This is a genomic window from Marinomonas sp. HM11-D (assembly GCF_057626615.1).
Genome location: NZ_JBMMKT010000006.1, coordinates 1 through 56,421 on the forward strand (window position 1 = coordinate 1; position 56,421 = coordinate 56,421).

Here is a 56,421-nt window from a genome sequence, read left to right on the forward strand (position 1 = left end):
GAGAGTAACTCAGTAAAGAGGCGCCTAGTGCGCCTCGTCCCAGTTGTTCCCAACCCCTGCCTCAACCAACAATGGCACATCTATCTCGCTACTTGTCTGCATGATCTCGACGATTTTCTCTTGCGCGGCATCTAGGTCTTTCTCAGCCACTTCGAAGATCAATTCATCGTGTACTTGCATGATCATTTTCACGTCTAGGTCGGTTTCGGCGAGCCAGTTGTGCATGTTGATCATGGCGCGTTTGATGATGTCGGCGGCGGAGCCTTGCATCGGGGCGTTGATCGCGGTGCGTTCAGCGGCTTGGCGCATCATGGCGTTACGGGCTTTGATCTCTGGTAGGTACAAACGACGACCAAAGATGGTTTCCACGTAGCCTTTTTCTTTGGCGCTTTCACGGGTGTTGTCCATGTAAGTGCGCACGCCCGGGTAGCGTTCAAAGTAGCGCTGTACGTATTGCTGTGCTTCTGGGCGGCCAATGCCTAGCTGTTTCGCTAGACCAAAGGCGGACATGCCGTAGATCAGGCCGAAGTTGATGGCTTTGGCGCGGCGGCGCTGCTCAGTAGTGACTTCGTCTACCGTGGTATCGAAGACTTCTGCAGCAGTCGCTTTGTGCACGTCCACATCGTGGGCGAAGGCATCTAGTAGGCCCTTATCTTGTGATAGGTGCGCCATGATGCGTAGCTCGATTTGCGAGTAGTCGGCAGCGATCAGTTTGTAGCCTGCTGGGGCGATAAACGCTTGGCGAATACGACGACCTTCGGTGGTACGGATCGGGATGTTCTGCAAGTTTGGATCGGTCGATGACAAACGACCCGTTGCGGTTACCGCTTGATGGTAAGAGGTATGGATACGCCCCGTCTTTTGCAGCATCTCTGGTAGTTTGTCAGTGTAAGTCGATTTTAGCTTCGACATGCTGCGGTGTTCCATAATCAAGCGTGGCAGTTCGTAGTCTTCTGCCAGTTCTTGCAGGATCGGCTCAGCGGTCGAAGGTTGGCCTTTTGGCGTCTTTTTAATCACTGGCAAACCTTGCTTTTCAAACAGAATTTCTTGCAGCTGCTTTGGTGAGCTTAGGTTAAAGGCTTGGCCCGCTTCTTCATGAGCTTTGATCTCGATCTCCTGCAATTTAGCGGCGATCTCAGTGCTTTGTGCGTGCAATAGGTCTGGATCGATCAAGGCGCCGGTTTGTTCCATTTTCGCTAACACTGGTACCAATGGCAGTTCGATGTCTTTTAGGACGCTAACCAAAGACGGCTCTTTTTCTAGCTTCGGCAGGATCGCATGGTGTAGACGCAAGGTAATGTCTGCGTCTTCTGCCGCGTAAAACGCCGCTTGCTCAAGCTCGATCTGGTTAAAGGTTTTCTGCTTCGCGCCTTTGCCTGCGATCTCCTCAAAGCTAACCGTAGTGTGACCAAGGAACTTGGACGCTAGGCTGTCCATATCGTGACGCGTCGCCGTGGAGTTCAGTACATAAGACTCCAACATGGTGTCGAATTCGATACCGCGCAGGGTGATGCCGTAGTTGTTCAAAACGTTGGCATCGTATTTTAGGTGCTGGCCGACTTTCTTCTGGTTGTCGTCTTCGAGCCAAGGTTTAAGTTGCTCTAGTACCCAATCACGATCAAGCTGCTCTGGCGCGCCTTCGTAATCGTGCGCCACGGGAATGTACGCCGCTTTACCAATTTCCACGGAAACGCTCACGCCCACCAGCTCAGCGGCCATGTAGTTAAGAGACGTGGTTTCAGTATCAAAGGCCACTAGCTCAGCGTCTTGGATTTTCTTTAGCCAAGCGCTGAAGCTGTCTTTGTCCAAAACGGTGTCGTATTCGACTTCAATATTCGCCGCAGGAGCAGGCTCATCGTCTGCTACATCAACCGTGTCATCGGCGCTACTAGCCGCTGGGGCTTTATCGATATCACGCAACCAAGTTTTGAATTCCAGTTTGGTAAACCATTCGCGTAGGGCATCTTTGTTGATGGCTTCGTTTTTCAAGGTATGCGGATCAAATGGCAGCTCCACATCGCATTTAATGGTCGCTAGCTTGTAGCTTAGCTCGGCCATTTCGCGGTGTTCTTCCATTTTCGCGGCCATAGTTTTTGAACCACGGAAGCCAAGCGGCGCGATGTCGTCTAGGCGTGCGTAGATTTCTTCTAGGCTACCGATGCCTTGCAGCATGGCGAGAGCCGTTTTCTCACCGACACCCGGTACGCCAGGGATGTTATCGACCTTATCGCCCATCAACGCGAGGAAATCGATGATCAGCTCCGGTGGAATGCCGAACTTATCTTTTACCCCTTGGATGTCCATGATGGTATCGGTCATGGTGTTCACTAGGGTGACCTTGTCTGTCACCAACTGGGCCATATCTTTATCGCCGGTGGAAACGATCACTTCACGGCCTTCGCCGCCGATTTGTTTGGCGATGGTGCCGATCACGTCGTCTGCTTCTACGCCTTCGATCACCACTAATGGCAAGCCCATGGCTTCGATCATGCGGTGGATCGGTTCGATTTGCAGACGCAGATCGTCCGGCATAGAAGGGCGGTTGGCTTTGTACTCGGTGTACATATCGTCGCGGAAGGTTTTGCCTTTGGCATCAAATACCACCACGATCGGGGAGTTTGGGTAGCGGCCGATTAAGCTACGGATCATGCTGATCACGCCACGGGCAGCATTGGTCGGTTGGCCGTCGCTGGTTGTCAGTGGTGGAATGGCGTGAAAGGCGCGGTAAAGGTAAGAAGAACCGTCTACCAGCACCATGGGTGATGCATTGGTCAGTGAGTCTTGAGCCGACATAATTTCCCTCTTGCGCCGCGAGCCGAGGCCGCGACGGCAGTTTACATTCAAATCATTGGTTAATTGCGTCTAAGATTAACATAATCGCCCCATTTTTCGTGGCGTCCAATTGACCTTTTTGCTCTGATTGTGGAGCATTAGCGGCTGAATGCGATGTTGCGCGAATTTAATACTATTAGGTACAGATTTTGGCTGTTTACACTTCTCTCTCGGACTCTGACATGCGCGGCCTAGTGGCCGATTACAATTTAGGTGAATTAGTGTCTTTTCAAGGCATTTCAGGAGGTGTTGAAAACACCAACTATTTCCTCACCACCACCACGGGTAAGTACGTACTGACCCTGTTTGAAGAGTTCGATTTTGACGAAGTGCCATATTTTCTAGATGTGGTGTCTCATTTACAGCAAAAAGGCTTTAACGTACCGGCGGCCCTAGTGGATGCCGAAGGCGAGCGTCTACGTGTGGTGCAAGACCGCCCAGCAATCATCGTCGATTGTTTCCCTGGTGGCCTATTAGAAGGCACAACGGTAGAGTCTTGTCGCTTGATGGGTAAGGTGCTGGCTCAGCTGCATACAGCGGGCATGGATTTTCCTGATCACCGTCCAAGTCACCGTGGCATTGATTGGTGGCGCGCGACTTCTCGCGAATTGGCGCCAGAATTGGAAAGCGGCCAAGCGCATCTATTGCTAGAGCAAATCTGCGAGTTCGATCAGTTTATCGAGCAGTACGACGAGCAATTGGCAAAAGGCACGGTACACGCGGATCTGTTCTACAACAACACCCTATTTGAAGGCGAAGAGCTGTCGGCCATCATCGACTTCTACAACGCTTGTTACTCGTGGTTGATGTACGACCTTGCGATCGTGGTCAACGACTGGTGTTCTGATTTCAGCACCGGCGAATTGGACATGGATAAATACCATGCCATGGTCAACGCTTACATTCACGAACGTGAGCCAAGTGCCGCAGAGATTATGTCATGGCCACACATGCTAAAAATTGCAGCACTACGTTTCTGGCTATCGCGCCTAGAAGCATGGCACGGTGCCAAAGACGATCCAGAGCGTTTGGCACAGCAACACGATCCGAAAGAATTCCAGCGTATTCTGGAAGCTCGCGTGCGTCACGCACCAAGCCTAACGGAAAACTAAGTCATGTTGCGCTGGCGTCAGTTGTGTAGTGCCGCTTTACTTTGCCTAGGGGCAGGGCAGGCGTTGGCGCATCCACATATTTGGATCGAGTCCTATTATCAGGTCAATGTGGCCTCGCCTAAGGTTTCTGCTCTAGAGGCTTATTGGCAGTTTGATGTGTTTTCCAGCGTTGATATGCTGATGGAGTTTGATAAGAACTCTGACGGCAAGTTGGAGGGCGCAGAGAAAGCCGATGCGGCCCAAGCCATGACCAACTTGGCGCAATACGGTTATTTCCTCAAGATTCAATCAGGTGGCCGTGAACTCACCCCAGCGCGCATTGATGTGTTGGATGTGGGGGTGATTGATCAAGCCATGACGGTACGTTTGGGCATTACTCTGAGTGAAGAAGTTAATTTGCAGCAAAACACGCTACGCTTAGGCTTTGGCGATCCTGAGAATTACTTTGCCATGGTGATTCCTGATGCGGGTTTGATTAAGCTCACTGGCACCTTGGCGGAAACCTGTACGCCCACCGAAGCGGACGCGGCAGAGATTTATATGGAAGGCTGGGTCGATCTGCGTTGTGACGTTTAAGCCTTCTTCTAACCGCGACTAACAAGCGACTTCATCCAACATCTGACCGCTAGAGGTGACTTATGTTAGAGCATTTTCAATGGTTACCCTTTTTGCTGGCCATCACGGTGCTGACCATGAGTCCTGGGGTAGATACCCTGTTGGTGTTGCGCAGTTCCGCGGTGGCCGGTTGGCGTGTCGGTTTTATCTGTAGCTTGGGCATTTGCTTGGGTTTATTTGCCCATGCCACCGTGTCTGCCCTTGGCCTATCGGTGATTTTGCTGGGCTCGGCGACCTTGTTTACCGCCTTTAAAATCGCCGGTGCCTTGTATCTGGTGTACCTCGGTGTGCAAGCCCTGCGCAGTGCTTGGCATCCCAAAGGCCTCACCCTGAATCTGCCCGAAGGTCGTCAAATGACGGCGCTATCAGCGTTTCGTCAGGGCATTTTATCGAATATTTTAAACCCGAAAACCATCGTGTTTTACATGGCGTTTTTGCCGCAGTTTATTAACCCTGAATACTCGGCAATCGCACAATCCCTATTTATGGCCGCACTTCACTTTATCATAGCGATGGTGTGGCAAACGTTTCTTGCGGTGATGGTTCATCGTGCAAGAGTATGGCTGGCGCGACCAAAAGTGGCGCAAGTCTTGGATAGCTTAACTGGCGTATTGCTGGTGGGCTTTGGCATCAAACTGGCGCTGACCCAACGCTGATCGTGTGGCAGGCGTCGTTCTAGGTATTTCCTATCATGAGTTTATTGATTTCCACTTGGATTAAGTTCTTTTTCCTATTTGCGCCCTTCTTCGTGCTGTCGATGTTCTTGGCATTGACCCGTGGTGAAACCCCCGCCGCTCGTCGTCATGTGGCGAACAAGTCGATTATTGCCGCGTTGGCGATCTCGCTAGTGCTGATGTTCTTTGGCGGCGCGCTGTTTGAAGTGTTAGGCATTACCTTGGATTCGTTCCGTATTGGCGCGGGGATTTTGCTGTTTATGTCGGCCATTAGTTTGGTCAAAGACGGTACCCGTAACCACGCTACCGGCATGCCCAATGAAGAGCGTGACGATGTTTCTGTGGTGCCGTTGGCGGTGCCGACCATTATCGGCCCTGCCACGATCGGTACCATTCTGGTCTATGGTGCGGAGTTCCAAGGTTGGGAATTCATCATCAGTGTGATGGGTCTAGTTGGTGCCTTGCTGACTTTAGCGGTATTGCTGTACTCCAGTTCTTTGATTGAAAAGCTATTGGGCCGCACGGGTTTGAATATCTTATCGAAGATCACCGGTTTGATTCTGGCGGCCATGGCGGCGCAAATCTTTATGGGCGGTGTGATGGGTTTTTTCGAGCCGATGGCTGGCTAACTTGTGCTGCCACTGTCTATCTAATTTTGCTGCCTTGTTATAATATAACAAATCAAATTGAGCTAGATTGGAGCCAAGTGTGCGCAGTGCAAAGTGGTTAGGCGTTGTAGGGTTATTGCTGTCCAGCAGTGCTTGGGCAGCGGATCAAACCATTGTCTTTGAAATAAGCCGCTGGGTCATGGAACAGCAACGGGATTTTCACCGTGAGCTGGCGCGCTTGGTGCAACTGCTCGCCAAGCAAGAAAGCCCAGCACTACTGGGCAGCTTGCTAGTGGCGAGTTTTCTTTATGGTGTGTTTCACGCCGCTGGGCCAGGTCACGGTAAAGCCGTGATTGGCTCCTATTTATTAGCCACCAAAGCACCGTTACGCAAAGGTGTGCAATTGTCGTTTCTATCGGCTTTGGCACAAGGCGTGGTGGCGATTGCGTTAGTCTGGGTATTGGCGCAAATCCTCGATTTGGCCGGTGCGATTACCGAAACCACACAAGTATTAGAGCGCGCCTCCTATGCCGCCATCGGCTTGATTGGTGTATGGATGCTGTGGCGCATTGCGCGAGGTCAATCGAGCTGTGGCCATGACCATAGCCAAGATCATTTGCATGAGCATGCGCATCATCACCATGCTTGCGCTCATCACGACCATGAGCATCACCACTGTGGCCACCATCATAGCCATGATGTCAAAGCGCTGGATGCGCCACAGGATGAAGTGAAAACGGCTAAGCGCAGCACCCTCGCGATGGTGTCTGCGATTGGCATTCGCCCCTGTACTGGGGCGGTATTGGTGCTGCTGTTTGCCACCAGTACCGGAATATTTCAATGGGGTGTGCTGGCGACCTTGTGTATGTCGCTTGGCACTGGCATTACCGTGTCGGCCTTGGCGCTGATCAGCGTCTTGGTGCGCGACGGTAGTTTTGCCCTCAGCCCCAGTGCATGGCGCAGCCGCGTAACAAAAGCCTTAGGGGTGATCGCGGCCTGTGCCTTAATTTTTATCAGTGTCACCATGATTTACAGTGACCTACAAGTAGCAGGGCGGGCATTCTAATGACCGAACATCATCATTCTCATGAACACCAGCACAACCACGATGTGTGCATCGAGCACGCGCTGGAAACGGCAGAAACCGTGTGTTCTGAGCAAGGCCAGCGTCTGACCAAAATCCGTCGCCGTGCCCTAGAACTTATTTGGCAAAGCCACCGTCCGTTGGGCGCGTACCAACTGTTGGCTAAGCTGGCTGAAGAAGGCTTTAACTCAGCACCGCCAACCGTCTATCGCGCGCTAGATTTCCTATTGGCTGCCGGCCTGATTCACAAAGTGGAATCCATGAACGCTTACCTAGGCTGTGCCCACGCGGACAAGCCGCACAAGGGTTACTTCCTAATCTGCGATGAATGCCAAAACGTGATGGAATTTGATTACCAAGACATTCACCAATCCTTGATCAAAAAGGCCGCGGAGCAAGGATTTGAGCTGCGCGCTGAGACCATTGAATTGACGGGCTTGTGCGCCGATTGCAAAGCCAAGGAAGCAGCGCAGTCATGAGTACTCGTTTAGCCGAATTACAAGACATTGGTATTCGCTTTGGCGATCGCCAGCTGTTAAGCAACATCAATATCACCTTGCATCAAGGGGAGATCGTGACCCTGATCGGCCCCAATGGCAGTGGTAAAAGTACTCTGATTCGTACCTTGTTGGGGTTGCAAGAACCGACCTCGGGCAAGGTGGTGCGCCACGATACCTTGCGTATTGGTTATATGCCGCAGAAGCTGCACATCGATCCCACTTTGCCGTTGACGGTAAAGCACTTCTTGGGCTTGGTGCGTGGTGTGAATAAAAAAGACATTCGCCCAACCTTGAATAAGGTCGGCATTCCACACTTGGAAAATTCTCAAGTGCATGTGCTATCTGGCGGTGAAACACAGCGTCTGCTATTGGCCCGTGCTTTGTTAAATCGTCCTAATCTGTTGGTACTTGATGAGCCGGTGCAGGGCGTTGATGTCAGTGGACAGGTGGAGATTTACAACCTGATCGAAGTGATTCGCAACGAGCTAAACTGCGGCGTGTTGATGATCTCCCACGATTTGCACTTGGTGATGGCGCAGACCGATACCGTGGTCTGTATTAATCAGCATGTGTGCTGCTCGGGTTCGCCACAACATGTGAAAGGTCATCCGGCTTACCGTGCACTGTTTGGTATCCCTGGGGCGGATGAATCCTTGGCGATTTACTCGCACCAACACGATCATGTCCATGATGACAGCGGTGAAGTGGTGGAAGAAGGCCATGTGCATGGCCCGAACTGCAATCATCACGCTCATTAACTCGGAGAGATTAGAACCATGTTAGAACTGTTAATGCGCGCGCTGATTGGCGGCCTTGGGGTCGCGGCGGTCGCCGGTCCATTGGGCGCTTTTGTGGTGTGGCGTCGTATGGCCTACTTCGGCGATACCTTAGCGCACTCAGCGTTATTGGGTGTGGCGCTTGGCTTCCTGTTAGACATCAACTTGAACTTTGCCATCGTCGTGCTCTGTGTCGGCCTGGCCTTGGTATTGGTGGCGCTGCAGAAGAAACAAATTATCGCCACCGATACCTTACTGGGGATTTTGGCGCACTCGGCGTTGTCGCTGGGTCTGGTAGCAGTAAGTTTCTTAGACAATATTCGCATCGACTTGATGGCGTATCTATTCGGCGATTTGCTGGCCATTAGCCAAACCGATCTGTACTGGATCTATGGTGGCGGTATCGTGGTGATGACCTTGCTGGTGTCCTTCTGGCGTCCTTTGCTGGCGCTCACTGTGAACGAAGAATTGGCCAAGGTCGAAGGCTACCCAGTGGAAGCGATTCGCTTGCTACTGATGTTGTTGGTGGCGGTGGTGATCGCGGTGGCGATGAAGATCGTCGGTGTATTGCTGATTACCTCCTTGATGATCATCCCTGCGGCGACCTCTCGTAAGTTGTCACAAACGCCGGTGCAAATGGCGTCCATTGCAGGCGTATTAGGTTGTTTGTCTGTCTGTGGTGGTCTGTGGGCGTCGTATCATTGGGATACGCCAACCGGCCCAAGTGTGGTGGTGTGTGCGGCGTTACTGTTCTTGATTGCTTATACCTTACCAGCACGTAAGATGGCGGCTTAGACCGACCATTATAAAGAATAGAAAACGGCGGCCTATGAATTCATAGGTCGCCGTTTTTTTATGTCTGATATGTCATCGAACTTAATAAGGTCGAGTGACCAAGGCATCCAAGGATGCTTTACCGCCACCGCTTTTAATCAGCAAGATGGCTAAGGCGGCCCAAGTCGCGTGGGTGGCGTAAGCTTCTGGGTAGACAAAAATCTGAATCACCAAGGTCATCAATAAAACGCCAGCGGCACCGAGACGGGTGAAGATGCCGAATAGCAACATAATGGGCAGCAGATGCTCGGCAAAAGTTGCCATGTAAGCGGCCATGTCGGGTGGAATGATGGGCAAATCGTATTCGTATTGAAACAGATAAAAGGTGCTTTCTTTAAGGGACGGCCAGCCCAATTCAAACTGTCCCGCAAAGGGATTCAAAGCAAAACCGTCAATTTTGGTTTGCCCAGATAACCAAAACACCGCTGCCAGCGCGAAACGCGCGATAAACAACACGAGGGATTCGGGGATGGCTCGCATAAGCTGTCCCGTGGTTCGGTGTGGCAAGATCAACATAGTGGGCTCCTACGGTTCTTGAATGTCGTGAAAGACTTGCCATGTCATCAGCCGCGCTAAGGTTTGCCCGAGGTCGAACTGGTCATCATCGGGCAGTGCTTGGCTCAAACTTGGGTCGCGTTGTAGGGCACTTAAGAAGTCGAACTCGGCGGCACTGATCAAGTACATGCGGCCATACAAGCCCGCCTTGGCGAGTAGCAAATATTCAGCTTGGGCAATGTTGAGCTGGTTGAGATTCGGCGTGTCTGTTTGGTGGGCAAGATACAAAGAGCCCACCGCAAACGGCACGCTGACTAGTTCACATTGGGCGCTTAGGTGCAAAGCCAGTGCCTCTGGGTTTTGCACTTGGCTCAAACGCTGCTGCGCCGTGGCTAAGCTCAATGTTGGGAGTTCGGCCGCATGCGTCAGTTGCAGCAAGCGATACTCCACATCGCACAAGCAAGGTAAGTATAGCAGTGATTGGGCGGGGAAGAAGTTTCGCACAAATTCGCTAAACTGATCGCCATAACGACTTAAAATCGGCGAACTCGGTGGATGGCGTTCGACATACTGGCGTGCCATGGCATTAAAAAACTCGTCTCCAACCACCTGCTTACAGACCGGAAAAATCTCCCCGAGGGCTGCCATCAGCGAGACAAACACATTGTTGCGATACACATTTAAGCGCTGAGTTCGCTCGTAGGTATCGCGACCATGAATATCTTGCAACAGAGCAATCGACTCATCCGTATTGGCGCAAAACAGTGCTTGGCTAAAGTGTGTTTGCATGACCTAACGCTCCTGTACCAAGTGGCGGATTTGATTGGCCTGTTCGGCTTCTTGTAGCAAGGTAGTGAGGGCGGGGAAATTGCCATCCCTCTCAATCAAGGTCGGGCAATCGCCGATTAATTCCAAAGTGTGCTGATACAGTTGCCAGACTTCGTGGGCCACCGCTTGATCGTGAGAATCGATTTTGAGGTTTGGCTGGGCGCTATCATCGAGGGTGTAACCCGCTAAATGAATTTGCCCCACCGCGTGCATCGGAAACTGGCGTAAGTACTCGGCTGTGCTGCGTTGATGGTTAAAGCAGGACACTTCGACATTGTTCACATCCAGCAATAAACCACAGCCCGTACGCTTGACCAGCTCGGCAATAAACTCGGTTTCGCTCATGGCACTGGAGTTAAATTCAAAATAGGTCGATGGATTCTCAATTAAGATTTGCCGCTGCAAACGACTTTGCACCTGATCCACATGTTCACATAACAGGGTCAAACGCTGCTCTGTGTAGGGCACCGGAAACAAATCATTGAGAAAGGTTTGTTGGTGGGTCGACCAAGCCAAATGTTCAGAAAACACCTTGGGCTCAACGCGTTCCACTAACAGAGCGACTTGCTCTAAATGCTCAAGATTCAGGGCTTCCATTCCGCCTAACGATAACCCGACGCCATGTACCGTGATGTCGTAATGCTCGCGCACACGGTCGAGATAATGACGCGCTGGACCACCGGCACTGAGGTAATTCTCCGCATGGATTTCAAAGAAGCCCACGTCCGGTAGCTCGCGCAGAATCTGCTCGTAGTAGCTTGGCTTTAAACTGATGCCGGTGCGCTGAGCAAAGCCCGAGGATAGGTGACTATCCTCGGTTTGCTGTTGTAATGGGATCGCCATGACCAATCCTTAGAAGGCTTCCAATTTGCCGTGACCGGTTGGTGAAGTTGGCGATTCCATGTCCATGCAAGTGCCCGCTGGAACCAGTTTCCAAGCATTACCTTGGTAGTCCATTTTGGATGTACCGGCACAAGACGTCCCTGGGCCTGCAGCGCAATCGTTTTGACCAGCCATGGCCACGCCGTAGCATTTTTCTTTATCCGCAGCTTGTGCTGGAACCGCCACCGCAGACAGAGCAACCGCAGTACCTAGAGCTAGGGCAAGAGAAGTGTGTTTAGTAGACATAATTTGGATCCTCCAAAGGAACATTTTGTGTTAATTACCTCCTTTGGACGGGGGCTGTTGAAAACTTCTTACAGTGCCAGTGCAAAAAAGTTTAAAAAATGTTGCCCCTTGTTGTATCCACTAACGTTCCTGCGGGTTTGACTCATTTTGCTTTACGTAGCGTTGGCAAATTTCCCTTAAGCTTAGCATCTGTTTGCCAAACTGGCGGCAGGCAGGGCACATGGCCGTATGAATCCCCAAATTTACTTTCTCTTTATTGGATAGCGAACGATCCAGCTTTTCGGAAAGAAGTTGTGTCGCTTCGGTACATTTCATCATGTGGTTTTCTCCCCTTGAAACCAGTTGTCTTCAAGGCATTCGCGCAGGCGCAGACGAGCCCGAAACAGGGTGGTGTTGAGATTGCTGACGCTGACTTCCTCGTTATCACAGATCTCATTGGTATCGAGCTCGAGAAATTCGCGCATCATAAACAAGCGGCTGTATTTGGCGGGTAGAGCGTCCAAGCAGGTATCGAACACCTTCCAAAAATGGTTGTTCTCGATGCTGTGATCAGGTTCGTCCCATTTTTGTGGACGCTGGTCTTTTTGCCAATGACCATTGTCGTTGAACAGCTCATCGAGCAGGGCTTCGTCGTTGCGGCTGGCACCTTCTTCTAAAATACTGGCGCTGGTGTAACGTTTTTCTTTACGCAGAATATCGATCAGCTTGTTTTTTAGAATGGCAAACACCCAGGTCTTCAGCGCCGCTTGGCGATTAAAGCGTTCGATGTTTTGGTAAGCAGACAGCATGGCGTCTTGCACCGCGTCTTCGGCGATGGTTTCGTTGCGAACTTGTAAGATGGCGAACTTAAGCATCTGGCGACGTAAGTCTGCCATAAAGGCTGTGTCATGGAACAACTGGCCTGACGCAGGTTCGGTGGAGCGAGATAAGGCGTGTGTCATGTGAAATCTCGGCTTGTCGAAAAAGGGTTAATTAGCAATGTAGCCAACTAGACGCAGCAAGCCGAGGATTTCTTACACTTCTTTGCAGAAATATTTTCTGAAGTCGTTAATGGTTTAACGCATCAAGCGCCGCTGCAACGCGCTCTTTGTTATATGGCGGCAGCAAAGAACCGGCAAAGCGACCTTCTTTGTTAAGCAATAACGCCTTACCTTGGTGGGCGGCATAGTTTTCCGCACTGGTCACCTGCTCAAGATCGATATAGGCCGCTTGGGTTGGCGGCACCACATGAATCCCTGCCGCCGCTTGCTGCACCATGCTGCCTTGGCAAACGGCATCGCAAATACTCGGTTGCAGGCTGATCAACTGCCATTGCCCTAGTTCAAGGCGTTCGATGGGCGGCACTTGGCGCGGGAATTCAATCAGTTGAATGCCCAGCTCAGCTTGCTTGGCTTCATCAAGCTCAGGACCTGCGAAGTTTTTCTGGTACGACTGAGTCGCGACCCAGAAAGCCCCAGCCACCAACGCAACGCCGATAAAGGGTGCGGTTAGACGACTCATTAAGCGTCTCCTGCGGCCTCAGCTTCGGCAAGGTATTCGTCTTTTAGTTTGACGTAATTCAAGCCAGCGTACTGGAAGTATTCGATCTCTTTTTCGCTTAGGGCACGGGCTTGTTTCACTGGTGAGCCCATGTACAAGTAACCAGACTCGAGGCGTTTGCCTGGTGGTACCAAAGAACCTGCGCCGATAATGACTTCATCTTCAACCACGGCGCCGTCAAGGATGGTGGTGCCCATACCAACTAATACTTTGTTGCCGATCTTACAGCCGTGTAGCATGGCCATATGACCGACGGTGACATCGTCGCCGATTTCTAATGGGTGGCCTTCTGGCTTGTAGGTGCTGGCATGAGTAATGTGCAGGCAAGAGTTGTCTTGGATGCTGGTGCGCTGACCGATACGAATACGGTGCATATCACCACGAATGGCAACTAGCGGCCAAACCGAGCTGTCGTCACCGATTTCCACGTCGCCGATGATGACCGCGCTGTCGTCGACCCAAACACGAGCGCCAAACTTAGGTGTGTGGCCACGAAATGTCTTAATTGCCATGGTTTCTTCCTTAGCACATACGGTGCAGTATTAATGAAAGCTATGGAGGTGATCAGCGTTTACCCATTGAAAAAGCGCCAAGACCACATATCTTATAGGGCAGTACTAAACCTATTTCTGCAAGGGTGCCATTGCATCCTGCGAACGCCAAAAAGGATATCACGATATGACACAATCCGTATGGGACGCTACGACATTGCCAGAATTTTCCAAGGTCGAGCCCAAGAACATCGTTGCCGACTTGGAAGCTTTATTGGAGAAGAACCGCGCTGACATCGCTGCGGTAGTAGAAAAGAACACCCAGCCAACGTGGGCGAGCCTAGCCACACCCTTGGATGAAATTCACGATCGCCTAGGCCATTTTTGGTCGCCAATCAGTCACCTAAACTCAGTGCAAAACACTCCTGAAATTCGTGAAGCCTACAATGGATGTTTGCCAAAACTGAGTGACTACTACACTGAATTGGGCCAAAACAAAGCCCTGTATGAAGCCTACAAAGCCCTAGCGGAAAGTGACGAAGCCAAGTCTCTAACGCCTGCGCAAAGTGAAGCGTTAACGCAAACCATCCGTGACTTTGAACTATCGGGTGTCGGTCTAGAAGGCGAACCGAAAAAACGCTATGGCGAAATCAGCTCGCGTCTGTCAGAGCTAAGCAGTCAGTTTGGCGAAAACGTATTGGACTCGACTCGTGCTTGGAGCAAGCTGATCACCGACGAGGCAGAGCTTGCGGGTCTGCCTGAGTCGGCTCTAGCGCAAGCCAAGCAAATGGCCGAAGCGAAAGAGCAACAGGGCTGGTTGTTCACTTTGGACATTCCTTCTTACTTGCCAGTGATGAACTACGCCGACAGCCAAGAGCTGCGTAAAGAGATGTACACTGCCTACGCTACGCGCGCGTCGGAACTCAGCAGCGAAGGCAAGTTCGACAACGCGCCTTTGATCGACGAAATCCTAGCACTTCGCCATGAAATGGCGCAGATCCTTGGTTTTGAAAACTACGCAGAGCTGTCTGTGGCGACCAAAATGGCCGAGAATGGTCAGCAAGTAGTGGATTTCTTGAGCGATCTTGCAGTCAAGTCTAAGCCGTCTGCAGAAAGTGACTTAGCTGATCTGAAAGCCTTCGCCAAAGCAGAGCATGGCGTGGAAGAGCTGAATTCTTGGGATGTGGGTTACTACGCGGAGAAACTGCGCGAGAAAAAATACTCGATTTCGCAAGAAGTACTGCGTCCTTACTTCCCAATCAATAAAGTTCTATCTGGCTTGTTCTACACCGCGCAAACACTGTTTGGTATCGATATTCGCGAAGAGTCCGGTTTTGACAACTACCACAAAGATGTGCAGTTATTTACCATCTCGAAAAATGGCGAAGACGTTGCGCGCTTTTACCTAGATCCCTATGCCCGCGAAGGCAAACGTGGTGGTGCATGGATGGATGAATGTCGTGTGCGTCGCCGCTTAGAGGATGGCCGTTTGCAGCTGCCAGTGGCGTACCTAGTGTGTAACTTCACCCAGCCAATTGGTGATAAACCAGCGCTTTTGACACACGATGAAGTCACCACGCTGTTCCACGAATTTGGCCATGGTCTGCATCAGATGCTGACGCAGGTAGAGGTTTCTTCTGTGTCAGGCATCAACGGTGTGGCTTGGGATGCGGTCGAGTTACCAAGTCAGTTTATGGAAAACTGGTGTTGGGAGCCGGAAGCCCTAGCGCACATTGCAGGTCATTACGAAACCAACGAGCCACTGCCACAAGATCTATTAGATAAGATGCTGGCAGCGAAAAACTTCCAGTCCGGCATGCAAATGGTGCGTCAGTTGGAGTTCTCTCTGTTCGACTTCCGCTTACATCGTGAATATAAAGACGGCCTTAAGGCGCAAGACGTATTAGACGAAGTGCGTAGCCAAGTGGCGGTAACTGTTCCACCAGCGTTTAACCGCTTCCAAAATAGCTTCTCGCATATCTTTGCTGGTGGCTACGCGGCGGGTTACTACAGCTATAAGTGGGCCGAAGTACTGTCTGCGGATGCCTTCTCAAAATTCGAGGAAGATGGCATTTTCAACACTGAAACTGGTGCCCACTTCCGTGATACCATATTGGCAAACGGCGGTTCACGCCCTGCGGCTGAGCTATTTGAAGCCTTCCGTGGCCGTGAGCCAAGTGTCGATGCGCTACTGCGCCATAGTGGCATTGCGGCTTAGTACTTTTTGCTGCGACGAAAGTGGCAGAGGGTGCTTGAACGCTTATTACTCAACGCCGACCGTGGGGCATCCCTGCCCCAGACGGTCGGTCGACGCCATCCATGGCGTCTGCTTTTGAGTAATAACAGGTCAGCAAAAGCTTATTGCTCCAGACCCTTTTGCCTCAACGAAGGTGCATCCCTGCACCTAACGTTTCGTGCGTCCATCCATGGACGCGGTCAAAAGGGACCTGGATCAACTCGCTAATGCGTTCGCAGAGAATACTAAGGCCTGATTAGGCGTCACTTGTGTTCCTTTTCAACAGCCACCAAGGACGGTGGCGCGAGGGCTCTGGCGCAGGGATGCGCCACGCCCGAGTGAAAAGGAACCAAGTGCAAGCCAAGTTAAAAAGCGAGCGTCGCTAAGGTACAAAAGCATCGAGCCAGTACCAATAAACCGAGGTAAATAATGACAACCAAACGCTTTATCGCGGGGGCAGTGTGCCCACGTTGTAGTGAGATGGATAAGATTCGTGCATGGCGCGATGACGAAGCTGAGAAGCAGTACCGTGAGTGTGTGGCTTGCGGTTATCAAGATGAGCAATCAACAGTGGTGCAAGCACAACCACAAGAGATCGCGACACGTGTGAACCAGCCACATTCCTCTGCTCCAGAAGGCGATGCGGCTGTGATTAACTTTGTGCCGAATCCTAGTTCAACAAAACATTAAGCTCCCCAAGTGGTGACTACGCTATTTGGCGTAGCCACTGCCGATGGCGCTAAAGGGTAGAGTCAAACCTAACTCTGGAACTTGCTGGCCGACCCATGCTGGAAAGGTGTTGCTGTTGGGACCTGGGAAGACGGTGTATTCGTTTTTCCAAGGATACTCGTTTACTGCTTGATCGATTTTAGGGATCAGTTCAGCGGCCTTTTCACCTTTGAGCGATAAAATTTTCTCTGGCTTAGCGCCAAACCAGTAGCGATCAGGTGTTTCCGTGTTGTAGCTGTATAGCGCTGGTTGACCACGATCCACTCGCCAACCTACTACTTCGTGTACTTTATATTGATCTGCTCCGGCCTCCTTGGTGGCAATCCAAGTATGGATGGCAAACCAACCGCGCCAACTGAAGGCATCGGCGCCGTAGACTTCAATCACAGCTTCGGGCTCTTGTTGTGGATCTGGGGCAATCCCCGCTGGCTCGCGGCTAGCGGTACGCCAATCGGAATTAGAGCAGGCGCTAACGAGCGTCGCTAGGGCGATAAGAGTTAGGCTTTTCTTCATGATCATCTCCTTGTCATCTGTTCAGTTTGACAAAAAAAGAGCGCCAACGGCGCTCATTTTTAGGAGTTTCAGAATTAATTCATAATCTGTGTCGTATTCAACCCAGGTGTTGGATCAGCTCATTTTCCGGCACAGGCGGTAGGAATAAGTAGCCCTGCAAATACTCAATGCCCATATTCGTTAGCAAGCGACGCTGGTCCTCGGTCTCGACCCCTTCGGCCACGACTTTGTAATCAAAGGCGCTGGCAATCTGAGACACGGCTTCAACAATCGCGCGGCCGCCAGTGTCCATGGTCCAGATAAAGCTACGGTCGATCTTAACGTAGTCCACGTCAAACTCTTGCATTACAGAGAGTGAAGAATAACCGGTACCAAAGTCATCAATGGAAACCTGAACGCCTAAGTCTTTTAGGCGTTTGATATTGTCGATCAAACGGTGCTTATCATGAGCAAACAAGGATTCCGTGATTTCCAAATCCAAACACTCGGCGGGGAAGTCGGTGCGTTTGAGGGTGGCTGCCACTTCGTTCGGGAAATCGTCATCCAACAGCTGTTGGATGGAGACGTTTACGCTCACCCCTAGACCTTCGTGATGAGCTTGCATGCGTTTGCCGGCTAGGCAGGCTTCACCTAAGACCCATAGACCAATGGCGCGGATAAAACCATATTGCTCGGCGATGCCGATAAACTCATCCGGCGGAATCATTTCATTGTCTAAACGCCAGCGCAGTAGTGCTTCGACAGAATCGATACGACCCGTTTCAGCGGCGATGATAGGTTGATACACCAAGAACAGCTCATGGCGATGGATGGCATTTTCCAAGTGATCCCGTAAACGAATCTCGCGCATTAGTTGCTCTCGTAGGGATTCGTCAAACACGCCAGCGCGGCCTTTTTTAGCACGCTTCTGGTTGTACATAGCCATGTCTGCACGTTGAATCAAGCGCTCATGCTGGCTGCCATGCTGTGGGTAATAGGAGATACCAATGGTCGCGCCCAATGACAATTTTGAGCCGTCAATGATGTATGGAATGGAAATTAGGTCGATGATTTCCTGCGCATTTTCTAGCAATTCATCATGTTGCTCAACCGCTAATAAAAACTCATCGCCACCCCAACGACACAGTAGATCGGTTGGTTCGATATTTTGTTGAATACGTTTACTGACTTCACGAATCACGGCATCACCGGTTTCATGGCCAAGGGAATCGTTGATGGTTTTAAAACCATCTAAGTCGATAAACAGCACCGCCAGCTTGGAGTTTGGCTGAGTTTGTAAGCGGTATTCGAGTTTTTCGGAAAAGGCTTTGCGGTTATATAGGCCAGTCAGTGGGTCAATATTAGAGAGCGAATAAATCTCTTGGGTACGCTTAGCCACCTCTTGTTCCATATGGGACAGCAGGTGATCGTTTTGATGCTTCAAATGGATCGAACGGGCCGTATAACGCGCGGCTTTACTGGCTCCGGTCACCATCACAAAGAAGAACGCGATCGTTAAGTAGCCAAGGGTGTCGTAGTCTTCTTGGCTGGATAGCAACAAGGCAATACCCAGCGGCAAGGACAACATGCCGCAATAGAACATGGATAATTTACGAGAACCCGAGAGAAAGGTCACTGAGCCACCAGAGAAGGCCGCAATGACGATGCAGGTAATGGCCAGCTCGGCCCAATTATTGTTCTGCACCACAATGACCGAATACACACTCCAGAGGATACCGCTAATCAAGGCACTAAAGGTAAAACGTGATAGGGCTCGGCCATAGGTAAAGCTGTCACGGTGACGTGCTTTTAAAAAGAAGTACCCCAGATCGACAAAGCGAAACAGTACTACTGCACTGACGGCGCCCCACCAAATCAATTGTGCAATACGCTGGGAGCCTTCGTGTGGGAAGGTAAATACTAAGACGGTAGACGTCAGAAATGTAATCAGTAACCCCATGCCTACATTGCTGTAGAGTAGGTTCACGGCGTCTTTTTGTTCCACTTGTGATAATTCTGTTGGGAGCATAGGGGTCCGTATTTATTCTCTAAAAAATGCGCCACGCGTCGCATCGACGTCGGTCCATGTATCAAGCAATTATGCAGTTATAAAAAACAGTGTTGTCATGATAACGCTAAAAAGCACCGATTAATTATATCTAATTTATCGGGAGAGAAGGCTGAATCTTGAACTTTGTTTAGCGAAAGTCCTGTTACAAAGTTTGCTTCCCCTAGAAATGCATCGCTAGATGGTTAGATCAAATATCTATGAGGTGAGTCTGAGGAAAGTGTTTTTCTTGCTGACGTAAGCTAAAAGACGGGTTTATACTGAATCTATCGTATGCAGTAACAACAATAAGGATGGCCTTATGACACAGCATTTAGTGTTGACGGTAATTGGTGATGATCGTCCAGGATTGGTAGAAGCCTTGTCTCACGTAGTAGCCGAACATCAGGCAAGCTGGAGTGAGAGCCGCATGGCGCATTTGGCCGATAAGTTTGCCGGCATTGTCACCGTTGAAGTCCCCAAAGAAAACGAAGCATCGTTGATCAAAGCGCTACAGGATCTCTCTTCTGTTGGCCTAAAAGTCTCTGTTGAAGTAGCAAATAAACACGTATCAACAGGCGAAATGGTGGTCTTGTCTGTAATGGGCAATGATCGTACTGGCATTATCCGTGAAGTGTCGAAAACACTGAGTATGTTGGGTGCCAACGTAGTGGATTTGAATAGCTACTGTGAACCAGCACCGATGAGCTCGGAAATGCTGTTCAAAGCTGAGATCGAAGTCCTACTACCAAGCGACTGTTCATTAGAGACCTTAGAAAAAGCGGTTGAAGCCATCAGCAGTGACTTGGTGGTTGAACTAGCGGATTAAGCTGAAAAACGCGCTTAAATAAGTATTTTCGCTGCTTTTCGGGGAAACATTGTGCTACCCATTGCAGCTTTCTCAGAACCTGTTTCAATAGTGCTATAACTATTGGAACAGGACCTCTCTCGCGAAATGCAATTACCCGCCACCTTCCGCGCTTTATCGAATACAAACTTCCGTCTCTGGGTGCTTGCGGCATTCGTGTCAAATATCGGTACTTGGCTACAACGTACCGCACAGGATTGGATCGTTATTTCCGAACTGTCCGACCACAATGCGGCGGCGGTGGGTATCGTGGTGTTTCTGCAGTTTATCCCGCAAATTATTTTGTTGCCGGTCACCGGTTGGGCCGCAGATCGTATTGATCGTCGTAAACTATTACTGGGCACGCAAATCGCCATGGCGCTGTTAGCGCTTATTTTAGGTGTGTTGGCGATTTCAGGTGTCATTGTGTTGTGGCACGTGTATGCCTGTGCATTAGCGTTGGGCGTTGTGGCGGCTTTTGATGCGCCAGCGCGTCATGCTTTTGTTTCGGATGTGGTCACCGAAAAAGAAGTGCCGAACGCAGTGTCACTGAACTCCATGTCGTTCCACTCGGCACGTTTGATTGGTCCTGCAATTGCCGGCATCTTGATTGCCGCAGTGGGCGCAGGTTGGGTGTTTGTGCTGAACGTAGTGACCTTTGGCCCCTTGTTAGTGGTCTTGTATTTGTTGGGTAAACGCACCCTGATCGGCAAAGAAGGCAAAACCGAGAAAACGCAAAATACCGGCTTTTTGGATGGCTTTCGCTACCTAAATCAGCACCGTGAAATGATTGTTGTGCTGGTGATGGTGGCCATGATCACGGCCTTGGCGATGAACTTCCCTGTGTACTTATCAGCGATGACGGTACAGGTGTTTGATGGCCATGCAGGTCAGTACGGCTTGTTAATTTCGATGATGGCAATTGGCTCGATCGCAGGGGCCTTGATTACTGCGAGCCGCAAGCAGCCAACCATGGGCTTTTTGGTGTGCCTTCCTGCCGGTGTGGCAGTCAGTGCCTCGTTACTGGCGTTAGCGCCAAGCTTCCTAACCTTTGCTGTGATGATGTCCGTACTGGGGTTGAGCGTACAGCTACTGACGATTTCTTCGTTTACTTTTATTCAACTGTCGACGGTACGTATGTATCGAGGCCGCGTGATGGCCATTGCACTGGCGACCATGCTGGGTAGTACCGCATTAGGCGCACCGTTAGTGGGTTGGATTGCGGATACATTTGGTGCCCGCTGGTCGATTGGTATCAGTGGTTTGTCGGCCTTGCTGGCATTTGCTCTAGGGGTGACTTTCTACCGACGTTATTACTTACCGCAGCAAGCGCTAAAAGAAGCACAAGAGAGAACGGAGCCATAGGGCTCCGTTTGTTTTTGTTAGGTCAGGCAGTTTCGCTGTAAATGGTATATGTTTGTATAACTATCTGAAAAGGAGCGTTTCATGGATATCGTGCAGTTTGTGTTGGATTACCTAATTACCATACCGGTGGCGCTGCTGATTTTTGCGCTGTTGTTTCTAAAATCATCCGTTATTTTCGTACCGCAAAACCGCGCCTACATCATTGAGCGATTTGGTAAATACCAAAGTACTCGAGAAGCGGGCTTGAACTTCCTGATCCCATTGATTGATCGGATTGCCGCCGACCGTTCCTTGAAGGAGCAAGCGGTGGATGTGCCACAGCAAAGCGCGATTACCAAAGACAATATCTCCCTGCATGTGGACGGAGTGCTGTACTTTCGCGTACTGGATCCCTACAAGGCAACTTATGGGGTCGACGATTATGTGTTTGCGGTGACGCAATTGTCACAAACCACCATGCGTTCTGAACTGGGTAAGATGGAGCTGGATAAGACCTTTGAAGAGCGTGATGCCCTCAATACCAATATTGTTTCGTCGATTAATGAGGCCTCAGGCCCATGGGGCATTCAGGTATTGCGTTACGAGATCAAAGACATTATTCCGCCCCAGTCGGTGATGGAAGCCATGGAAGCGCAGATGAAAGCCGAGCGGGTGAAGCGGGCGCAGATCCTAGAGTCGGAAGGGGATCGTCAGGCGGCCATTAACCGTGCCGAAGGTGAAAAACAAGCCATTGTCTTGGCGGCAGAAGCCGACAAGGCTGAGCAAGTGCTGCGTGCCGAAGGTGAGGCCAAGGCCATTATTGCGGTGGCGGATGCGAAGGCACAAGCACTGCAAACCATTGGTGCTCAAGCGAATACAGAAGATGGTCAAAAAGCCATCCAACTGGAGTTGGCAGGCAAAGCTATTGAAGCGAAACAGGCGATCGCGAAAGAGTCTTCGGTGGTGATATTGCCGGACAGCGCCACCGATGCTAACGCCTTAGTCGCCCAAGCTACGTCGATCATCAATCAACTGAATAAGAGTATGTAATGGAGCTTTTGTCGTCTTACCTCATCCAAGTGTTGGCCATTTTAGGGCTAGTGCTGCTGGCCATTGAAGTGTTGGTGCTGGGCATGAGCACGATAGTGCTGTTGTTGACTGGCTTAGGCCTGCTACTGACGGCGTTATCCATGTACCTAGGTTGGGTGCCCAGTACATGGCCGTGGGCGCTGATGGCCACGACAGGATTTACTGTGGCGCTGGGGGTTGTACTTTGGCCGATCTTTAAGCGCATGCAAACGCCAACAGAGCACAAAGCCGTACAGAGTGATTTGATCGGGCACAGCTTTTATTTGCCGATGGACACCTCTGCTAAGCCGTCTGGCAGCTATCGTTTTTCAGGGGTGGACTGGCGTCTGGCCAGCCAGCAACCCATTGCTGAAGGCACCTTGGTAGAAGTGATCGATGTGCAAGTGGGGACGCTTTTTATCCAAGCCAAGCCAACGGCACAAGAGCCTGAGTAACGCTTTATTTGGCGCTGGTCATGGCTGGTTGCTTTTTTGAAGGCCATTTTAGACGACTAAGATAGACACCACACAAGGTGGTGACCACGCCAATCAATTGTAGCCTTGATAGCGCTTCGCCAAATAAGAAGTAGCCTTCGATGGCGGCCAAAGGGGGCACCAATAGCATTAGGGTGGAGACTTGAGCGGCAGGGATCTTACGCAGCATCCACACCAGTAGGAACACGCCTCCGCAGGATAGGACAATCACACCCCAAGCAATTAAGGCATAGCTCATCATGCTCGGCACCAGCAAGGTTTCCTCGAGTGCCAGCATAAAACCACCCGAAACCACTGCGGCAGAAAGGTTCTGAATTGCCATGGAGGCGATGATGTCAGAGCCGGCAATCGACATTTTTTGATAAATCGAGCCCAGCGCTAAGCTGATTACCCCCGCCAAGCCCATCATGGCCAGCCAGATGCTGAAGCTTGCCACTTCTTGTGTGTGCAGCAGTGACGGGCTGATAACCAGTAATAAGCCCGCAATGGCAATCAGCATGCCGATAACGCCCAATAGGCTGGTTTTCTCTTTGATAAACACGAATGCTAGCAGGGTGACCAATATCGGTTGTACTGAACCAATTAAAGCCATCACTCCTGCGGGTAATCCTTGTGCCAAGGCAATGTAGGCAAAACTCAGGTAAAACGCATTCAGCAAGACCCCAGCGATAACGTGCTTAGGCCACTCTGAGCGCGCAGGAAATGGACGTTTGAATAGCAGTGCCAGCACAACAAAAATGGCACCAGCGAGGGCAAAGCGAATGGCGAGATACACGTTTGGGTCGATCAGCCCGACAATGAACTTGCCAGTGATAAAGCCGGTCGACCAAATGGCGATTAGCAAAACAAATAAAAACGGCATGATCTCAAGTCCATTTGCATTGAAGTAAGGGGAACATTGTAACAGCTACTGTGGTCTTTGATAGGCGAAGATTAGCCAGTGAGACGGCTTAATCGGTGCAAAGTGACTCCCTATCATAGTTGAGAAATGATAGCATTTGCCCCATGAAAAATAGCGCTATTAGCAAGAGATAACCGAATGCCAACTTATACCGTTTTAAAACGAGAACATCTGTATCGCGCCGAGCAAGACGCTGAGGTGATTCAGCAACTGACCCTTTGTGGTTACGCCAATGTTGGCTCGATTGACGCCGCTGATGCCGATCAAGCTGTGGCTAACTTTCGTGCAGAAAACCCAGAGCAAAAACAGAAAAAGGCCCTAGGTCTACGCTGGATGATGGGTGTCGGTGGTGTGTTTGCGGTGGTGTGGTTTATTTACTTAATTTTCTTCCTCTTGCCTATCGCGTTTCAAGACTAGATTTTAATGGCACTATCGACCTTGGAACAATTGCGTCGTGGTGAATGCCACGGCGCAACCTATCTTAAGCTAAGCGAGCAACTGACTGAATTTCCTAAGGAAATTTACACGCTGTCGGATACCCTTGAGGTGCTTGATCTGTCGGGCAATCAACTGACGGATTTACCATCGGACTTCACTCGCTTAAGCAAACTAAAAATCTTGTTTGGCTCCAATAACCCTTTTAAGCATGTGCCCGATGTGCTGGGACAAATGCCCGAATTGGAGATGATTGGTTTTAAGTCTTGTCAGATAAAAACTGTATCGGAACACTGTCTGCCGGTTCGTACGCGCTGGTTAATCCTAACCGATAATCAAATTACGGCCCTGCCTGATGCCATCGGCCGCTTAGCGTGTCTGGAAAAGCTGATGTTAGCGGGCAATGCGATTCGTGAATTACCGGACTCTTTTGCCAGTCTTAACAATCTTCGACTGTTGCGTCTCGCGGCCAATCAATTCACTGCGTTCCCTGATGTGCTGCTGGATTTGCCTAAGCTTGCTTGGCTGGCGTTCTCCGGTAATCCATTTTGCGCGCCGCGCGATGAGCATTTAGATTTTACTCAAGTCGCCTCAACAGAGTTACAGCTGCACGAAGTGCTAGGGCAGGGCGCATCAGGACTGATTTCCAAAGCAAGCTGGTTGCAGAATTTGAATGGCTTTGCTGATGCGGTCGCGGTAAAGGTCTTTAAAGGACAGGTCACCAGTGATGGTTACCCACAAGACGAGCTCGATGCCTGCTTAACCGTTGGCGCTCATGAAAACCTAGTCAAACCCCTAGCACATATTCATGAACCAGACTGTGCGGCGTTGGTGATGGATTTAATCCCCAGCAACTATAACAACCTTGGTCAGCCTCCGAGCCTAGTGTCCTGTACCCGCGATACCTTTACTCAAGGACAATCTTTTAGTGTCGAGCAAGCGGAGTTCATCATCGCGCAAATGCGATCCTTGGTGGCGCATTTGGAAAGCAAACAGGTTAGTCATGGGGATCTCTACGCCCATAATGTGCTGATTAATCCTGAGAGCCATCTCTTATTTGGCGACTTTGGTGCCGCCTCCAAATACCGCCATTTAAGCGAAGCACAGCAAGCGGGCATTCGTCGAATAGAACGCCGTGCTTTGGCCTATTTTGAACAAGATATGCTGGGACTTGTGTCTGAATCTTAGTCGTGCTCAAGTATCCGCTAGCCCGTAGGCTGAAGTTTTCGTAAATAAATACGGTACGTCAGTGCGAGTAGACAGCAAATGGCGGCGGGAAATAATAATGCGGTAAACTTGAGCTGTATGAATAACAGCGCGCCTAAGCTGCTACCAACAATAAATCCCACAATAATCAGGGTAAACAGCTTTGCTTTTCGAGAATCGAGCGGCTTACCTTTAAACAAACTCCCTAGCATAATCCCCAAATCCGTAAAGATGCCTGTTAAATGCGTGGTACGAATGATGGCACCGCTGTAGGTAGTTGCCAGTGCGTTTTGTAAGCCGCAAGCCGCGGAAGCAAAGAAGTGTCCATAAAATGAGTTCTGTGAAAGAAACCCTAAAGCCGTTAACAATAAGCCTGCTTCGATGAACAGCGCCGTATCATAGTGACGTCCAAGTTTTAGTGTGGAACCGTGCAACAGAAACCCCGCCGTAGCGGCACCAACAACAAAGAAAACCATTACCCCGACAAGATGCAGAGCGGTGTGAAAAGAGTGATTAATCAGCCCTGTTCCCAAGAGAGTTGCCGTACCAGATAAGTGAGATACCGATTGATGCTCAAACCCCAACAAGCCAATAGCATTTACTGACCCGGCTATTAACGCGAGGATAAATGCTCCAAGCTCAACCCATTTTGGTAATTGCGAAATCACGATAACAACTTTCCTATGCCGAATGCGTAATAAACAACCTAACCGAAACTCAGGAATTACTATAAGCTATTTGCCGTCATAATCATCGCATCTGGTTTCCATCAGCTAGGCTTGTTAGAGATTACCGATACATTTGACCATCGTGTTTGAGCCAGCCATGTGGGTGGCGGCCACGTGGGTCATGGTGCGTCCAGTGCATCACGCCGCCTTTTTTATTCCATTCGTATTCACCGTAAAACTCCACCGCGTCGCCCACTTTAAGGTTTGGGATGCGTGGTGCAAGGTCAATATTATGCGCTACCAATAAAGTCTGACCATTACCCAGCTGTAAGATAAAACGCTGATGTTTTGAGCCCTTGGTATCGTCCTTGAGTACCTTCAAAACCGTACCGCTGCCTTGAATTTGCAGATCGCTTTGTTGGCTTTCAAAGGCTTGTTGTAGGCGAACATCATCGGCAAGACTAAGTGCTGGAAATGCTAAAAGTAGTGTGAAAAGTAGAGCTAAGATAGTTTTCATATTTACCTATTGTGTTGATATAAAAGGATAGGCTGCTTTAGGCGACCCACTTTTTCTTAGCATTTTTGTCTCGCTGAATCTTGTTTTTACGGATTAATGATTGAAATGCTTGATTGAAAGTATTGCTTGGGAGTTTTAAAGAAGTTCTTGCTGACTCTGCTGTTTTTGGACTACTAAATGTTTTAAGTATTTTCGCTTCCAGCTGTTCAAGTGTCGGTGTTTTGGGGGCTGTTTCTTTTTCCTGGAGAGGCTTGCTCGGTTTCTTCTCTACTTCTTTTGCCTTTGAAAATACTGCGATGTTGTGTGAAACCTTATGCAGCTGACATTGAAAGTTAAAAGCTGTTTTCAGAGCATTGTCTTCGCTGAAAAGAATGAATTGGCAAACTTTTCTTTGTTCTTCAGTGAGTGACATAATGATGCCCACAAGGTCTCCGATAATATAAAAGTCTGCTTGATTAGAGCCTTGCGGGTAGCTTGAATTGAAAATAAAAAGTTTACGTTCGCAAATGGTTTTTATATTTTCACTTTTAGAATACACCAATACCTTATCGGAAATGCTTGCTTGAATAACTTCAAGTAAAGCGGAGCCTGTATTCTCCGCATCCACAAAAATAAACTTCATACGACTCTCCTAGTCTTATCTCTCATCCTTATTGGCGGGTTAAACTACCATTAAAGCTTAGATTAAGTCGTGTATGGTCACAATAATAAAGCCACGAATAAAAAAACCGCCCTCAGTGGCCTGAGGGCGGTTGGTTTTTCAGCGTTTCTTTGATGCGCTTAGTTGCGGATCAAGTGGTCGAAAGCGCCTAGGGCTGCGGTTGCACCTGCGCCCATGGAGATGATGATTTGTTTGAACGGCACGTTGGTAACATCACCCGCAGCAAACACACCTTCCATTGAGGTACGGCCGTGAGTGTCGATGATGACTTCGCCACGTTCCGTTAATTCTAGAGAACCTTTTAGGAACTCACTGTTTGGTACTAGACCGATCTGTACGAAGATACCCGCTAGTTCCAGTTTGTGTGCTTCACCAGTTTTACGGTCCGTGTACGCAAGGCCAGTAACGTGCTCACCGTTACCCAATACTTCCGTCGTTTGCGCTTCGGTAATAATGGTTACGTTTGGTAGAGATTTCGCTTTCTTAACCAATACATCGTCGGCACGTAGCTTGTCGCTGAACTCTAGTACCGTTACGTGTTCTACTAAGCCAGCTAGGTCGATAGCAGCTTCGATACCTGAGTTACCACCACCGATCACGGCTGTTTTCTTGCCTTTGAACAATGGGCCGTCACAGTGTGGGCAGTACGCTACGCCTTTGGTTTTGTACTCTTGCTCACCTGGAACGTTCATTTCTCTCCAGCGCGCACCGGTCGCTAGGACAACGGTTTTGCTCTTTAGTACTGCGCCGTTTTCCAGCTCGACTTCGATCAGTTCTTTCTTCTCAACGCGAACGGCTTTTTGCGTTTTCATTAGGTCCACATCGTAATCTAGAACGTGTTGCTCAAGACCTGCGACCAGTTTTGGACCGTCAGTGGCTTTCACAGAGATAAAGTTCTCGATCGCCATGGTGTCAGATACCTGACCACCGAAGCGCTCAGCTACGACACCGGTACGGATACCTTTACGCGCGGCGTAGATCGCTGCAGCGGCGCCAGCTGGGCCACCGCCAACCACTAGCACGTCGTAGGCTTCTTTCTCAGCAAGGGCTGCGGCTTGTTTCGCTTCGGCGCCCGTGTCGACTTTATTGAGGATTTCATCCAGCGTCATACGGCCTTGGCCGAAGTGCTCACCATTTAGGAACACCGCTGGTACGCCCATGATCTTGCGATCTTCGATTTCTTGTGGGAACAGACCACCGTCAATCATAGTCGCCGTCACTTTCGGGTTCAAAATCGCCATCAAGTTAACGGCTTGAACCACGTCTGGACAGTTGTGACAAGACAAAGAGATGTAGACTTCAAAGTTCAGCTCAGTGTCTAGGTCTTTAATTTGTTGTAGCACTTCTGGTGCTGCTTTAGATGGGTGACCACCCGCTTGTAGTAGGGCTAGTACAAGAGAGGTGAATTCGTGTCCCATCGGGATGCCTGCGAAATGCACGCGCGCTTGGCTGTCTTTCGGGCCAACCGACATTTGTGGGGCGCGGCCTTGCGGTGCTTCGTCCACAGACATGGAAATTTTGGCTTGGTTTAGCTCAGTGATTTCACGAGCCAATTCCAATAGTTCTTCTGATTTTGCATTGCCATTTGAGGACACAGTAATCGCAATCGGACTAACGATGTTTTGAAGGTATGTGCCCAACTGTTGTTTCATATTTGCGTCTAACATAATTTTTAATCCGTTATTTAGTTGAGTTTGATTACAGTGCCTATAAATTTCGGGCGAGTGAGGTCAGCACCTGTCTTCTGTAGGAGAGGGAGGTGTGAGGTACCATGGCTCGAAAAATTCAAATTTGGGCTTTCAACGCCTTGCACTGGAAGGCAAAGCCCGATGTTGGGCGCTAAGCGCCCAACAAAGGAAGAGGCGTCTTAGATTTTGCCTACTAGGTCTAGAGATGGAGCAAGAGTCGCTTCACCTTCTTTCCATTTAGCTGGGCAAACTTCACCTGGGTGTGCTGCTACGTATTGAGCTGCTTTCACTTTACGCATTAGGTCGTCAGCGTCACGGCCGATACCTTCTGCAGTGATTTCCATCGCTTGAATCGTACCTTGTGGGTCGATCAAGAAAGTAGCACGGTCAGCAAGACCTTGACCTTCACGTAGAACACCGAAGTTGTTCGTGATAGTCGCAGTTTGGTCACCTACCATGTAGTAGTTGATTTTGCCGATTGCTGCAGAAGTGTCGTGCCAAGCTTTGTGACAGAAGTGAGTGTCTGTAGATACAGAGAATACTTCAACACCCATTGATTGTAGTTCGTCGTACTTGCTCGCTAGGTCTTCAAGCTCAGTTGGGCAAACGAAAGTGAAGTCAGCTGGGTAGAAGAAAAATACTGCCCATTTACCTAGAACGTCTTTTTCAGAAATGTCTACGAACTCGCCGCCTTTGAATGCTGTTGCGTTGAATGGCTTGATTTGAGTGTTAATCATGTATTGCTCCTTAGTAAGTGTGTGTTTCGCTGTTTGCGTTACCAACAGTGACTATATTATGGGGTCCGTATGACGAATTGAAATTGTGTTTTACTAAAACTTAGATAAAAAAAAACTATTAAGAATAGAAAAAGCCTATTCGTCAGGGTATTGATTACGCACATCCGTAATTTGCACGATTAAATCTAACGCAATGTCAGCAAGTTTGGGATCGAAATGCTGACCGGCTTGATCCTGAACATAGTTAAAGGCTTGCTCTGTGGTCCAAGCTTCTTTGTAAGGGCGCTTAGACAGCAAGGCGTCAATCACATCGGCCAAGGCAACAATACGCCCTTCAAGAGGGATTTCTTCTCCCTTTAATCCAGCAGGGTAGCCTTTACCGTCCCAGCGCTCATGATGGGTCAGGGCAATCGAACGTGCCATTTCGAGCAGAGGATCACCGTCAACCGACAAAATCTCTGCGCCAAACAGCGTATGTTTTTTCATTTCTTCCCACTCATCGGGGTCGAGCTTGCCAGGCTTGAGTAGAATGGCGTCAGCGATGCCGATTTTGCCGACGTCGTGCATGGGCGCGGCGAGAAACACACGTTCTACCCATTCAGGGTCGTCGACACACTGCTCGGCGATCAGCTTGGAAATGTAGCTCATACGCACCACATGAGCGCCGGTTTCATTGTCTTTGTATTCGACGGCGCGACCTAGGTGATGAATGATGCGTACCTTGCTGTCATGCAGTTCTTTAGTACGTTCACGGACTTTCTGCATTAGTTGACGGTTTTGATTGTACAAAGCAATCTGGTTACGCACGCGCGCACGTACCAAAGGCGGGCTAATTGGCTTGGCAATATAGTCCGCCGCACCAATGGCAAAGCCGCGCTCTTCATCACGCACATCGTGTTTGGCGGTGACAAAAATCACTGGGATATTGGCCGTGACAGGATCGGCTTTGAGTCTGCGACAAACTTCGTAGCCGTCCATATCCGGCATCATTACATCCAACAAAATAAGATCTGGTTTAGGACTTTGTTTGGCAATAGACAAAGCGCGAGGACCGTTCAAGGCAACTTTAATACGGTATTCTGCGCGTAGAGACGCGACTAAAACGTCGATATTTTCTGGAATGTCGTCCACCACGAGTAGAGTGGGTTTGTCATAGCCTTCATCTTCAAAAACAGCATTTACGCTTGCGTCATGTTCGACCATATATCACTCGTTTAATCCGTAATGCGAGCCAACAAACTCTTGGCATGTTCAATTGCGCTATCATAATCGTACAAACCAATGGCAGTATTTAGAGCGTTCATTAACGCCTGTTGTTCGGTGTTTTGGAAATGAGGTGCGAGCTGCTCTGCGATGTCGCTTGCCTCTGATAAGTTCTGTTCAAGATACTCTAGCAGTGTGGTTAACTGCTGACGTATTTCTGTTGCACTTAGTGGCGCTACCTGTTGTTCGACGATGTGATTCGTGCGACGGCCTTGCCAAGTATCCAACCCTTCTAGAATAGTCTGTAATTCTTCAACTAGCTCACTGGTGGTTGAGGCTAAGTATGTCTGTTGCTCAAGTTGCTTCTCCAAGGTGGCGGCGAGTTTCGCTAGGTGTGTCATCCCCAAAGTGCCACAAGTGCCTTTTAATGTGTGTACCAGACGAGTCGCTTCCTCATAGTGTTTAGCTTCCAACACGGCTTTCAGGGTGCTCTCGAAGTCTTTATGAGTACTTAAAAAACGATCCAATAAACGGCTATATAAGGCCGCACCTTGGGTGTGATGCAGGCCAATACTGGTATTCATCTGGACCATGTCTGGAAGCGTTATTGCCGCGCTGCCAGTAGCTTGATCGATGCTGACGGATGATGCGCGGGTCTGTTGTGGCTGACATTTCTGGTCTGGCATCCAATGTTCTAACGTAGCGAACATTTGCTCGATCTGAATCGGCTTGGCAATGTGATCATTCATGCCCGCGCGCATGGCTCGATCAATATCTTGAGTCAGTACATTGGCGGTCATCGCAATAATCGGCAAATCGGCATATTGTGGCATCTGACGAATTTTCTGGGTCGCTTGGTAGCCGTCCATGACCGGCATCTGGCAATCCATTAATACCAGATCAAAGTCATTTTCTTCGATTTGTTTAAGGGCTTCCTCGCCATTGACGGCGATCACAACGTGCATGCCCTGCTGCGTGAGTAACTCGATGGCCAACTCACGGTTAATCTCATTGTCTTCGACCAATAAAACCGTGGCGCCAAAGAGGTTGGCGTAATTCTGTGCCAGAGGCTCGCTATCGTCGCTTTTAGAGGGACTTAAACCATTTGTGCCATGGCTGTTGGCAATGGTGTCGAATAAGCTCGATATGGTAATAGGCTTGGTTAGGAAGCCCGCAATATCGATGCCTTGGGCTGCTTCTTTAACCTTGTCCAGATCGTAAGCGGTAACCATAATCATAGTCGGGTATTTGTGCGGTGAACTTGCAATGATTTGGCGGCAGGTTTCCACGCCATTTAACTCAGGCATTTTCCAGTCCACCAGTAGCAGTTCATAAGGTTGGTGTAACTGATCGGCGCGCTGAATCATGTCCAAGGCATCGAAGCCATTGCTGGCCATATGGCAATTAAGGCCTAACGCTTGAATATTGGCTTTTAACACTTCGCGCGCGCTGTCGTTGTCATCGACAATCAGCACATTGGAAATGTTTAATGAGGAAGACCAGTAGCTATGTGGTATTTCATCTTCAACACGTTCTAGCACCACAGAAAAATGGAAGGTACTGCCTAGTCCTTCTTCACTTTCAAGCCAGATGCGACCGCCCATCAGTTCGACTAATTGTTTGGAAATTGCTAAGCCCAGCCCAGTACCGCCAAAACGGCGCGTGGTAGAGGAGTCTGCTTGCGAGAAAGAACGAAATAGATGCTTCTGGTTTTCTTTGCTAATGCCAATGCCAGTGTCCGACACAGAAAAGATCACTTCCATGCGATCAGCGCTGTGTTGCTTGTAGCGAGCCTTGATCACCACTTCACCCTGTTGTGTGAATTTTAGCGCGTTATTACCAAGGTTCAGCAGTACTTGGCGTAAGCGTGTGGCATCCCCTAGAAATACCTGTGGCAAGTTTTCATCGATATCAAACACCAGTTCTAGGTCACGCTCTTCCACCTTGATGGTCAGCAGATTAGCAATTTCATTGAGTACATCTTGCAAATAGAAGGGCGCTCTTTCGAGTTCCACCTTACCGGCTTCAATCTTAGAAAAGTCGAGGATGTCGTTAATGATGGCCAGTAGCGATTCCGCTGAATGACGTACTTTCTGAATATAGTTGCGTTGGCGCTCATCCAGATCCGTTTGTAAGGCGAGATAAGACATACCAATAATGGAGTTCATGGGCGTGCGTATCTCATGGCTCATATTGGCCAAAAAGTTACTCTTAGCTTGGTTGGCCTGTTCGGCGTTTTCTTTCGCCACAATCAGTTCTTGAGTTTGTGTGGCAATTTCTTGTTCCAACTCTTGTTTGTAGTGTTGCAGAGAGAGTTGGTACTTATGTCGTTCGGAGATGTCACGCCACGTACAGATAATCGCGGGTTCATCGTCTAACACCACGGCAATCATGGTCAGATCGGCGTAAATCAGCTCGTTGTTATAGGCTTTAAACACCCATTCTTGATAGGAGTGACCTTGCGCTTCGGTCTGCTCAAAGAGAATCGACAACTGACTGTTAGATGGATCACCGGATTGGGCAAGGGGCGACAGATCACTCATGTTGACCTGCAGAAGCTGTTCGCAAGAGGGGTAACCCAGTACGCTGGCGGCAGCCTCATTGCATTCAATAATGGCTCCTTGACGCAAGATCCAAGCCGGATCCGGTGACGATTCAAACATTGAACGGAAGCGGTCTTCACTCTCTAAAAGCGTATTTAGCTGACGTTTCACCCGTTTTGAAATGGCCCACGCCAGGAGCAAAATAATCGCTCCAGTGATGACACTGACCCAGATGATCGCCTTACTAAGACGGGACAGCTCCTGCTCAATCAGTTGGTCGAGTTGGTGCGTTTCATTTTGCACAGCTTGACTGATGTTATCGAGTAAGCGTGATAGTGGGGAAAAAATGGCTTCAATTTCACTATTGATCACGTTGCGCTGATCATTGATGGTCATTAGCGCAAAGTGTTCATGGAACAGACCTGCTGAGCCCAGTTCAATCACATTCAGCTCGTTATAGTAATAACCCGTGCCATAGAGTATGCGTTTTAGCTTGTCGGACTCTGCCGTCAGGCGGTTGTTGGCGTCGGGAAATTGGGCCTTGGTCTGGGCAATGGCGTAATCAAGGCGTTCAAATGTCGGAGAAATTCGATTGTTCAGCAGGTCAGCTAGCTGAGCCTGGCTGTTTGTTAGTGGCAGGCTATTAATGGCCAACTCTAATTGCAGCATGTCTTCTAATGCTGTGGAAAGCGAACTTTCAATCGCGCTGGCACGCAACATCATATAGCGTTCGCTTAAGTCGCGTTTTTCAGCCTCGGGAGCGCTACGGTATTGAAACAGGAGCACGCCTTCTTGTAGGCGATGACGGCTGCTGAGTGCGCGTAATTGACCAGTAAGTACGTCCACAGAGACCAACGCATTACGCATTAGGTCATTGCGTTCTGATTGAGTAGTAAAGGCTTCTCGGGCTTTGTACCAAGCATCGACCTTGTCAGTCAGGTTGTAGATGTGATGGCTTTTGACTCGCACTGCGTCGCCTAATCCAATTAGGTCGGAGTCTTGGCGGGAGGCTTGTTCCAGCGCATCGGCGGCACTTTCAAAGCGCGACATTAAATCTTGATCTAGGTAGGCGGCATTGACGTCTTGGTCCAAGGCCTCTCGCAGACGATTGCGCAGCGTTGGGACGACTTCGCGCAGTTCTGATATCGCGCCAACCATGGTGGCTTGTTGGCTACGAATATCGGTTTGTTGCTGTTTAAGATCATTCGCGGTGTGAGATAAGTTGGAAGCACCAATCACAATTGCCAACAGGCTAAAGATGGCCATGAGCCATACCAGTGGTGAGATTGACGATTGGAACTGCCCCATCTTACTCATAGGCTACCTCGTTGAAATTCAGGGGAGAGAGAGCTGCCGCAGTAACTGTGTTTATGCTTTAAATCTTGAAGTTCTAACCATATAGGATATTTAGAATGCTCTAATTCACTGGAAATTTCCAGTGACGTGTCTTGAGCTTGGAGTGATTGCTCATACTGGCGAAGTAAAGCTAAGAACTCTGCTCTACTGGGGGCTTTGTCGCTTGCCTGAGTGAGCAACGCGGCTTCCACATAGCGCGCCGCGAGGTAGCCTTCTAATTCCATCGGAGAGGTGGTTTCGAGATTGCCGTACTGCATCACATCTTCAAAAAACTCTTTGACCTCCAGATAACGCTGCTGATCCATACAGGGTCTGACTAAGGTGGAAAGAATTTGCGCATCGGTGTCGCGTACTTGCTCAATCAAGGAGTCGTGGCTGACAAATGAAAAGGTTGCGAACAAGGGCTTAACGCCCACTTGATGCAGTAAAGTAATTAACTCAGCAGCAGCGGGGTAAGTGCTAATCAGGAAAATGGCTTTAGGCTGTTTCGTTTGAGCTAAGATCTTCGCCACAGCCTCCTCTGCGGAAGGTTGGTTGCGCGCATAGTAGAGCTTAAAAATATCATTCGAGCTATCCAAACCATAGGACTGTAATGCCTCCGTGAGGCTACGCATAGTGCCTTCACCATAGCTGTCTTTCTGTACATACACCGCCATGTCATTGGGCTTAATGCCGAACTGTTCGACCACGGTTTTGGCCAACAGTTTGGCTTCATCATGATAACTGGCGCGTTGGGTAAAAATCAGTGAACTGATGCCGTCTTGCTTGAGGGCGCTGCTGCCACTGATGGGCGAGATCAGCGGGATTTGGAATTGCTGCAACGTCGGGATGGCACTGACAATGGTTGGTGTACCCACGCTGCTGATCAAGCCAACAATGTGATCTTGCTCGATCATTTGACGAATCAAGGGGGCGGTATGCTTTGGCTCATAGCCATCGTCTTTGGCCACTAGTGCCAGCTGATAAGGCAGTTGCTGGCTTGCGTTGATGCGGGCAAACCCTAGTTCAATACCTTGCACCAATTCCTCACCGAGCTTGGCACTAGGCCCCGACATAGGCCCAGTAAAACCAAAGCGTAGCTCTTCGGCATGACTGATCACAGACAGCAGAAGGAGACAATTCATCACAAATGTACTGATGACTACATTAGGTCGATGCACGACAAACACCCTAAACAATTGGTTGATAACACCTCAATATGTGCGCATCAGATACGCCATGTCAGCATTAAGTTATCGATTAGTTTAGAGGAAATTCATGTAAACTGCGGCTGTAGAAGTGTCACTGAGTGTAACCTTGCTCTAGAAAACAATGGCGCTTTAGCGCCATTGATGGATGCGTGCCATTTGTAAATGCCGCTCACGCTCCGCTTGGTCGACGCTGAGGTAGCGAAATCCGATGCTGTCGCCCGGTGTTTTCTGGGACAACAAGGCCCCAGCAAAGCTGGTGACGCAGCCAATTTTCGGGTAACCACCAATGGTCTGACGATCGCGTAACAGCACAATCGGTTGGCCATCGCTGGGCACTTGGATAGCGCCATAGGCAATGCCTTCCGAGATAATGCCTTTTTGATCCTGTCCCACCGCTTGGCCTTCTAGACGATAGCCCATGCGATCGCAGTGCTGACTGAGGCGATAAGTACTACTGAAAAAACGCGCCCGATCAAGGCCAGAGAAATGTTTAAACTGATAACCGGTGACGACATCAATCTCCTCTTGCTCATAGTTGGGGATGGCTAAGCGCGGTACCGAGCGTTGTGTATGCTGGGTGGTGGCGTGAAAGGGGAGCTGATCACCTTGGCTAAGTTTGTCACCTTTGCCGCTCAAGCCGCCAAGTTTCTCACGCATCACCGTGGCGACACTGCCTAATACCGGTTTGACCAAGAAGCCGCCTTTGACCGCCAAGTAAGCTCGTAAGCCAATTTTTGGCTGATGAAACGCCAGCACATCTCCCATTTTAATCGGATAAGTTTGCCAAGGAATAACCACTTTGCCATTTATGGTGGCACCCAAATCGGCACCGGTAATGGCGATGCTTGTGTTGGCTTGTGCCTCCAGCGCAAACATACCAAATGTAATTTCGATTTGTGCGGCATGGCTGTCGTTATCGAGTAGGGCATTGCCCCAACGAAACGCTAGCTCATCCATCGGCCCACCGGTGGTCACGCCAAGATGCTGGTAGCCATGGCGGCCAAGATCTTGTAACAAGGCCAGCATACCTGGCTTAAGCACTTTAAAAGCCATCTAACTGACCTCCTTGGGCAATAAATTCTTCCCTTGAGATGGGCGCAAAGCGCACTGTATCGCCCACTTCAATTAAGGCTAAGCTGTCACTTTGCCAATCCACCAGCTGCACTGGCGTACGTCCGAGAATTTGCCAACCGCCTGGGGTGACGCTCGGGTAGACGGCGGTTTGTTGCTCAGCAATGGCGACACTGCCTAACGGCACTTTTAAGCGTGGCGTGGTTTTTCGAGGCATACGTAGGGCTTCTGGAGTGTTGCCCAAAAAGGCAAAGCCTGGGGAGAAACCAATGGCAAAGGCGCGATAACTTGTTTCACTGTGTAGCTTGATCACCTCAGCGACGGTTAAGCCGCAGTGCTTCGCCACTTCCTCCAGATCAGGGCCTACTTCAGGATCGTAGTAAACCGGAATCACCACTTCGCGGCGTTCCGTTTCGGTAATTGATTGAAGATCGATGCTGGCGGATAAGGTTTTGATTTTATTAGTAATCTTAAAACGGTCGTAATGGTCGGTGTCGAAAATCACCAATAAGGTGGTGTACGACGGCACCAGATCAATGATGCCCTCACAATTGCGCAGGGCTTTGGTCACTAAGGCGATGACGTCTGCAGCTGCATCGTTAATAGATTCGGAAAAGGTCAGCAAGCAGGCGTGATCACTGACCAATTCCATCTGCGGGGGATAGATTAATGCTTTATGCATGTGAACGATTTCCCACCAATGCGCGAAGGCGCTGCACTGCTTCCACGGCATGGTCGCCATCGCCATGCACACAGATGGTATCCGCGTGCACCGTTAAGGCTTTGCCCGACTCAGTAATCAGTGAGCCGTGCTCGCTTAATTGCACCACCTGTTGCTCGATCAGATCAAAGCTCTTATGTACGGCATTAGCTTGTTTTCGGGGTGTTAAACGGCCGTCGTCGGTGTACAAACGATCGGAAAAAGCTTCAAACCAAAGTTCTAGCTGATATTTCTTGGCTAGGGCTTTCACTTGATCTGCTTCAGGAATCGCCATCACCATTAAAATCAATGAGTTATCGATCTCACTGACGGCTTGCATGACGCTTTCTAAGACCGTGAAATTGGCCATCATGGTGTTGTACAAAGCTCCATGAGGTTTGACGTAGGTAACTTTGGTCGCGTGGGCTTGGCAAATGCCCTGCAGCGCGCCAATTTGGTATTGGATAATGGCTTTGAGTTCATTTGGCGCGATGTCCATATTACGGCGGCCAAAGCCAACCAAGTCTGGGTAGGCGGGGTGAGCACCAATGGTGACATTGTGCTGCTTGGCCAACGCCACTGTTTTGCTCATGGTGAGTGGGTCAGAAGCGTGAAAGCCACAGGCAATGTTGGCTTGATCGACAAACGGCATAATGTCTTCGTCTAAGCCCATTGTCCAAGCGCCAAACGCTTCCCCCATGTCACAATTTAACTTCATGCTGAACTCCATAAACTTTGCTTGTATTGCTTAAGAGTAACCAGCCAGCCTTCAGGCAACAAGTGTGCCGCTTTGCATGGCTTTTACTGAGCTTTTACGTGGTCCTCGGCTATCTAAGTTGGAACGGCTTTTGTATGCTCTAAATATCCTATTGGAGAATGCAATGAACAAACTGATTTCCATGATTTTAAAGGGCTTGGTCGCGGTCGTGCCGATCGGCCTAACGGTGTACTTTTTATACTGGCTGTTTACCACGGCGGAAGAATTAGCGCGCCCGTTGGTGCTACTCGTCTGGCCTGAGCAGGACTACTTTGTTGGAATGGGCGTCTTAACCAGCCTGTTGCTGCTGGCGATCGTCGGTTTGGTAGTGAACTTTTATGGTATTCGTTACCTAATGAAGCTAAGCCAAAGCCTGTTTGAACAGATCCCCCTGGTAAAGTCCATTTATGGGGCGTTGACGGACATGATGACGGTTTTCAGTCTGTCCAACAAAACCGGCAAGCAAAGTGTTGTCACCCTTGAGATCCAAGGCATGCAGCTGATTGGTTTTGTCACCGGTGAGAAAATGGGACAGCGCTTATTTGGCGAAAAAGACCTAGTGGGGGTGTACTTACCCTTGAGTTACCAGATTGGTGGTATGACGGTGTATGTTTCACGTGAAAAGCTCACGCCGCTGGATATTTCCATGGAAGAAGCCATGCGTATCGCTGTGACAGGCGGTGTGCAATCGAAGAATTAACCATGATGACATTAGAGCAAGTTACTGAATTATTAGAACAAAAAGGTTATCCCGCCAAACTCAAGCGCTTTCCTCGACGAATCTACGTCGGCTCGATTGGTTCATTTTATGGGGTGACCATTGTTCAGAATGAAAAGACCGGTGAGCTAAAGCTGTCTTATCAGCCACTGATTCTTTTGCTGGGGAGTGCGCTACTGATCTACAGCTTTATTGTCAGCTTTGGCAATGACGATATGCTGTCGGCGCTGATCGGTATTACTGCGGCGTCTGTGATGGCGAACTTCTTCAAATCACGGGCTAAAAAAGCAGAAATTGAGGCGATTTTACGAGACGCTAGTCAATCATCTTAAGCCCGCTTATGATCCGCCCATCTTTCCTTTGATGGGCGGCACTTCATGAATCCAATCCTAATCAGCATCAGTTTATTAATCTGCAGCAATGTCTTTATGACCTTTGCTTGGTATGCCCATCTTAAAGAACTTAATAATAAGCCTTGGATCATCGCTGCCTTAGTGAGCTGGGGTATTGCCTTGTTTGAATACCTGCTACAAGTGCCTGCCAACCGCATTGGTTTCACGGCACTCAATGTGGGGCAGCTGAAAATCATGCAGGAAGTGATTACCTTATTGGTGTTTGTGCCCTTCTCAGTTTTCTATCTTAAAGAGAATCTAAAACTGGATTATTTGTGGGCTGGATTATGTCTCATCGGTGCGGTCTACTTTGTGTTTCGTTCCAAGTTTGCCTAATAAACGAAACTATGTCTGTTTCATTTGAAAGAAAAGCATCACTAAAGTGAAACAAAAGAAGCGTACTTTATCCCTCGTTTGATGATTTTTAACCGTTTTATTTTATTGGTTTCGATACGAGGGAACGCTCCATGCGTAAGTTAGCTTTAGTGTCTATGGTCGCAGGTCTTGCGGCATCAGGGTCAGCTTTATCAGCAACACAAATCGAGTGGTGGCACGCTATGGGTGGTGCCAACGGTGAGAAAGTAGATGAGATCGCCGCCGCGTTTAACGCTTCTCAAAGTGACTATGAAGTGAAACCTGTGTTCAAAGGTAACTACACAGAGACCATGACCTCAGCGATTGCGGCGTTCCGTGCTAAGCAACAGCCAGCGATCGTGCAAGTGTTTGAAGTGGGTACCGCGAGCATGATGGCCGCCGAAGGGGCCGTTTACCCTGTCTACAAATTGATGGCGGATACGAAGCAGCCATTCAATCAAAACGATTACCTAAGTGCCGTCACCGGTTACTACACCGACAAAGATGGCAACATGCTGTCGATGCCATTCAACAGTTCCACGCCAGTGTTGTACTACAACAAAGAGTTGTTCGCGAAAGCCGGTGTGAGCGCGCCGAAAACATGGCAAGAAGTGGAAACCGTGTCACAAAAACTACTCGACAGCGGTGTGCAATGTGGTTTCACCACCTCTTGGCAATCATGGGTACAGCTAGAAAACTTCAGTGCCCGCCATAACCTTCCTTTTGCCTCTCAAGCGAACGGCTTTGCTGGCATGGAGACTGAGCTTACGTTCAACGGCCCAGCACAAGTGGCGCACATTGAGAAAATGAGTGAATGGCAGCAAAACGGCATCTTTAGCTACGGCGGTCGTCGCAGTGATTCCGCATCTAAGTTCTACAGCCAAGAATGTGCCATGCATATGGAGTCTTCGGCAGGCTACGCGGGTGTGAAGCGTAACGCTAAATTCGACTTTGGTGTATCTGAGCTACCGTACAACAGCGATGTGATCAAGGCGCCACAAAATACCATAATCGGTGGCGCGTCTTTGTGGGTACTGCAAGGTAAGAGCCAGGCTGAATACCAAGCGGTGTCTCATTTCCTAAGCTTCCTCTCGAGCGCTGAGGTGCAAGCGGACTGGCACCAATTCTCGGGTTACTTGCCAATCACCACAGCAGCCTACGAATTAACCAAACAACAAGGTTTCTATGACGCTAATCCTGGTACCGACGTTGCTGTGAAACAAATGACATCAGTGGCGCCAACCGATAACTCAAAAGGTCTGCGTCTAGGTAACTTCGTACAAATCCGTGACATCATCAACGAAGAGCTAGAGGCGGTTTGGGCAGGTGATAAAACGGCTCAAGTCGCGCTAGACACAGCGGTTGAGCGTGGTAACGCGCTGCTACGTAAGTTCGAGAAAGCGAACCACTAATCCGATCATCACTTCCTCCTAGTGAGGGTGCCTCCCCGTTCGCGGGGAGGCTTTTTTAGTGACGTGCCGTTGAATGATCGAAAGAGCCTGTTATGTCGGTGTATTTCCCGCAAAAGTTTTTGCCCTATTTATTGCTGTTACCACAGTTGTTGGTAACCGCTATTTTCTTTCTTTGGCCCGCTGGACAAGCGGTCGAACAGGCGTTTTATCAAGAGGACGCCTTTGGTCTAAGCCGTGATTTTGTCGGCTTGGATAACTTCACAGAATTATTTACCAGCCCTGAGTATTACGCCTCGCTACTGACCACCATGATCTTTAGCTTTTCGGTGGCCTTTTTAGGCTTAGCAGTCGCGCTTTGGTTGGCTGTCATGGCGGATCGCGTGATTCGTGGCGCCATGGTGTACCAGACTTTATTGATTTGGCCTTACGCGGTTGCCCCTGCCTTGGCGGGTGTGTTGTGGTGGATTTTATTCGATCCGAGCATGGGACCCGTGGCACTTGCGTTGGATGCCATGGGCATCGATTGGAACCACTTCGTCAATGGCGATCAAGCGATGATCTTGGTGGTGATTTCCGCGACTTGGAAACAAATTAGCTATAACTTTCTATTCTTCTTGGCAGGGCTGCAGGCCATTCCGCGCTCTTTAATTGAAGCAGCGGCGATTGATGGCGCAGGGCCAGGCAAACGCTTCTGGGACATTATCTTTCCTTTGTTATCGCCCACCACCTTCTTCTTATTAGTGGTGAACTTGGTATACGCCTTCTTTGAAACTTTTGGCGTGATCGATGCGACCACTCAAGGGGGTCCTGGACAAAGTACCACGACCATGGTGTACAAGGTTTTTAACGATGGTTTTGTGGGCTTAGACCTAGGTAGCTCGGCGGCCCAGTCGGTGGTGTTAATGGCGATCGTGGGTCTGATGACGGTGATTCAGTTCCGCTACATTGAGCGTAAGGTGCAGTACTAATGATTGAAAATCGTCCTTGGCTGACTGTTTTCAGTCATCTTGTATTGGTGCTTGGCGTGCTCTTGGTGGCTTTGCCGGTGTGGGTGGCGCTAGTCGCTTCAACTCATCCGGCCAGTGCGTTTGGTGCGGGTTCCATTCCCATGTGGTTTGGCGATCAGGCGTGGGCAAATTGGCAACAGGTGTTGATTGGCAAAGAGGGGCAAGCATCTGATTTGCTGCGTATGACGTTGAACTCCTTGATCATGGCGCTGGGGATTACCTTTGGCAAAATCGCTATTTCTTTGTTGTCAGCCTATGCCATTGTCTTCTTCCGCTTTCCGTTTCGTGGCGCGGCGTTTTGGGTGATTTTCTTTACTCTGATGCTGCCAGTCGAAGTACGCATTGTGCCGACTTATGAGGTAGTAGCGAACCTTGATTTGCTCAACAGCTATACAGGTTTAACCCTACCTTTGATTGCCAGTGCCACGGCGACCTTCCTATTTCGTCAGTGCTTTATGAGTATCCCAGGTGAACTAGTCGAAGCGGCGCGCATTGATGGGGCAGGCCCGATTCGTTTCTTCTTCGATATTTTACTGCCACTGTCGCGCACTAATATCGCGGCGCTGTTTGTGATCCTGTTTATTTACGGTTGGAACCAGTATTTGTGGCCACTGATCGTGACCACGGATGATGCTTATTACACCTTGGTCATGAGCGTAAAACGTATGTTGTCGGTATCCGATGGCGATATCGCTTGGAACCAAGTCATGGTGTCGACCTTATTGGCGATGATCCCGCCGGTGTTGGTGGTGATCGGTATGCAGAAGTTATTCGTCAAAGGTTTGGTGGACGCGGAGAAATAAAATGTCAGATTTAGTACTTAATAATATCGGTAAAACCTATGCCAACGGCTACCAAGCGATTCCGAACATCGACCTGACTATTGAAGAAGGGGAGTTTATTGTTTTGGTGGGCCCCTCTGGTTGTGGCAAATCTACCTTGCTACGTATGGTGGCGGGCTTAGAAAGCATTAGCCAAGGCGATCTTTTAATCAAAGGCGATCAGGTCAATAACAAAGAACCGGCCGATCGAGATATTGCCATGGTGTTTCAGAACTACGCTCTGTATCCACATATGTCGGTGTATGACAACATGGCTTATGGTTTGAAAAACCGTGGTGTGGCGAAAGCGGAGATCGCAACTAAGGTCAATGCGGTGGCGCAGATGTTGGGGCTTGAAGAGCTGCTGACTCGCAAGCCGAAGCAGTTATCCGGTGGTCAGCGTCAGCGAGTGGCTATGGGCCGTGCCATGGTGCGAGATCCAAAGGTATTTTTGTTTGATGAACCGCTGTCGAACCTAGACGCCAAATTACGTGTGCAGATGCGCGTGGAAATCCGTGAATTGCAACGCAAGCTGGGTACGACGACTTTGTATGTGACCCATGATCAAGTGGAAGCCATGACCTTGGCGGATCGCTTGGTAGTGCTTAACAAAGGCCATGCAGAGCAAATTGGCACACCAATGGAATTGTATGAGCGTCCGGCATCGACCTTTGTTGCGGAGTTTATTGGCTCACCGTCGATGAATCTTATCCCCAGCCGCGTTGAAAATGGCAAATTGCAGTTAGGTGTGGATATCCAGCTTGATTGTCCACATGTTTCAGCACAATCGGTGATTTTTGGTATTCGACCTGAACATGTGGATATCTCACCGGTTGAGCAAGCGGATGTTTCGTTTACCGTCAAAGCCGTCGAAGCTCTCGGGGCCGAAACCTTGGTTCACGGAGTGTTACATCTTGAAGATGGCAATGGCCCTGCATTTATCGTTAGATTATCGGGTAATCATCACTTTGCCGGTGGTGAAACATTAGGTTTAACCTTACCAAGCAAGGCTTGGCACTTGTTTGATGCTCAAACGACAAAGAGGATTGAAGCGTGATTGAATTAACCAAAGTAATGGGACACCGTGGTGCGGCCTTATTAGCGCCAGAAAACACCTTAGCGTCAATCCGAGCCGCTGCTGCAACGGGTGTGAAGTGGGTGGAAATCGATGTTTATCCGATTGCCCAAGGTGGTTTGATTATCTTTCATGACGATACTTTAGATCGTTGTACCAATGGTTCTGGCGTCACCGAACAGAGCGAATTAGACACCGTCTTATCCCTAGATGCGGGCGCTTGGTTTGGCGAATCGTTCCGTGGCGAAGCTGTGCCGACGTTAGAACAGGCGCTGGATTGCATTCAAGAGTTGGGCTTAGGTTTGAACCTTGAGATCAAATACGAAGGCACCGATGTTGACACCGTGGTGCCACCGATCTTAGCGATGCTCGAAGCCAAGTGGCAACAGCCTGAAAAGCTGATGATCTCAAGCTTTAATTACCCCGCATTGCAGGTTTGTCATCGCCTCCAGCCAAGCATTGCCTTGGGCTATTTAGTTGAAGAGGTGCCAGCAGACTGGCAGGAAAAACTCGCTGCCATTGAGGCTTACAGTTTGAATTGCTACTACCTGCCATTAACCGAGCAACAAGCCCGCGCGGTGAAAGCCGCAGGTTATAAACTGCTATGTTATACCGCCAATGCTCAAGAACTCGTGGCACAACACTGGGATTGGGGCATGGATACCGTGATCACCGACGATCCGAATCAATTTATGTCGTTGGAGTCCTAGTTTGAGTTTAAACGAGCGTCAGTCGCATATTTTAAACTGGGTGCAGCAATGTGATCTGTTGCTGGTAGAAGAGATGGTAGAGCGCTTTGGCGTTTCTTCGCAGACCATTCGCAAAGACATTAATCAGCTAGCTGAAATGCATCTGGTACGCCGTCAACATGGGGGCATTGCTCCGGTGTCGACTGCGGAAAACTTGTCTTTTTCCAATCGCCAATCCTTGAACAGTGAGGCGAAACAGGCGATTGCTAAAAAAGTCGCCCATGCGATTCCCAATGGCGCATCGGTGTTTCTCGGTATTGGTACTACAGTGGAGTTTGTTGCTAAGGCCTTACTGTCCCATCAAGCCTTGCAGATTTTTACCAATAACCTAACGGTAGCGACCTTATTTGCCGATCGTCCCGATATCCCTGTGCGTTTAACGGCGGGACGGATGCGTCATCGCCATTGTGACTTGGTGGGCTCTGATGCGTTAGAGAGCATGCGCAAATACGTGTTCGATTATGGTGTGCTGGGTTGCGGCGGTCTGAACGAGGCCTTTGGTATCTTGGATTTTGATCCGGATGAGGCCAATTTAAGTCGCGTGTTAATCGAACAAAGTCGCCATGTGTTGTTGGTGGCTGATCAACATAAATGGGGACGCAAGGCGAGTGCACGGGTGGCCTGTTTTGATCGCGTGGAAAGCTTGTTTAGCGATGAGATTAACGATGAACAACGCGCCCTGTTAACCTCTCAAGGGGTGTCTATTGTGCTGACTAAGGATGAATAGCATGAAGCAAACCGCACAGAAAAGCCCACAACCTCTTAGCTGGATGGCGCCAGAGTTACTGGCTGCGGTGCGCTATGTGTTTACTGACTTTGATGACACCCTGACGCTGCATGGACGTTTGCCGGCCGCAACACTGGCTGCGTTGCAAGCGTTGGAAAACGCAGGTATTAAGGTGATCCCTGTGACCGGAGGCTGTGCTGGTTGGTCAGATATGATGGTACGTGTATTACCTGTCGCAGGTGTGATCAGCGAAGGCGGTGCGCTGTTTTTAAAGCCAGAAGGACGCTCAGTGGCGTATCACTTCTTTGATGATGAAGCGACCATGCGTGCCAAGCAGGCGGAGCTGCTCGCTCTGCTGCAGCCACGTCTACAGGGTTTCAAAGCACTCAAACTGACCCGTGATCAAGCCTATCGCTTGACCGATGTAGCGATTGATTACGCCCAAGAAATCTCACCACCAGCGCTGCAGGAAAAAGATGCCTTGCTGGCAGACTTAATCGGCCTTGGCCTCAATGCCAAAGCCTCTTCGATACATATTAATGTCTGCCAACCGGGCGTGGATAAATACGCCATGACCGAACGTGTGCTGCGCGAGTTTTTCAATGTGTCAGCCACAGCGGCGAAACAACAAGTGCTGTATGTGGGCGATGCGCCCAATGATGAGAGTATGTTTGCCCAGTTTCCGCTCAGTGTGGGGGTAGCGAACATCGCTAAGCATCTTGAAGTATTAACGCATCAGCCGGCTTTTATCACGGATTCTGAAGGCGGTGAAGGTTTTGCTGAGCTGGCTGAGAAACTGCTCTAAAGCCTTTGCCTTAGCGAAATACAAAGCATAAAAAACGCCGCACTTTGAAGAAAGGCGGCGTTTTTTGTGTCTGCTTCAGACGCTTAGAACAGGTTCTCTAGCGCAGTGTTGGCAGACGGTGTGACTTGGCCTGCTTCATTGCCGTTGCCTTCTGCCGATTCTGGGCGTGCGTCGATATTGGCTGCCGGTACATGGTCCTTGCGGAAGATTTCAAAGATGGCGTTTTTCTGACCTGGGTAAGCACGTTCGCCTGTATTTGGGTCGATACGTACGGTTACCAAAGACGATGGTTTACGCACATAGCTCGGCGCTGTCCCAGTCAGCGTTGGGCGCATGTAGTCGATCCAAGTTGGCAAGGACGCAGAGCCACCCCATTCACCGCGACCGAGCGGTGACATGTCGTCAAAGCCAGTCCAAACGGTGGTCACGACTTCACCATTAAAGCCAGAGAACCAAGCATCACGGCCATCGTTGGTGGTACCGGTTTTACCGGCAATGTCATCACGTCCGAGTACTTGGGCGCGGCGGCCGGTACCGTAGCGAATCACGTCACGCATGATGTCATACATGATGTAGGCCACTTCATCATCCAATACGCGTGGCGCAACCGGAAGTTCAACAACCCCGTGTGTTGTATCAAACAGGCCCTTGCTTGGAGCGTTCTCGTCGCTTTTTTCCAGTAGCGTACAGCCACTGCAGACTGTCACAGGTTCCGCTTGGAAGATGACTTCACCGTTACGATCTTCGATACGATCGATTAGGTAAGGCTGTACACGATAACCACCATTGGAGAACACTGAGTAGCCGGAGGCGATTTGCAACGGCGATAAGTTGGCACTACCTAACGACAAAGATAGGTTGTGCGGCAACTCATTTTTATCAAAACCAAAACGCTCGACAAAATCCAAGGTCGGGCGAATGCCCATTTCATCTAATAAACGCACTGAGACTACGTTTTGTGAGCGGTACAAGGCTTCGCGCAGGCGCGTTGGACCATAGAACTTGCCACCATCGTTGGTCGGACGCCATGCGCTTGCCAAACTACTGTCATGGAACACCACAGGTGCATCGTTAATCACGCTGGCGGCGGTGTAGCCATTAGATAGGGCGCTTGAGTAAATAAATGGCTTAAAGTTCGAGCCTGGCTGGCGCTTTGATTGGGTAATACGGTTGAACTTGTTGGTAAAGAAGTTAAAACCACCGACCAAGGATTCAATGGCACCATCTTTACTGTCTAACGACACTAAGGCACTTTGTACCGCTGGGGTTTGTGCTAGGCGCCAAGTCGTCTCTTGGTTAGGACGAAGTTGGATAATGCTACCAGCCGCCAAGACATCGGCTGGTTTCTCCGGTCTTTTGCCATGGGCATTTTCATTAATGTAAGGCACGGCCCAGCTCATGGCGGCGAATGGTAGTTCAAAAGCACTGCCATCTTGAAGGCGTAGTGATGCTGAGTCATTTGAGGTTTTCAGTACCAGCGCCATGGTCCAATTCGGAACGTTATCGAAGTTTTCTAGGGCTTCTTGCTGAGTCGCTAAATCTTCATCCAGCAGGTCTTTGCGTGTATCGAGTGTGCCGCGGTAGCCGTGGCGCTCGTCGTAATCCAAGACACCATCGTAAACCGCTTGGTTGGCATTGCGTTGACGCTCTGAGTTAATGGTGGTGTACACCACAAGACCTTCGCTGTAGAGCTTGTCGCCGTAAGTTTGATACAGCTCGTGACGCACCATCTCTGCCACATAGTTGGCTTCTACATCGGCTTGAATACCGTAGTTTTTCGCCGTGACCGGGGCTTCCACCGCGGCTTGGTAGGCTTGTTTCTCAATCATGCCTAGGCTCAACATACGCTGTAGGATCCAGTTACGACGGATCAAGGCACGGGATGGGTTGGCCACAGGGTTATAACGAGATGGGGCTTTCGGCAAGCCGGCAATCATGGCGTATTGCGCCAGCGTCAACTCACTTAGATGTTTACCGTAGTAAACTTGTGCCGCCGCATCAAAACCGTAGGCACGTTTACCGAGGTAAATCTTGTTCATGTAGAGTTCAAGGATTTCATGCTTGGTCAGCTCTTGTTCCATTTTCAAAGAGATAAAGATCTCAGTGAATTTACGCATGAAAGTTTGCTCAAAGGACAGGAAGTAGTTACGTGCTACCTGCATGGTGATGGTACTACCACCACTTTGGATTTCACCCGTGGTGACCAACTGGTAAGCGGCGCGTAATAGGCCCATCACATCCACCCCAGGATGGTGATAGAAGTTACTGTCTTCCGCGGCCAACACGGCATTTTCAAGATCCAACGGAATGTCTTCGTAACGAATCGGCGTGCGGCGCTGCTCACCAAACTCGCCGATCAGCTGCTCATCTCGAGTATAGATGCGCAGCGGAATCTGTAGTTCGATGGCTTTCATTTCTTCCTTAGTCGGAATGCTGTCCTTCACCTGCTGGTAGACGGCATAGGTGATGCCGGCCGCCGCCAAGGCACCGAGTAACGCAAGAACGAAGAGAATTTTGAATGTTTTGGCCATGTTAGGTCACTGGTTATTTAGTGTTCGGGCGATTATACCTGACTTAAGTTGCCCTTGGAGGCTTGTTGACCTGAAAATTCATGTTATCTTCACGTAAAGATATGATGCAGATTGCATAAGTCAGTTCAAATGCATGGCATACTTGTTTGCAAGCCACGGAAGGCTAACTACAGTTCATGGAGGGAACCATGTCTTTCTTTACTCGCCCCTATTTGCTGATCTGGCGTGATAATGCTTGGTTAGCGCTGTCGAAAAAACAGTATTTTCAACTGCAACAGGAAGGTGTGACGGCGGCATCTTTAGCTGTAGATTGTTCTATTGATGAGGCTCTGCATCAGTTAGCCTCTTTTCTGCGTCATCGCAAACGCAAGCCCGTCGCAGTATTGTTGCCCGATGCTTGGTTGGAGCTTGGGGAATGTGATCTAGACTCGGATTTACCTCAGTCATTACATATGCTTGCGGCGCATACCCAAACTGGACAAATGTTTGTCCGTGAAAGCTCAGTGCAAATGATCAGCTATGTGACCAACACTGCACGCAGCGCGGCCATGCATGTGGCGACACTCCCCAAAATCTATTTTGATGCCTTTGCTCAATTGGGTATTCATCGTGTTTACAGCGAAGCATTGATACAACGTAGTGAGCTTACTTCATGGCGCAAACTAACCTGCTTTATGCGTCCTTTCGTATTGTACAAAGCAGACTACTTAGAACGCCAGACTGAGCGTCGTTACCGCATTACACTCGCTAGCTTGATGTTATTGGTCGCCCTTGCCAGTAGCTGGCTGGCTTTTGATTTGGTCAGACAAACGCCGGACCCTGTTCCGGCCTTTCAATGGCCGTGGCCCATTAGCGATAGCAATCGTATGGATGTGGTGGATAGCCTTACCTATCTCCGTACTTTACCAACCTCCCTGAGACTTGATGATGTGCGCATCAGCATGGAGCAGATTCATTTGTCCGTGACGGGCGATGTTAGCGACTTGCAACTCTGGCAAGCGAATTGGCCAAAGCAACTACCACCGCTACAGATCATGTTGAACGGGCAGGGACCACTATGAGCGCTTCTTTTCTTCAGTGTATGACGTCGAGTAAACGTCTGAAATGGTGGTTATTATTGGAATCTTGCGTAGCGCTGTGGGGACTGCATGCTCTGTGGCAGCTGAAGAATGACTATGAGCGCTCGCTAAGTCAGTACCAATTCCAAGAAGATCAATGGCGCGCCTTGACTCAGGCCATCAGTGTGATTCCCCATGATTTACCGGCCCAAATGCAATACCAGGATGGCACCTTGATGGGAATGCGCTTGCAACAAACCATGGAGCTTAATGATTGGCGTGCCATTATTGATGAATTGCATAAACGTTTTTGGTTGACCCCGACGGCGGTCGAGTGGCGACGGGAGGGTTATCAATGGTTTGCAGACATCACTTGGCGTTTTGTTCGCCCTAGCACGCTGAAGCCGGATGTGAATATCCTGCCATTTGAGCGGCAACAAGCATGGCCGGTGCAGGGCACCTTAGTCAGCACCTTACATGGCCAGCGTTCGGCGGCCTTGATTAAAATTAACCAAGAAGAAAAGTGGTTATATGAGGGCAGTTGGCTACCGCAATTGCAAGCCACGCTGGCACAGGTCGATCAAGAATATGTGGTGTTGCAAAATGCCCAAGGAGAAACACGGCGGCTGCATTTAGCGGCGCACCGCGCGGACATGCGTCTCGCTAAGGAGCCTTAATATGAGTTTCTTCTCAAAAGCAAAGATTATGTTGTTGATCGTTGTCGCGCTCGGGCCTTTAGGGGCGGTACCCGCATGGGCGCTGGATGTATTTGTACGCCAGCAACCGGTACAACAAGTGTTACCTCAATTGGCGGCGGAGCTGGGCACCAGCGTAGTGCTTGATCCTAATATTGATGCGGATATTACCTTATCCATCCGTGATGCCAGTTGGCAGCAGATACTTTCGGCCGTTTCGCAACAGCTGCAACTGTCCCTGCACTGGCAGGATCAGATTGCCATCTTGTCGCACAAGTCGGCCTTGACCAGCCAGGTTGACGGGGCTTTGGCGCAGGACGAAAACTGCGCCGATCGCATTTGGCATTTAAAGCATGCTAAGGCCACCTTGGTGGGAGAACATGTTAAGCAGTTCTTTAGCGATATTCGCGTCATCATTGATGCCCGCACTAACGCCCTGATGACCCATTATTGTGGCGCTGAAAATGTGCTGGAAAGCGCTATTGTCTGGCTCGATAGTCCGATGCGCCAAATCGAGATTGCCGCCGAAATTGCGCAAGTCAGTGACAGTGTTCAAGAGCAGCTGGGAGTGAACTGGCAAGCAAGACTGCTGGATTCCGCCGCGAATGGTGTCTTAGGGAATGTGGACCTTGGTATTGCGTCAGCACCGGTGAATATGGGTATGGCTGCTAGCAGTGGTTTAGTGAATTTATCGGCGACGCTGGATTGGTTAGAGCGCAATGGCTCGGCTAATATTATTGCACGGCCTAAGATTGTCACCTCGGAAGGTCAGCCAGCACGTATTGAGTCCGGCACCGAAGTACCTTATCAGGTGATGAATGATGACAACCTCAGTGTTGAGTTTCGCCAAGCTGGTCTAGTATTAGAGGTCACACCTGAGGTAAAGGATGCCTCGACTTTATTGCTTGATCTGAGAATCCATCAAGATTCTGTGGGCGATATGGTCAATGGTGTGCCGAGCTTGGAAACCAATCGCGTGCAGACCCAAGTCGAGGTGAAAAGTGGTGAGACCTTGGTGCTCGGTGGCATTTTTCGCGAGGAGCGTTTGGTCACTGTGAGCAAGGTTCCGGTGCTCGGAGATGTCCCTTTACTCGGTGCAATGTTCCGTCAACGTACTGAACAGCAAGAAAAAAGGGAACTACTTGTATTTATCACGCCAAAACTGCTAAAAATGTCGGTAAACTAGGCACTAGCCGAAAACAGTTAACTTCGAAGTACAAAATAATGATTAACGCCCCGACTATAATACTTGTGGGTCCAATGGGAGCAGGTAAAACCACTATTGGACGCCTTCTGTCGCAACAATTAGACAGAGAATTTTTCGACTCCGATCGGGTGATTGAAGAAAACGCTGGTGCCGACATTCCTTGGATCTTTGAAAAAGAAGGTGAAGAAGGATTCCGCCGCCGCGAAACACAAACGCTAGAAGCCATGCTGAGCGAAGAACAGCAACCGGTTGTGTTAGCAACCGGTGGTGGCATTGTGATGATGGAAGAAAACCGCGAGATGCTCAAACAGCAACCCTTGGTGGTTTACTTGTTTGCTTCCGTCGCGCAGCAGTTACAACGTACATCAAAAAGTAATAATCGCCCGCTGTTAAAGCAGGGTAATCCTAAGGAAACCTTAACGCGTTTGTTTGCCATCCGAGACCCGCTCTACCGTGAGGTTGCATCCGTGATTGTGGAAACCGATTCACGTCACCCTAAGACCGTTGCAAATAAAGTAATGGACGCCATTAAAAAGCATTTGGCTACGGAGGTTTAATCCAATGCGCACTCTTACCGTTGACTTAGGTGACCGCAGTTACCCGATTTACATTGGCTCAGGTATTCGCCAGCAAAAGGATCTGTTCAGTAAAGCCATCGCTGGCAAACAAGTGATGATAGTGACGAACACCACGGTGGCCGATATTTACCTAGCGGATTTAGTCGCTCTGTTAAGTGATGACTATAAAGTGGATACCTGCATTCTGCCGGATGGCGAACAGTACAAGACGCTGGCCACATACGAAACCATCATGACGTCCTTGCTGGAAGCCAAGCATAACCGTACTACGACTATCATTGCCTTAGGCGGTGGCGTGGTCGGTGATATGGCAGGCTTCGCAGCGGCCACTTACCAACGTGGCGTGCCCTTTATCCAGGTGCCAACAACGTTATTGTCTCAAGTGGATTCGTCAGTGGGCGGTAAAACGGGTGTCAACCATCCACTGGGCAAGAACATGATTGGCGCTTTTTACCAGCCGCAGGCGGTAATCATCGATAACGATACGCTGAAAACACTGCCTGAGCGCGAGTTGTCTGCGGGCATGGCGGAAGTGATTAAGTACGGTTTGATCTGTGATGCCCCATTCTTTACTTGGTTGGAAGACAATGTTGACGACCTTATGGCACTAGATGGTGAGAAAATTACCCATGCCATCTACGAGTCTTGTGCTGCCAAAGCGCGTGTTGTGGCACTAGACGAAAAAGAAGGCGGCATTCGTGCTATCTTGAATCTAGGCCACACCTTTGGCCATGCGATCGAAACAGAAATGGGCTACGGTCAATGGTTACATGGTGAAGCGGTTGCCGCTGGTACCGTGTTGGCGGTGGATTTGTCTTGGCGTATGGGCAATCTAACGGAACAAGATGTGGAACGCAGTGTCGCATTGTTAGCCAAAGCTAAGTTACCGGTATTGCCACCAAAAGGTATGAGCCGTGAAGCCTTTATCGACCGTATGCTGCTGGATAAGAAAGTGTTGGATGGCAGTTTACGCTTGGTCTTGTTGAACGCATTAGGCGATGCTTGCGTGACATCAGACTTTGCAATGGATGACTTTAATGGCTGTCTGGATGACGCTATTGAAGCGGCAAGTGCTAACTAAACAATCACACTAAGACTTGAGGACACCCATGGCGGAGCCAAACTTTCAGTTTAATCTGGAGGAAGCCTTAGATCAGCAACCCAAAGTGATGCTGAGGAATCCGTTTGGCTCGAATGACGCCCAAGTCTTCTTTTCTAGCGAAGAACGTAACCAACAATTGGGTATGTTGGAGCATCTCAGTCGCTATTCTAATTTATTGTCTGTAGTCGAAGGCGAGAGTGGCAGCGGTAAGACCCGTTTCTTGCAAGAGTTTATTCGTCTGCAAAACGATACGGCGATTATCAGTCACGTCAAAGCCAGCATGTTAATGACCGCCGGACAATTGCTACAAGGCATTTACGCTGGCTATGCCGATGTGCTCGACAGTAGCCAAGCCGATACGTCCTTTGGCCCGTTATTAAAATTTGCCCATGAGGCAGAAGAAAAAGGCCAAAAGGCGATTATATTGATCGACAATGCTCATGAGCTGAATACCGATGCGGTAATCATGCTGATGGATATGATGTCGTTAGCCACGGAATCCCAAGAAGTCCCCCATGTGGCGCTTTTTACAGAATATTCGTTGGCGCGCAATTTGGACGTTTATCAGAGTAGTCGTTATGAGCAGCTGAGCCATGAGCTGGCGTTAGCGCCTTTCAACCTCGACCAAACTCGTGCTTATCTATTACATCGCGTGCGTGCTATTGGTGGCGGTATTAATTTGCCCTTTAGCGAACGAGAGGTGAAGAAGATTTATCAGTTGTCTGGCGGTATGCCGGGCGCGATTAATAAAGCCGCGCTGGCGATGATGGGCGATGCCAAGGCGGCAGAGTCGCTGACGAATGAGAAGAAAGCTTGGTTCAAGCTGCCTAAGACAGGATTATCGTTTGGTTTCCCTGTGGTGCACATGGCCTTAATGTCGGTAGTGATGCTCGGCATTCTAGTGGCGGTAGTGTTTAATGATGAAGAAGAAACGCCTGTTAATAACACCCGTTTAGCGCCGATTGGACAAAATGCACCACGCCAAGCGAGTTCAGAAACCCTCGCGCGTATCGAAGCCATGCAACGTCAGATCGGTCAAGAATCCCCCGTGTCGCTACCGCCTATTCCAGCGGAAGCGCTGCAACCGAATCAGAATCAGAATAATTCACCAAATTTGTCGGTGAATACAGGTTCGAGCATTACCACTGCCCCGATTCGCCTAGCGCCAGTGGAATCGTCTGCGCCATTGCCAGCAGACGATAATTCTCCCGTGGTGACGACGCCAATCCTGCAAACGGCTGGACAAGCCCAGACGACGAGTGCGCCAGAACCTGAGCGTATTCCGCTTGAACAAAGCTCGAGCGTAGATCCGTTTGATAAAACCCAAGCCTGGCTGGACCGTAACCCTAGTCGCTACACCTTGCAATTACTGGGCACGCACAATCGTGACACGGTGCAAGAGTTTATCCGTGATCAGGGCAGTCTCAACGCCTTCAGTTACTTCCAATCCCAGCACAATGGTCGCGACTGGTACGTGGTGGTCTACGGTGAATACCGTAACCGCAGCGAAGCCATTGCGGCGGCAGAAAATCTGCCTCAAGGGCTACGCCAGTTGAATCCATGGGCGCGAAGTGTGCGTGGAATTCAGCAAGATATCCGCAAAGCAGGCGGACAATAAGCAAAGAATATGACCCTTAGCGCCGCTGAGATGCTTTTTTATGGGTGTTTTTGTCGCTTTTTTATAAAAAATTTATCAAAAAAGTAAAAAAAACCATATTCGACTGAATAACCCCCATTACCAGTGATTTTTTCTGCCCCCAATTACGCCAACCATAGATAATTCTCCTCTACTGTGAGAATGGTTTTCATCTAGCTCCTGTTTTTCCTACTGTTTGGTCAATTCTTAGACGTCGTGATTTGAGCACTTTCAAATCGCAGAGTAGTATCGATGCCAGTTTGAATGGTTAGGTGGGTCTATAAAAACCATTTCACGAGCACTTCCGTTTGCTTGTCCGCCTAACTTTTATAAGAAGTAATCGAGTAGAGTTTTCTACATATTAACTGTGGGAGTTGGTGTATGAATGCAGGCCTTTATCGTCCTGGCGAGTTCAAAGACAACTGTGGGTTTGGACTAATTGCTCACATGGAAGGGACGTCAAGTCACGACCTTCTTAAGACCGCAATCGAATCCTTAACTAGTATGACACACCGTGGTGGTATCGCTGCCGATGGTAAAACGGGTGACGGCTGTGGTTTGTTGATTCAAAAACCAGATGCTTTTCTACGTGAACAAGCGCAAACGTTGTTTAACCATGTGTTTTCTGATCTATACGGTGTGGGTATGGTCTTTATGGACCAAGACGCTGCGCTTGCGGATGAGCAACGTGAAACGCTGACTAAAGCACTAGAAGCAGAAGGATTAAATGTAGTGGGCTGGCGTGATGTGCCAGTGGATCCTTCTTGCCTAGGTACTATCGCGTTAGATTGCCTACCTCGCATTGAGCAAGTCTTTGTCGACAGTAACCGTCTGGATGCGCGCACCTTCGCAACACGTTTGTTTGTAGCTCGTCGCCGTTCTGAAATCGCGCTAGCGCAATACGAAAACTTCTACATCTGTTCTTTGTCGGACAAGGTATTGGCCTACAAAGGCTTGATGATGCCAGTTGACCTGCCAACCTTCTACAAAGACCTTGGCAACGAAAAAGTTAAAACCGCGATCTGTGTATTCCACCAACGTTTCTCAACCAACACACTACCAAAATGGCCGCTAGCACAGCCATTCCGTATGTTGGCGCACAACGGTGAGATCAACACTATCGAAGGTAACCGTAACTGGGCAATCGC

57 protein-coding genes (1 of these 57 only partly in view) are annotated in these 56,421 nt (G+C 49.6%); 33 read left to right on the forward strand and 24 right to left on the reverse strand.

From position 1 onward, the window contains the following. Window positions 1-24 precede the first annotated feature (24 nt). Window positions 25-2,793 (reverse strand): DNA polymerase I, encoded by a 2,769-nt coding sequence (gene polA, locus ACOSVP_RS10325; RefSeq protein WP_487347419.1) that lies wholly within the window; start codon window positions 2,791-2,793, stop codon window positions 25-27. Between the two features lie 188 nt (window positions 2,794-2,981). Here polA and ACOSVP_RS10330 point away from each other — a divergent pair, with 188 nt between their 5' ends. From ACOSVP_RS10330 to znuB, 8 genes are all read left to right on the forward strand, one after another. Then, window positions 2,982-3,944 (forward strand): homoserine kinase, encoded by a 963-nt coding sequence (locus tag ACOSVP_RS10330; RefSeq protein WP_487347420.1) that lies wholly within the window; start codon window positions 2,982-2,984, stop codon window positions 3,942-3,944. 3 nt (window positions 3,945-3,947) lie between these two features. Beyond that, on the forward strand, window positions 3,948-4,520 hold the full coding sequence (locus tag ACOSVP_RS10335) for a DUF1007 family protein (protein WP_487347421.1): 573 nt from the start codon (window positions 3,948-3,950) through the stop codon (window positions 4,518-4,520). A 62-nt stretch (window positions 4,521-4,582) separates the two neighbouring features. Beyond that, window positions 4,583-5,215 carry a LysE family translocator gene (locus tag ACOSVP_RS10340; protein WP_487347422.1) on the forward strand — a complete coding sequence of 211 codons (633 nt, stop codon included), beginning with the start codon at window positions 4,583-4,585 and terminating at the stop codon, window positions 5,213-5,215. A 35-nt stretch (window positions 5,216-5,250) separates the two neighbouring features. Further along, window positions 5,251-5,862: a MarC family protein gene (locus ACOSVP_RS10345; protein ID WP_487347423.1), complete on the forward strand. Its 612-nt coding sequence runs from the start codon at window positions 5,251-5,253 to the stop codon at window positions 5,860-5,862. Between the two features lie 79 nt (window positions 5,863-5,941). Then, on the forward strand, window positions 5,942-6,907 hold the full coding sequence (locus ACOSVP_RS10350; protein ID WP_487347424.1) for a nickel/cobalt transporter: 966 nt from the start codon (window positions 5,942-5,944) through the stop codon (window positions 6,905-6,907). Further along, window positions 6,907-7,404, forward strand: coding sequence for a Fur family transcriptional regulator (locus ACOSVP_RS10355; RefSeq protein WP_487347425.1), 498 nt, complete (start codon window positions 6,907-6,909; stop codon window positions 7,402-7,404). The genes ACOSVP_RS10350 and ACOSVP_RS10355 overlap by 1 nt, the downstream gene beginning before the upstream one ends. Then, the gene (gene znuC / locus ACOSVP_RS10360) at window positions 7,401-8,183 is read left to right on the forward strand and encodes a zinc ABC transporter ATP-binding protein ZnuC (protein WP_487347426.1); all 783 of its coding nucleotides are present in this window, start codon (window positions 7,401-7,403) and stop codon (window positions 8,181-8,183) included. Before ACOSVP_RS10355 ends, znuC begins: the two co-directional genes overlap by 4 nt. An 18-nt stretch (window positions 8,184-8,201) precedes the next feature. Continuing rightward, window positions 8,202-8,996 carry a zinc ABC transporter permease subunit ZnuB gene (znuB, locus tag ACOSVP_RS10365; RefSeq protein ID WP_487347427.1) on the forward strand — a complete coding sequence of 265 codons (795 nt, stop codon included), beginning with the start codon at window positions 8,202-8,204 and terminating at the stop codon, window positions 8,994-8,996. Between the two features lie 81 nt (window positions 8,997-9,077). Here znuB and ACOSVP_RS10370 read toward each other — a convergent pair whose 3' ends face one another. From ACOSVP_RS10370 to ACOSVP_RS10405, 8 genes are all read right to left on the reverse strand, one after another. After that, window positions 9,078-9,551 (reverse strand): DoxX family protein, encoded by a 474-nt coding sequence (locus tag ACOSVP_RS10370; RefSeq protein WP_487347428.1) that lies wholly within the window; start codon window positions 9,549-9,551, stop codon window positions 9,078-9,080. 9 nt (window positions 9,552-9,560) lie between these two features. Beyond that, complete coding sequence (locus ACOSVP_RS10375) at window positions 9,561-10,319, reverse strand: HvfC/BufC family peptide modification chaperone (RefSeq protein WP_487347429.1); 759 nt, start codon at window positions 10,317-10,319, stop codon at window positions 9,561-9,563. A 3-nt stretch (window positions 10,320-10,322) separates the two neighbouring features. After that, window positions 10,323-11,201, reverse strand: coding sequence for an MNIO family bufferin maturase (gene bufB, locus ACOSVP_RS10380; protein ID WP_487347430.1), 879 nt, complete (start codon window positions 11,199-11,201; stop codon window positions 10,323-10,325). A gap of 9 nt (window positions 11,202-11,210) precedes the next feature. After that, on the reverse strand, window positions 11,211-11,486 hold the full coding sequence (locus tag ACOSVP_RS10385) for a BufA1 family periplasmic bufferin-type metallophore (protein WP_487347431.1): 276 nt from the start codon (window positions 11,484-11,486) through the stop codon (window positions 11,211-11,213). 120 nt (window positions 11,487-11,606) lie between these two features. Next, window positions 11,607-11,804 (reverse strand): zf-HC2 domain-containing protein, encoded by a 198-nt coding sequence (locus ACOSVP_RS10390; protein ID WP_487347432.1) that lies wholly within the window; start codon window positions 11,802-11,804, stop codon window positions 11,607-11,609. Continuing rightward, the gene (locus ACOSVP_RS10395; RefSeq protein ID WP_487347433.1) at window positions 11,801-12,427 is read right to left on the reverse strand and encodes an RNA polymerase factor sigma-70; all 627 of its coding nucleotides are present in this window, start codon (window positions 12,425-12,427) and stop codon (window positions 11,801-11,803) included. The genes ACOSVP_RS10390 and ACOSVP_RS10395 overlap by 4 nt, the downstream gene beginning before the upstream one ends. A 106-nt stretch (window positions 12,428-12,533) precedes the next feature. Then, a complete protein-coding gene (locus ACOSVP_RS10400; protein ID WP_487347434.1) occupies window positions 12,534-12,986 on the reverse strand; it encodes a hypothetical protein in 453 nt (150 codons plus the stop codon). After that, window positions 12,986-13,537 carry a gamma carbonic anhydrase family protein gene (locus ACOSVP_RS10405; RefSeq protein ID WP_487347435.1) on the reverse strand — a complete coding sequence of 184 codons (552 nt, stop codon included), beginning with the start codon at window positions 13,535-13,537 and terminating at the stop codon, window positions 12,986-12,988. The genes ACOSVP_RS10400 and ACOSVP_RS10405 overlap by 1 nt, the downstream gene beginning before the upstream one ends. A gap of 166 nt (window positions 13,538-13,703) precedes the next feature. Here ACOSVP_RS10405 and prlC point away from each other — a divergent pair, with 166 nt between their 5' ends. Both prlC and ACOSVP_RS10415 read left to right on the forward strand, forming a co-directional pair. Then, window positions 13,704-15,734: an oligopeptidase A gene (prlC, locus tag ACOSVP_RS10410; RefSeq protein ID WP_487347436.1), complete on the forward strand. Its 2,031-nt coding sequence runs from the start codon at window positions 13,704-13,706 to the stop codon at window positions 15,732-15,734. Between the two features lie 447 nt (window positions 15,735-16,181). Next, window positions 16,182-16,442 (forward strand): YheV family putative zinc ribbon protein, encoded by a 261-nt coding sequence (locus tag ACOSVP_RS10415; protein WP_487347437.1) that lies wholly within the window; start codon window positions 16,182-16,184, stop codon window positions 16,440-16,442. Window positions 16,443-16,463: 21 nt separating this feature from the next. On the opposite strand, the gene ACOSVP_RS10420 is transcribed toward ACOSVP_RS10415, so the two are convergent. Both ACOSVP_RS10420 and ACOSVP_RS10425 read right to left on the reverse strand, forming a co-directional pair. Next, a complete protein-coding gene (locus ACOSVP_RS10420) occupies window positions 16,464-16,994 on the reverse strand; it encodes a DUF3750 domain-containing protein (protein ID WP_487347438.1) in 531 nt (176 codons plus the stop codon). 97 nt (window positions 16,995-17,091) lie between these two features. Next, a complete protein-coding gene (locus ACOSVP_RS10425; RefSeq protein ID WP_487347439.1) occupies window positions 17,092-19,002 on the reverse strand; it encodes a putative bifunctional diguanylate cyclase/phosphodiesterase in 1,911 nt (636 codons plus the stop codon). 340 nt (window positions 19,003-19,342) lie between these two features. Here ACOSVP_RS10425 and ACOSVP_RS10430 point away from each other — a divergent pair, with 340 nt between their 5' ends. The 4 genes from ACOSVP_RS10430 to ACOSVP_RS10445 all read left to right on the forward strand — a co-directional run bounded on the left by ACOSVP_RS10430 (window position 19,343) and on the right by ACOSVP_RS10445 (window position 22,734). Further along, window positions 19,343-19,849, forward strand: a complete 507-nt coding sequence (locus tag ACOSVP_RS10430; RefSeq protein ID WP_487347440.1) for a glycine cleavage system transcriptional repressor — start codon at window positions 19,343-19,345, stop codon at window positions 19,847-19,849. 126 nt (window positions 19,850-19,975) lie between these two features. Further along, window positions 19,976-21,232, forward strand: a complete 1,257-nt coding sequence (locus ACOSVP_RS10435; RefSeq protein ID WP_487347441.1) for an MFS transporter — start codon at window positions 19,976-19,978, stop codon at window positions 21,230-21,232. Between the two features lie 81 nt (window positions 21,233-21,313). Then, complete coding sequence (locus ACOSVP_RS10440) at window positions 21,314-22,261, forward strand: SPFH domain-containing protein (protein WP_487347442.1); 948 nt, start codon at window positions 21,314-21,316, stop codon at window positions 22,259-22,261. Further along, a complete protein-coding gene (locus tag ACOSVP_RS10445) occupies window positions 22,261-22,734 on the forward strand; it encodes an NfeD family protein (RefSeq protein WP_487347443.1) in 474 nt (157 codons plus the stop codon). The genes ACOSVP_RS10440 and ACOSVP_RS10445 overlap by 1 nt, the downstream gene beginning before the upstream one ends. Before the next feature lie 4 nt (window positions 22,735-22,738). Here ACOSVP_RS10445 and ACOSVP_RS10450 read toward each other — a convergent pair whose 3' ends face one another. Beyond that, window positions 22,739-23,635: a DMT family transporter gene (locus tag ACOSVP_RS10450; protein WP_487347444.1), complete on the reverse strand. Its 897-nt coding sequence runs from the start codon at window positions 23,633-23,635 to the stop codon at window positions 22,739-22,741. Between the two features lie 177 nt (window positions 23,636-23,812). On the opposite strand from ACOSVP_RS10450, the gene ACOSVP_RS10455 reads away from it, so the two are divergent. Together ACOSVP_RS10455 and ACOSVP_RS10460 are read left to right on the forward strand one after the other, a co-directional pair. Continuing rightward, window positions 23,813-24,091 carry a hypothetical protein gene (locus ACOSVP_RS10455; RefSeq protein ID WP_487347445.1) on the forward strand — a complete coding sequence of 93 codons (279 nt, stop codon included), beginning with the start codon at window positions 23,813-23,815 and terminating at the stop codon, window positions 24,089-24,091. A gap of 6 nt (window positions 24,092-24,097) precedes the next feature. After that, a complete protein-coding gene (locus tag ACOSVP_RS10460) occupies window positions 24,098-25,297 on the forward strand; it encodes a leucine-rich repeat-containing protein kinase family protein (RefSeq protein ID WP_487347446.1) in 1,200 nt (399 codons plus the stop codon). 17 nt (window positions 25,298-25,314) lie between these two features. On the opposite strand, the gene ACOSVP_RS10465 is transcribed toward ACOSVP_RS10460, so the two are convergent. From ACOSVP_RS10465 to ACOSVP_RS10515, 11 genes are all read right to left on the reverse strand, one after another. Then, a complete protein-coding gene (locus ACOSVP_RS10465; RefSeq protein WP_487347447.1) occupies window positions 25,315-25,983 on the reverse strand; it encodes a YoaK family protein in 669 nt (222 codons plus the stop codon). Window positions 25,984-26,104: 121 nt separating this feature from the next. Beyond that, complete coding sequence (locus ACOSVP_RS10470; RefSeq protein ID WP_487347448.1) at window positions 26,105-26,500, reverse strand: DUF3465 domain-containing protein; 396 nt, start codon at window positions 26,498-26,500, stop codon at window positions 26,105-26,107. Between the two features lie 37 nt (window positions 26,501-26,537). Continuing rightward, window positions 26,538-27,122: a hypothetical protein gene (locus ACOSVP_RS10475; protein ID WP_487347449.1), complete on the reverse strand. Its 585-nt coding sequence runs from the start codon at window positions 27,120-27,122 to the stop codon at window positions 26,538-26,540. Window positions 27,123-27,280: 158 nt separating this feature from the next. Continuing rightward, window positions 27,281-28,828, reverse strand: a complete 1,548-nt coding sequence (gene ahpF, locus ACOSVP_RS10480) for an alkyl hydroperoxide reductase subunit F (RefSeq protein ID WP_487347450.1) — start codon at window positions 28,826-28,828, stop codon at window positions 27,281-27,283. Between the two features lie 200 nt (window positions 28,829-29,028). Further along, on the reverse strand, window positions 29,029-29,586 hold the full coding sequence (ahpC, locus tag ACOSVP_RS10485) for an alkyl hydroperoxide reductase subunit C (protein ID WP_487347451.1): 558 nt from the start codon (window positions 29,584-29,586) through the stop codon (window positions 29,029-29,031). Between the two features lie 135 nt (window positions 29,587-29,721). Beyond that, the gene (locus ACOSVP_RS10490) at window positions 29,722-30,789 is read right to left on the reverse strand and encodes a response regulator (protein ID WP_487347452.1); all 1,068 of its coding nucleotides are present in this window, start codon (window positions 30,787-30,789) and stop codon (window positions 29,722-29,724) included. 11 nt (window positions 30,790-30,800) lie between these two features. After that, window positions 30,801-34,649 (reverse strand): response regulator, encoded by a 3,849-nt coding sequence (locus tag ACOSVP_RS10495; protein WP_487347453.1) that lies wholly within the window; start codon window positions 34,647-34,649, stop codon window positions 30,801-30,803. Next, complete coding sequence (locus tag ACOSVP_RS10500) at window positions 34,646-35,848, reverse strand: ABC transporter substrate-binding protein (RefSeq protein ID WP_487347454.1); 1,203 nt, start codon at window positions 35,846-35,848, stop codon at window positions 34,646-34,648. Before ACOSVP_RS10500 ends, ACOSVP_RS10495 begins: the two co-directional genes overlap by 4 nt. 159 nt (window positions 35,849-36,007) lie before the next feature. Next, complete coding sequence (locus tag ACOSVP_RS10505; RefSeq protein WP_487347455.1) at window positions 36,008-36,931, reverse strand: 5-oxoprolinase subunit C family protein; 924 nt, start codon at window positions 36,929-36,931, stop codon at window positions 36,008-36,010. Beyond that, window positions 36,921-37,631 (reverse strand): 5-oxoprolinase subunit PxpB, encoded by a 711-nt coding sequence (gene pxpB, locus ACOSVP_RS10510; protein WP_487347456.1) that lies wholly within the window; start codon window positions 37,629-37,631, stop codon window positions 36,921-36,923. The genes ACOSVP_RS10505 and pxpB overlap by 11 nt, the downstream gene beginning before the upstream one ends. After that, on the reverse strand, window positions 37,624-38,367 hold the full coding sequence (locus tag ACOSVP_RS10515) for a 5-oxoprolinase subunit PxpA (protein WP_487347457.1): 744 nt from the start codon (window positions 38,365-38,367) through the stop codon (window positions 37,624-37,626). The genes pxpB and ACOSVP_RS10515 overlap by 8 nt, the downstream gene beginning before the upstream one ends. Window positions 38,368-38,530: 163 nt before the next feature. On the opposite strand from ACOSVP_RS10515, the gene ACOSVP_RS10520 reads away from it, so the two are divergent. The 10 genes from ACOSVP_RS10520 (at window position 38,531) to ACOSVP_RS10565 (ending at window position 46,466) form a co-directional block, all read left to right on the forward strand. After that, window positions 38,531-39,106, forward strand: coding sequence for a DUF502 domain-containing protein (locus ACOSVP_RS10520; protein WP_487347458.1), 576 nt, complete (start codon window positions 38,531-38,533; stop codon window positions 39,104-39,106). A 2-nt stretch (window positions 39,107-39,108) separates the two neighbouring features. Next, window positions 39,109-39,456 carry a hypothetical protein gene (locus ACOSVP_RS10525; RefSeq protein WP_487347459.1) on the forward strand — a complete coding sequence of 116 codons (348 nt, stop codon included), beginning with the start codon at window positions 39,109-39,111 and terminating at the stop codon, window positions 39,454-39,456. Window positions 39,457-39,501: 45 nt separating this feature from the next. Further along, on the forward strand, window positions 39,502-39,852 hold the full coding sequence (locus tag ACOSVP_RS10530; RefSeq protein WP_487347460.1) for a DMT family protein: 351 nt from the start codon (window positions 39,502-39,504) through the stop codon (window positions 39,850-39,852). A gap of 131 nt (window positions 39,853-39,983) precedes the next feature. Next, window positions 39,984-41,282, forward strand: a complete 1,299-nt coding sequence (gene ugpB, locus ACOSVP_RS10535) for a sn-glycerol-3-phosphate ABC transporter substrate-binding protein UgpB (RefSeq protein ID WP_487347461.1) — start codon at window positions 39,984-39,986, stop codon at window positions 41,280-41,282. Window positions 41,283-41,374: 92 nt separating this feature from the next. After that, entirely contained in the window at window positions 41,375-42,250 is an 876-nt protein-coding gene (ugpA, locus tag ACOSVP_RS10540) for a sn-glycerol-3-phosphate ABC transporter permease UgpA (RefSeq protein WP_487347462.1), read from the forward strand. Further along, entirely contained in the window at window positions 42,250-43,092 is an 843-nt protein-coding gene (gene ugpE, locus ACOSVP_RS10545; protein WP_487347463.1) for a sn-glycerol-3-phosphate ABC transporter permease UgpE, read from the forward strand. Before ugpA ends, ugpE begins: the two co-directional genes overlap by 1 nt. Before the next feature lies 1 nt (window position 43,093). Next, on the forward strand, window positions 43,094-44,167 hold the full coding sequence (locus ACOSVP_RS10550) for a sn-glycerol-3-phosphate import ATP-binding protein UgpC (protein WP_487347464.1): 1,074 nt from the start codon (window positions 43,094-43,096) through the stop codon (window positions 44,165-44,167). After that, complete coding sequence (locus tag ACOSVP_RS10555; protein ID WP_487347465.1) at window positions 44,164-44,895, forward strand: glycerophosphoryl diester phosphodiesterase; 732 nt, start codon at window positions 44,164-44,166, stop codon at window positions 44,893-44,895. The genes ACOSVP_RS10550 and ACOSVP_RS10555 overlap by 4 nt, the downstream gene beginning before the upstream one ends. Before the next feature lies 1 nt (window position 44,896). Continuing rightward, window positions 44,897-45,661 carry a DeoR/GlpR family DNA-binding transcription regulator gene (locus ACOSVP_RS10560; RefSeq protein WP_487347466.1) on the forward strand — a complete coding sequence of 255 codons (765 nt, stop codon included), beginning with the start codon at window positions 44,897-44,899 and terminating at the stop codon, window positions 45,659-45,661. Between the two features lies 1 nt (window position 45,662). Beyond that, on the forward strand, window positions 45,663-46,466 hold the full coding sequence (locus ACOSVP_RS10565; RefSeq protein WP_487347467.1) for an HAD-IIB family hydrolase: 804 nt from the start codon (window positions 45,663-45,665) through the stop codon (window positions 46,464-46,466). 83 nt (window positions 46,467-46,549) lie between these two features. Here ACOSVP_RS10565 and ACOSVP_RS10570 read toward each other — a convergent pair whose 3' ends face one another. Next, window positions 46,550-48,997, reverse strand: coding sequence for a penicillin-binding protein 1A (locus tag ACOSVP_RS10570; RefSeq protein WP_487347468.1), 2,448 nt, complete (start codon window positions 48,995-48,997; stop codon window positions 46,550-46,552). Window positions 48,998-49,185: 188 nt separating this feature from the next. Here ACOSVP_RS10570 and ACOSVP_RS10575 point away from each other — a divergent pair, with 188 nt between their 5' ends. From ACOSVP_RS10575 to gltB, 7 genes are all read left to right on the forward strand, one after another. After that, complete coding sequence (locus tag ACOSVP_RS10575; protein ID WP_487347469.1) at window positions 49,186-50,058, forward strand: hypothetical protein; 873 nt, start codon at window positions 49,186-49,188, stop codon at window positions 50,056-50,058. Next, entirely contained in the window at window positions 50,055-50,732 is a 678-nt protein-coding gene (locus tag ACOSVP_RS10580) for a hypothetical protein (protein ID WP_487347470.1), read from the forward strand. The genes ACOSVP_RS10575 and ACOSVP_RS10580 overlap by 4 nt, the downstream gene beginning before the upstream one ends. Before the next feature lies 1 nt (window position 50,733). Next, entirely contained in the window at window positions 50,734-51,936 is a 1,203-nt protein-coding gene (locus ACOSVP_RS10585; RefSeq protein WP_487347471.1) for a type IV pilus secretin PilQ, read from the forward strand. A gap of 38 nt (window positions 51,937-51,974) precedes the next feature. Beyond that, window positions 51,975-52,514, forward strand: coding sequence for a shikimate kinase AroK (aroK, locus tag ACOSVP_RS10590; protein ID WP_487347472.1), 540 nt, complete (start codon window positions 51,975-51,977; stop codon window positions 52,512-52,514). Window positions 52,515-52,518: 4 nt separating this feature from the next. Further along, window positions 52,519-53,616 (forward strand): 3-dehydroquinate synthase, encoded by a 1,098-nt coding sequence (aroB, locus tag ACOSVP_RS10595; RefSeq protein ID WP_487347473.1) that lies wholly within the window; start codon window positions 52,519-52,521, stop codon window positions 53,614-53,616. A gap of 28 nt (window positions 53,617-53,644) precedes the next feature. Continuing rightward, window positions 53,645-55,255: an ATP-binding protein gene (locus tag ACOSVP_RS10600; protein WP_487347474.1), complete on the forward strand. Its 1,611-nt coding sequence runs from the start codon at window positions 53,645-53,647 to the stop codon at window positions 55,253-55,255. A gap of 399 nt (window positions 55,256-55,654) precedes the next feature. After that, window positions 55,655-56,421 carry the 5' portion of a glutamate synthase large subunit gene (gene gltB, locus ACOSVP_RS10605; protein ID WP_487347475.1) on the forward strand. 3,685 nt of this gene lie beyond the right edge of the window, so only the first 767 of its 4,452 coding nucleotides appear in the window; its start codon is at window positions 55,655-55,657; the stop codon falls past the right edge of the window.

What these genes read in the sequence shown, in the direction of transcription:
- polA (WP_487347419.1), bottom strand. Translation starts at nt 2,793, where the DNA reads ATGTCGGCTCAAGACTCACTGACCAATGCATCACCCATGGTGCTGGTA.
- ACOSVP_RS10335 (WP_487347421.1), top strand. Translation starts at nt 3,948, where the DNA reads ATGTTGCGCTGGCGTCAGTTGTGTAGTGCCGCTTTACTTTGCCTAGGG.
- ACOSVP_RS10340 (WP_487347422.1), top strand. Translation starts at nt 4,583, where the DNA reads ATGTTAGAGCATTTTCAATGGTTACCCTTTTTGCTGGCCATCACGGTG.
- ACOSVP_RS10345 (WP_487347423.1), top strand. Translation starts at nt 5,251, where the DNA reads ATGAGTTTATTGATTTCCACTTGGATTAAGTTCTTTTTCCTATTTGCG.
- ACOSVP_RS10355 (WP_487347425.1), top strand. Translation starts at nt 6,907, where the DNA reads ATGACCGAACATCATCATTCTCATGAACACCAGCACAACCACGATGTG.
- znuC (WP_487347426.1), top strand. Translation starts at nt 7,401, where the DNA reads ATGAGTACTCGTTTAGCCGAATTACAAGACATTGGTATTCGCTTTGGC.
- znuB (WP_487347427.1), top strand. Translation starts at nt 8,202, where the DNA reads ATGTTAGAACTGTTAATGCGCGCGCTGATTGGCGGCCTTGGGGTCGCG.
- ACOSVP_RS10370 (WP_487347428.1), bottom strand. Translation starts at nt 9,551, where the DNA reads ATGTTGATCTTGCCACACCGAACCACGGGACAGCTTATGCGAGCCATC.
- ACOSVP_RS10375 (WP_487347429.1), bottom strand. Translation starts at nt 10,319, where the DNA reads ATGCAAACACACTTTAGCCAAGCACTGTTTTGCGCCAATACGGATGAG.
- bufB (WP_487347430.1), bottom strand. Translation starts at nt 11,201, where the DNA reads ATGGCGATCCCATTACAACAGCAAACCGAGGATAGTCACCTATCCTCG.
- ACOSVP_RS10385 (WP_487347431.1), bottom strand. Translation starts at nt 11,486, where the DNA reads ATGTCTACTAAACACACTTCTCTTGCCCTAGCTCTAGGTACTGCGGTT.
- ACOSVP_RS10390 (WP_487347432.1), bottom strand. Translation starts at nt 11,804, where the DNA reads ATGATGAAATGTACCGAAGCGACACAACTTCTTTCCGAAAAGCTGGAT.
- ACOSVP_RS10395 (WP_487347433.1), bottom strand. Translation starts at nt 12,427, where the DNA reads ATGACACACGCCTTATCTCGCTCCACCGAACCTGCGTCAGGCCAGTTG.
- ACOSVP_RS10400 (WP_487347434.1), bottom strand. Translation starts at nt 12,986, where the DNA reads ATGAGTCGTCTAACCGCACCCTTTATCGGCGTTGCGTTGGTGGCTGGG.
- ACOSVP_RS10405 (WP_487347435.1), bottom strand. Translation starts at nt 13,537, where the DNA reads ATGGCAATTAAGACATTTCGTGGCCACACACCTAAGTTTGGCGCTCGT.
- prlC (WP_487347436.1), top strand. Translation starts at nt 13,704, where the DNA reads ATGACACAATCCGTATGGGACGCTACGACATTGCCAGAATTTTCCAAG.
- ACOSVP_RS10415 (WP_487347437.1), top strand. Translation starts at nt 16,182, where the DNA reads ATGACAACCAAACGCTTTATCGCGGGGGCAGTGTGCCCACGTTGTAGT.
- ACOSVP_RS10420 (WP_487347438.1), bottom strand. Translation starts at nt 16,994, where the DNA reads ATGAAGAAAAGCCTAACTCTTATCGCCCTAGCGACGCTCGTTAGCGCC.
- ACOSVP_RS10425 (WP_487347439.1), bottom strand. Translation starts at nt 19,002, where the DNA reads ATGCTCCCAACAGAATTATCACAAGTGGAACAAAAAGACGCCGTGAAC.
- ACOSVP_RS10430 (WP_487347440.1), top strand. Translation starts at nt 19,343, where the DNA reads ATGACACAGCATTTAGTGTTGACGGTAATTGGTGATGATCGTCCAGGA.
- ACOSVP_RS10435 (WP_487347441.1), top strand. Translation starts at nt 19,976, where the DNA reads ATGCAATTACCCGCCACCTTCCGCGCTTTATCGAATACAAACTTCCGT.
- ACOSVP_RS10440 (WP_487347442.1), top strand. Translation starts at nt 21,314, where the DNA reads ATGGATATCGTGCAGTTTGTGTTGGATTACCTAATTACCATACCGGTG.
- ACOSVP_RS10445 (WP_487347443.1), top strand. Translation starts at nt 22,261, where the DNA reads ATGGAGCTTTTGTCGTCTTACCTCATCCAAGTGTTGGCCATTTTAGGG.
- ACOSVP_RS10450 (WP_487347444.1), bottom strand. Translation starts at nt 23,635, where the DNA reads ATGCCGTTTTTATTTGTTTTGCTAATCGCCATTTGGTCGACCGGCTTT.
- ACOSVP_RS10455 (WP_487347445.1), top strand. Translation starts at nt 23,813, where the DNA reads ATGCCAACTTATACCGTTTTAAAACGAGAACATCTGTATCGCGCCGAG.
- ACOSVP_RS10460 (WP_487347446.1), top strand. Translation starts at nt 24,098, where the DNA reads ATGGCACTATCGACCTTGGAACAATTGCGTCGTGGTGAATGCCACGGC.
- ACOSVP_RS10470 (WP_487347448.1), bottom strand. Translation starts at nt 26,500, where the DNA reads ATGAAAACTATCTTAGCTCTACTTTTCACACTACTTTTAGCATTTCCA.
- ACOSVP_RS10475 (WP_487347449.1), bottom strand. Translation starts at nt 27,122, where the DNA reads ATGAAGTTTATTTTTGTGGATGCGGAGAATACAGGCTCCGCTTTACTT.
- ahpF (WP_487347450.1), bottom strand. Translation starts at nt 28,828, where the DNA reads ATGTTAGACGCAAATATGAAACAACAGTTGGGCACATACCTTCAAAAC.
- ahpC (WP_487347451.1), bottom strand. Translation starts at nt 29,586, where the DNA reads ATGATTAACACTCAAATCAAGCCATTCAACGCAACAGCATTCAAAGGC.
- ACOSVP_RS10490 (WP_487347452.1), bottom strand. Translation starts at nt 30,789, where the DNA reads ATGGTCGAACATGACGCAAGCGTAAATGCTGTTTTTGAAGATGAAGGC.
- ACOSVP_RS10495 (WP_487347453.1), bottom strand. Translation starts at nt 34,649, where the DNA reads ATGAGTAAGATGGGGCAGTTCCAATCGTCAATCTCACCACTGGTATGG.
- ACOSVP_RS10505 (WP_487347455.1), bottom strand. Translation starts at nt 36,931, where the DNA reads ATGGCTTTTAAAGTGCTTAAGCCAGGTATGCTGGCCTTGTTACAAGAT.
- pxpB (WP_487347456.1), bottom strand. Translation starts at nt 37,631, where the DNA reads ATGCATAAAGCATTAATCTATCCCCCGCAGATGGAATTGGTCAGTGAT.
- ACOSVP_RS10515 (WP_487347457.1), bottom strand. Translation starts at nt 38,367, where the DNA reads ATGAAGTTAAATTGTGACATGGGGGAAGCGTTTGGCGCTTGGACAATG.
- ACOSVP_RS10520 (WP_487347458.1), top strand. Translation starts at nt 38,531, where the DNA reads ATGAACAAACTGATTTCCATGATTTTAAAGGGCTTGGTCGCGGTCGTG.
- ACOSVP_RS10525 (WP_487347459.1), top strand. Translation starts at nt 39,109, where the DNA reads ATGATGACATTAGAGCAAGTTACTGAATTATTAGAACAAAAAGGTTAT.
- ACOSVP_RS10530 (WP_487347460.1), top strand. Translation starts at nt 39,502, where the DNA reads ATGAATCCAATCCTAATCAGCATCAGTTTATTAATCTGCAGCAATGTC.
- ugpB (WP_487347461.1), top strand. Translation starts at nt 39,984, where the DNA reads ATGCGTAAGTTAGCTTTAGTGTCTATGGTCGCAGGTCTTGCGGCATCA.
- ugpA (WP_487347462.1), top strand. Translation starts at nt 41,375, where the DNA reads ATGTCGGTGTATTTCCCGCAAAAGTTTTTGCCCTATTTATTGCTGTTA.
- ugpE (WP_487347463.1), top strand. Translation starts at nt 42,250, where the DNA reads ATGATTGAAAATCGTCCTTGGCTGACTGTTTTCAGTCATCTTGTATTG.
- ACOSVP_RS10550 (WP_487347464.1), top strand. Translation starts at nt 43,094, where the DNA reads ATGTCAGATTTAGTACTTAATAATATCGGTAAAACCTATGCCAACGGC.
- ACOSVP_RS10565 (WP_487347467.1), top strand. Translation starts at nt 45,663, where the DNA reads ATGAAGCAAACCGCACAGAAAAGCCCACAACCTCTTAGCTGGATGGCG.
- ACOSVP_RS10570 (WP_487347468.1), bottom strand. Translation starts at nt 48,997, where the DNA reads ATGGCCAAAACATTCAAAATTCTCTTCGTTCTTGCGTTACTCGGTGCC.
- ACOSVP_RS10575 (WP_487347469.1), top strand. Translation starts at nt 49,186, where the DNA reads ATGTCTTTCTTTACTCGCCCCTATTTGCTGATCTGGCGTGATAATGCT.
- ACOSVP_RS10580 (WP_487347470.1), top strand. Translation starts at nt 50,055, where the DNA reads ATGAGCGCTTCTTTTCTTCAGTGTATGACGTCGAGTAAACGTCTGAAA.
- ACOSVP_RS10585 (WP_487347471.1), top strand. Translation starts at nt 50,734, where the DNA reads ATGAGTTTCTTCTCAAAAGCAAAGATTATGTTGTTGATCGTTGTCGCG.
- aroK (WP_487347472.1), top strand. Translation starts at nt 51,975, where the DNA reads ATGATTAACGCCCCGACTATAATACTTGTGGGTCCAATGGGAGCAGGT.
- aroB (WP_487347473.1), top strand. Translation starts at nt 52,519, where the DNA reads ATGCGCACTCTTACCGTTGACTTAGGTGACCGCAGTTACCCGATTTAC.
- ACOSVP_RS10600 (WP_487347474.1), top strand. Translation starts at nt 53,645, where the DNA reads ATGGCGGAGCCAAACTTTCAGTTTAATCTGGAGGAAGCCTTAGATCAG.